Raw genomic sequence first — 57,671 nt, 5'->3', positions numbered from 1 at the left:
ATACTTCGAGACGAGTTGTAAAATAGACCGCCAGAAAGGGAGCGCTGATTGAGATAGCCATGCCTTGCAATAACATACAAACGAGAAACAGCCGGTATGTAGGGATACGAAATAGTGAATTAAACTGTTGAAGCTTCATGTGCGAAAGACATCCCCTTGGTTTTATCATTTTCAAAATATCTATACGATCTGGTTATCCTATAAGAATAACAGAGATCAAGTAATACGTATTGATATCTTATAGTCTAATAACAAACAAAAAGCCAGAGATCTGACCCGATCGGTCCAATCCCCGGCTTTCTTATATGAATAATCTATTATAAGTAAGATCCTATAAAACCTGCTTAGTGTGAAGCAGCGGTTTTCTTCCGTGACTGCATTCTCAGATACACCTGGGAGAAAATAATGGACGCCAGAGCAACTACGGTCATACCCCAGAAAATGTTGGTGTACGCCGAGGCTAAGGGCAATTGCTGCATGGCTGTCAGTGCCACGCCGGTTACCGCAACACTAAATGCACCGCTAAAGAACTGGCTGAGCTGGAACAGTCCCATGCCAGCACCCACCTGATCCATTGTCAGGTTGTCTGACAACTCATTGGATACACTCGTTGTCAGTGCAGAGAAGCCTACGCTAAGCAGAATGTATACGGCCATAATGGCATAGATGCTGTCGTCTGCAAAAAGAGCAAACAGTCCGGCAGCAGCGAGCAGCAACCATGGTGCGAACTTGAGCAGTTGTGTATTGCCGTGCCGGTCAATCATGCGGCCAATCCGATTGGACAACAGCATGGACACGATTGCACCCGGGAAGATGACAAGCCCGGACTGGGCCGGAGTCAGGCCATACAGATGTGCCAAAATTTGCGGCAGCAGGAACAGCGTAGAGAAGTTGTTAATGTACGATACAATCCCCAGGGAGCTGAGCATCATATATTTTTTGTTTTTGAACAGGGCCGGTTGCACAAAGGGATCAGCTGCACGGCTAATTCGTAACCAGAACAGAATCAGTGCAGCCGCACCAATAATGAGGGTTACCCACTCACGCGAAGTCAGGAATAGCAGGACGCCAGTTGTTCCGATCGCCAGTAACAGCGCGCCGAGCAAGTCGAATGAACCCTTTTGCGGCTTCTCACTTGGAAGCAGTTTGAAAAATACAGGGATCAGAAACAAGGTTAGTCCGGTAATGATAAACAGATCATGCCATCCGAGAAACTGTGTAATACTGCCGCCAATCACAGGTCCAAGTCCAAGACCCAGTGAGCTGGCAGACATGACAACAGCCATGGATTTCCCCCGGCGGTCACTTGGAATGTAACGAGTAATAAGAACGATAGCTAGCCCTGGTACAGAAGCTGCACCCGCAGCCTGAATCAGACGTGCAATGAGCAGAAGGATAAAATGGTTACTGAAGAAACCAAGAACGGATGCCGCACCAAGCAGTGTAAGACCGGTCGTAAACAGCGTGCGAATCGGAATAAAATCCGATAGACGTGAGAACGTGATCGAGGAAATAGCAAAAACGATGGAATAACCGGTGACAATCCAGGAAGAAGAGACAGATGAGAGCATAAATTCAGCTGCAATTTTGGGCAGGGCCAGATTGAACATCATCGTATTCATAACGACAAGCACAACCGTGAAGCCAAGCAGACTTACGATTAAACCTTCTTGTATTCCTGCTGTCCGTTCCCCAGATGATGCAGTTGCGGTGTTGTTCATAAAAACCTCCTAGATTGATGTGTATTTCGCAACATTTCAGAAACGGTGTGTAACATTTGCAAAATGTGGTATAGAGTGAATCCCATGCCTGTCAGCAGGGGATACATAAACGAAATAGGTTTGTAAGTTCGATTGGTATCGAACATTAGAAATATATCATGGAACTGTGCTAAAATACAATGGATAGTCTGAAAAAAAGGAGACTACAACGATGAAAATTTTGCACCATCCCCAAGTGGAGGATATTGAACTTTCTTCCGTGTTGTACGCTTTAAGTGATCCCATCCGTCTTGGGATCGTAACCGAAGCAGCCAGAAATGGTGAACAGCCATGCAGTCATTTTCGTGCACCTGTTGTGAAATCCACGATGTCACACCATATTCGGACCCTGCGGGAAGCCGGAGTCATTCGGGTGAGAGTGCAAGGTACACAGCATTTCCTGACGCTAAGATCCGAGGATCTGGAAGTGCGTTTTCCTGGTCTGTTGCAGCCTTTATTACAAGCGGCAGCTCAGTCTGAAATACATGAATCCTAAAAAATGTCCTTTCTTCAAATCGAAGAGGGGACATTTTTTATATGTGGCATGTTCCATACTGTTGCGACATTCTATGTCGTACCATGCCCTCTATAATAACGGTGAACACACAAACCATATCGAAAAGAGGTTCACATACGTTGGCAAAAACAAAAAGAGGACGCGTCCTGTGGAATCTACCATCCCGAGGAAGAGGAACATGCCCGGTATGCAGCAGCACCCGGATTAAATTGTTGTACGTGCAAACGAAAACAGATGGTACGAGTCTGAAAGTATGCAAGAAATGCTCCAAAGCCGTGCAGTCCAGAGTGGACAAGGTAACCGTATAACATAGCAGGCCTGTTCTTCGGAACGGGCCATCTCTTTTGGTATAATACAATTACGAAATACGGAATGAGCCAGGGGGCGGGGACATGAGCAATATGCATCGTATTCACTGGTTTGACGAGCAGATTCGGAGTGGAGGTTTTCCGAACAGCAGCTGGCTTGCACGTGAATTTGAAATATCCCGGCGCCAGGCCCAGCGTGATATTGAATATATGGCGATTTCTCTGCGCGCGCCCCTGGTGTATATCGCAAAATATCGGGGGTATTGTTACGAGGATCAGACCTACCGACTGCCCCATTTATATATGACGGAAGAAGAGCAGCGGGTGCTTAAGTATCTGGCACATCGTTATCGGCATTACAACTATGATCAGTCGGATGCGGTGAAGCGTGTGGCACATTTGCTGGAGCGTTTTACACTCGAGGAACAGCAGATGGAGAGCAGTCAGCTTCCTGTGTTTAAAGCAGATCCGCAGCAGCTTCAGTTCTTTGAGATTTTGTCCCATGCGATTGCTGAATCCCGACAAGTACATATCCATTACAGAGATCATGCCGGAGAACGGCAATTTACCTGGTGTCCATTGAAGATGCTGTCTCAGTTCAACGCCGATTATGTGGTTGGTTATGAAATGGACCCTTTACAGCAAGCGGCCATCCGGCTGGAGGGCATGATTCATGTGCAGATGACGAACGAGACGTTTCAGTGTCAGACAGACGGGTTGCTGGGTGTATGGGAAGAGGCGCTGCCTGTCCGTAAACCGTTTGTCGCTGAGATAAGGCTGAAAGAAGTGCAGCAAACAGAGCTGTGGCAAGGATATCGGATTCGAGAGAAGCAAGGTCAGGTTCATTGGATTGAATTTTATGATACGGATGCTTTCCTACAGCATTTGTTTATTAGTGAGTGGGAGGAATTGTTGTCTCCAACGTGGCTTAGACGAAAGCTGCAGCAAAGTGCTGAAAGCATAATCGATAGGCTCGCCGTACAGCACAAGGCAAATGTGAATTAGAGCAACCACGGAGAGGAGATTTTTTTTGACTGAAGTTGTGTTAGACAACCTGATGATGAAGCGGGAGTCCAAATCGTATGTGGATAGCCTACACGCTGTATTGACCCATGCGGGCCTGTTTCAGGGTTCCAAGTATGTGCTCGCTGGGTATACAGGTATGGCATTCAAACTTTCAGTGCATCGCAGACTACTGTCCATGTCGGTTACAGCCTATGGTCAATGGGGAGAATCTCATCGCCCTGGGATCGAGAACTTGGGGATATTCACGATCTGGGATGGGGGACGGACACGTCATCCCACATTTGGGTATTACCAGAGGGATGCGGTGAATTGGGTTAAACGTAGCCTGGATGCAGGCATCGGGGTAATCTACTGGCTTCCGGAATTTGGCGTTATTCATGGGTATGATGACTGTGATCGCATCTTTTATGTGCAAGATGGATGGAGCAAGGAACCACAGATTTTGTTATATGACAATTTTGGATTAAACTTCACCGGGTTCTGGTATTGTCAGGTCTTTGGTGACCAGGTACATATCCCTGAACAAGAGAAGCTATTGGAATCATTGAGATTAGCAATTGAGGATTGGGATATTCCTTATCGACTGCTGCCTGATCGAAATGTTGCTTCGGGTAGACTAGCATATGATATGTGGGTAGAGGCTCTTCGGGGTGGAGATTACGATGAATCGGGTGCTGCGTATATTTTGCAATCCTATTGCCAGTCCCGAACTGAAATTCAGATGTATTTGCAGGATGTGCGGGGGATATGGCCCGAACTGGACCAAGCCTGTGCATGTTATGAACAGCTTGGAGCTTTGATTCTCCAGATGAAGGGATGCATGATGCAGGAACATAACAGATGGATCATGCAGGCAGATGCCGCAGAGAAGCTGGCACGACTTTTAATGGAAGCGAAAGCATTGGAAGAGCAGGCTGTTGATTATTTTCGTATGATATCGCTAAAGTATCCTGACCGCAAACGTTCCACTGTGCCTCGTTGGGGAGCACATTCGGCAAGGTAGGAAGGGAGGAGTAGAGGATGGGGAGCAAAATACTGCCGGATTGGATTCATTTTACACGGAGCAGGAATTCTTCATGTGAGCACATATCATGGGAAGGAGCGGGCTCTTATATAGATGCGATGTACCGAATTCTGGTGCATAAACAGTGGACAAATTTACCGCGTCACATGATTGCGGGCATGACTGCAAATGTGTTTCGTCTGGTGGTAGATCGGCGTCTAACGACAGAATCGATCTCAGCGTACAACTGGATGGCCGAAAACTTTGTAGCTGCTGATTTCATTGGCGTCACGACCGGACAACACGGGGGATTTTCGTTCGAGCCGACCTTTCCGCTCTATCAGAAGCATGCCCTGCTGGATATCAAAGCTTCCATTGACCGGGGTGTGGGCACTATTCTGTGGCATGATCAGTTTGTTATTTGTGCTGGATATGATGATGGGGAGCAGGTGCTGTTCATTTGTGAGACTCAAGAAAATGAAGTCATTCGTCTGCCCTATGATTCTTTTGGTCGGAACAGTACGCCTTATTGGTATTATCAGATTCTTGAATCTCATACAACCGTAGACGTATGGGAAGTGTGCAAGGAATCATTAATTCAGGCTGTGTACAAATGGGAAACTCATGATTATATGCTGCCTCCTCAGGATTACGCCTGTGGACCTGCTGCATATGCAGCCATTGCTGATGCCCTGCAATCTGGTGTATATGAAACCAATCAAGCTGCCATGGTTTTACGCTATTATGCTGATTCAAGAAAGGATATGGCCTCCTATGTTGCAGAGCTTGGACATTTGTCTAATCAGATGAATCATGTTGTGCAGGCGTACGCGTTACTCGCAGACCTATATGCTCAGATGATGGAGAAGGTTGAGGATTCAACAGCTTGGGATACGAAGCAACCAGGGCATGTGCTAAGGGTAATCCATCTGATTGAGCAAGCAGGGGAAACGGAACAGCGCGCCATTGATGCCATTAAACTGGCCTTCCCAGAGACGATTGGTAACCGTTTTGAGGATATTGGATTAAGATGAATGGACATCGCATGGGTACAAAAAATACCGGATAAGGCTGATAAGCCTATCCGGTATTTTTCGTATTTTACACCATCTGAGTCCATAGCTCATCCTTATTTCAACCTGTACAAGAAAAAATAACCATAAATTTGATTTTGGGGTAATGTGCAGCTCCCTTTGTTCCGAATATTATAATAGATGGTCTTTTTTGGATGAAGGATATTGAAGGACAACAGGGGGCGGGAGTATGGTGCATAATCCGGAAACCATTCAGGAATGTATCGAAAAGGCACGACAGAGGCTCTACCAGATTGCAAACGCTCATAAAGAACTGTGGCATCCGGAGGTCATTCGTCAATCGATGGTTCTGGATGAACTCATTAATCAATATAACCATGCCATTCGCGGAAAGACATCCCGAAGTAAATAACGGCGCGTTATAAACCTCGGGATGAAATCATGCGAATGCATTCAGTTTTAGTATACGAACCCTATTCTTTTACAGCCCCAAGCACAATTCCTTTGACAAAGAATCGCTGCAAGAATGGATACACGAGCAGGATTGGCAATGCCCCAATAAAAATCTGGGCTGCGTTAACGGTACGCTGCGACATGTTCTGAAGCTGCGTCGCATCGACATTCATATTGGAGAAATCCTGCTGCACGATAATGGTCTGCATTAACGTAGCGAGCGGATATTTGGATGCGTCATTCATATAGATCAACCCGTCGAACCAGGAATTCCACTGCCCCACCATGGTGAACAGGGAGATCGTAGCAATGGCCGGCATGGACACAGGCAGATAGATGCGGAACAATGTGGTGATATGGTTGGCACCATCGATGAATGCCGCTTCTTCGAGCTCTTTCGGCACGTTACGGAAGAAGTTCATCATGAGAATCAGGTTCCAGACCGCCACAGCGCCCGGTAAAATCAGAGCCCACAGGGTGTTGATTAGTCCCAGCTTTTGAATCAGGATATAGGACGGGATCAGTCCGCCGCTGAACAGCATCGTGAAGATGAAAAACCACGCATACAGTGAACGTCCCTTGAAATTCAGACTTTCCTTGGATAAAGGATATGCCGTCAGGATGACCAGCACCATACTGAGTAGCGTACCAAACACGGTACGTTGAACTGAGATCCAGAGGGCGCTGAGAAAGTTACTGTTACCAAACGTTTTGGTATAGGCGTCGACTGTAAAATCAATCGGCCAGAGCGTTACCAGATTGGCGGAAGCTGCCGCTTTACCGCTGAAGGAAACCGCCAGAATGTGGACAAGCGGCAGCACACACAGCAGCGAGACGGCCGCGATGAAGAACAGGTTGAAGCCGTTAAATATACGGTATCCGGTCGTTTTGTGATACACCTTAATTCCTCCTTAGAAAATGCGGTAATTAGCGATTTTGTAAGCCATCCGGTAGGCCGTAATAACGAGGAACATGGCAACAAAGGATTTAAACAAACCAACCGCAGTCGCAAAGCTCATTTTGCCATTCAAAATACCCATCCGGTAAACAAACGTGTCAATAATATCGCCTTTATCATATACAAGTGGATTGTACAGGTTGAAGATCTGGTCAAATCCAGCATTAAGAATATTCCCCAGTGAAAGTGTTCCCACCACAATGATCATCGGCACGAGTGCAGGCAGCGTAATGTGCAGGGTCTGCTTAAGCCGTGTTGCCCCGTCAACTTCGGAAGCCTCATACAGAGCAGGGTTAATACCCGCGAGAGCTGCAAGAAAGACAATGGTACCAAATCCGAATTCCTTCCATACATCACTAATGACTACGGTTACACGGAACCAGTCGCCATCTCCCAGAAAGAAGATTGGTTCAATGCCTACAGCCGCCAGCACCTGGTTAATCAGTCCGCCTTCGGGGGAAAGCATGTCTAGCAGGATGCCGCCCAGTACAACCCAAGACAGGAAGTGGGGCAGGTATACCAGCGTCTGTGAGAACCGTTTGAACGTGGAATTACGTACTTCATTCAGCAAAATGGCAAACACAACCGGGGCCACGAGTCCGGCCACAATTTTCATGGCAGCAATCAGCACGGTGTTCCAGATGACCTGAACACTGTCCGGATATTCGAACATGAATCGGAAGTTATCCCATCCTACCCATTTGGAGCCAGTGAATCCCAGCCATGGTTTGAAATCCTGAAAAGCAATAATAATGCCGCCCATAGGCACATAGGCGAACAGCAATGTGAGCAGTACCGAAGGCAGCAGCATCAGATGCAGCGGCCAATTGCGTTTGAAATTCCAGCGGGTACGTTTGCGTGGATTGTGTGTTGCCTGCCGCACCGGCGTATTGGTCGTTAGTGGTTGTTCCATAGCCATCAGGTCCCTCCTTTATATCGTCCAGCCTCTGCATAATGAGGCCAGTCAGCCTCTGCAAATAGTGGAGCAACTGAATTATAGCAATGGAAACGGGCGGGCTATAGAACAACATTTCAAGGCGGATGTTGATTTATTAACTTGTTGAAAACGTATACCGAATAGTGACTCATTTGAAATTTCAGTATAGATATGTAAGGGGTTTCAATATAAAATAGGACTTCGATGTGTATCTTTACTTTAATCCGGGACAGGGTGAAGCAATGAAATTTACAGTATTCTCAAAAACAGTTATGCTGCTGGTCTGCTTGCTGGTACCCATCTTGCTGCTCTATACCTACGCGAATCAGGCGAACGTGGACATGATCGTTGAGGAGAAGCAGCAGTCCAGCTTAAACCAGTTCAACTATTTTAGCTCTCAGGTGGATAAAAATATTGAGCAGCTCTCGCTTTATGGGCTGACTTTGCTGCGTGATCCAAGCATTCTACACTATCGTTACATGACAGAATCGACCAGCCAATATGAGAAAAACAGCATCTATCTCGATATTCTCGACAAATTGTCACTATACCAGTCCACCAGCCGTTGGAAGAACGATATTACCATTGTGCTGCCTCAGGCAGAGTTGGTATTGTCCACCATGTCCAACCGGACGGTCTTCAATGAGAAGATGCTGAAGTTTCCACAGCCAGGCCGATGGCAGTTGAACGAAGGCAGCTTCACTTATTTCTTTACGGATAACTACGAGTGGAATGAAAAACCTGTGACCACGGATGTACGAACGGTGATGGAGATTGATTTTGACCCGATGAACATTGTTGCCATGCTGGATGATTTCAAGGAGGCCCAGGGAGGAGATCCCTTTCTTCTCGTCCCTGGCAACGAGCCTCTGTTAAATCGGAGTGCGGACCCCGAGCTCGTGGAAGCCGTGATGAGGGACATGCCATTAACCCAACTGGATAGTGAAGGCAACCATCAGCTGGAGGTGGGGGGCAAGCAGTACTTGGTCAGTTATGTGCTCTCCAAACAACTAAACGGAATCTATGTTAACCCGGTTGTGCTGGATGATTTGCTTACGCCGATGGACAAGAGCCGAAATATGTTTATAACCTCGATTTTGCTGCTGCTCGTGCTCAGTATTGGCGCTGCCCTGTTGTTATACCGAAAGGTACAGGTGCCGATACAACGTCTGATGAGAGGGCTTCAGCAGATTCGCAAAGGACAGCTATCCACACGAATTCCGGTCGATCACTCCCGTGATGAATTCGCGTATCTAACTCAGAGCTTCAATCACATGGCCGAGCAGATTCAGGAGCTGATCGAAAAAGTATACGAGGAACGCATTCGCTCGCGGGAAGCGACGTTGAAGCATCTGCAATCACAGATCAATCCTCATTTCCTGTACAATTGTCTGTTTTATATTAAAAATATGACACAGCTCGGGAACCGTGAAGCGGTTATTGCCATGTCGCTCAGCCTGGGAGATTATTATCGCTACATCACACGTGATGAGAACGATATGACGACCGTGGAAGAGGAAATTCGGCTGCTGGACAATTATTTGTCCATCCAACAGATGCGCACCAACCGTTTGTCGTATGAGATCGCCGTACCGCAAGAACTGATGCAGCAGCACATTCCAAGGCTGCTGATCCAGCCTATCGTGGAGAATGCAGTCGTTCATGGCATCGAACCGATGGAGGGCAGCGGTCACATTGTGGTTACAGGCATGGCAGTACAAGAACAAATCGATGGTAGGGAATACACTCGATACAGTCTGTTTGTCGATAACGACGGTGTTACTTTGACGGAGGAAGAGATTGCCGGTCTGGAGCGTGAAATCAATGAACCGATGGGTGAAGAAATTGGCACGGGTACCTGGAATGTACACCAACGGCTCGTTACGCGATATGGTCATTCTTCAGGGCTTCATTTTGGAGTGATCCCTTATGGGGGTCTCAGTGTGGAAATACGATGGTTTGAGGAGGAATACCCTAATGATGAATCTAATGGTCGTGGATGATGAACATTCAGCGGTGGAATCGATTGCAGCCTCCATACCTTGGAGGGAACATGGGATTGGACACGTATATAAGGCGTACTCGGTGAAAGAGGCATTGCAGCAAATGGCAGCACATCAGGTCCATATTATCATCACCGATATTCGTATGCCGGGCTTGTCCGGTCTGGATCTGGTGAGTCATATTCGGCAAAAGTGGGAACGGACCAAATGTATCATTTTATCCGGACATGCGTCCTTTGATTATGCGAAGCAGGCACTCCGTCATGGAACAGTGAGTTATCTGCTGAAGCCCGTGCGCGATGAGGAGCTGATCGAAGCCGTGCAGCAGGCCTCCGTCCAGATTCGGCTGGAGGGAGAGAAACAGTTGATGCACCAGCGCGCCATGTATTCGGTGAGGGAACATTTACCGGAGAAGCGGGCGGGATTAATGAAGGATGTGCTGCTTGGACATAAATTTGCAGAGAGCGAGCTTGTGGAAAAGCTGGAGCAATTGGAGATTGGATTCCGTCCCCAGGATAAAATGCAGCTGCTGCTCATCCGCTATGATGACCCACAGCCAACAAACAAGGCATTCCGTCTGATGAAATACGCCATCTCTAACGTCGTGGAAGAAATCTTTGGCAGCAGTTATCATCTCTGCCATACGGACGATGCGTATGATGATCTCGTTTTCATGGCAAGTGCAAAACAGGCACAGTCTGAACCAGAGCTGCTGATGGGACGGCTCGGAGAACGGCTGCTTCACAGTGTGAAGCAGTATTTAAACGCGACGATTTCACTGTCAGTCAGCCGGATAGGCCGTTTTCCGGATCAGGTTCCACAATTATATCATCAGGCTGTAAGTGCCTTGCGCAAGCAGGGGGAAGCGGGTAAAGGACTGCATCTCAATGCGGCTGCCGGCTCCCATGGAGCAACTTTGAAATCACTTGCAGCGCTCTATGAGCCACCCGGATTGACCGCACTGCTGGAAGCAGGACGGATGGAGGACGCGAGTCGCAAGATTGATGCGATTTTTGCCGAGTTATCGGATAGTGTGTTCCCGGAGCATGTCTATGTTGCTTTTCACTATCTTGCAGCCGCGTTCTCATACATGGCTCATCGGGAGGGCAGACAGTTGTCTGATGTCCTTGGTGAGCAGTATCAGCAATTGTTGAAGGATGGTTACGGTGTGTCACTTCGCAGTCTGGAAGCATGGACCCGGAGTGTGATGGAACAATGGGCTCTAAGCACAACCGATACGGGCCAGGAAAGTGGATCGAACATGATCAGACAGGTCCAACAATGGATCGACCATCATCTGGGTGAAGATCTTTCCTTGCAGGTTATTGCAGGTGAGGTACATCTGCACCCGGTATATTTGTCCAAAATGTATAAACAATCAACGGGTGAAGGCATCAGTGATTACATTATCCGTTCCCGGATGGAACGTGCTGTTCACTTGCTGAAGCACACAGCTATGAAGATTTATGAAGTCGGCCAGGAAGTGGGATATAACAATACCCCTTATTTCATTCAAGTCTTCCGCAAACATTATGGCCTGACCCCGCAGGATTTTCGGAACGGTTAACAAATCAATATGAACATTGAAATTGTGATATATTTTTGCTTCCCCGGCTGCACTATCCTTTTCATGTAAGGGTATTCAAAGTGATTGAGGAGGGGTTTCATGTATAGAAAAATGATGACTGCATTGCTTGCACTGACGATGGTTGCCGTAACGGCTTGCAGTTCGGGGGCAAAGGAAGAACCATCCAAGGAAGCGGCTGCGCCACTTGCACTGCAAGACGGTAAGTATGAACCTGCGGTTCAGATGAGCTACTTGCGAGCCTGGAATGATGATACAAAGTTTAAGAATGGAGAAACTGCACAGAACAACGTGCACACCAAATGGGCCAAAGAACGTTTGGGTATCGACCTGACCACGCCTTGGGCTGTGTCCGTGACCAATGATGCTTTTTACACGAAGCTTCGTCTCTCCCTGTCGGCTAACGAAGAGCTGCCGGATATCGTCTCCATCCGTGGGGACTACAATCTGGTGCGTGAGTTGATTGAGTCGGGTAAATTCTCCGATGCAGGTGAACTGTTCGACAAGTATGCATCCGACACATGGAAAGGGGCTGCTGAATCCGCACCGGAAGAGTGGTACCCGTACATGTATGAAGGTAAACGGTATGGTATTCCGATTTTCGATTATGCCTACAATGGCGACCCTGTTATGTTTATCCGTGAAGACTGGCTGAAGAAGCTGGGATTGAAAGAACCCAAAACAATTGATGAGCTCGTGACGGTGATGGATGCATTTACGAATCAGGACCCGGATGGTAACGGTAAAAAGGATACGTACGGTCTGACGGTCGGCATGAAAAATGCCCTCAATACCTGGATGACTGAATCCGGCTGGATCTTCGGCATGTATAACACGATGCCAGGACAGTGGAACCTGAATGCAGAAGGAACACTGGAATACGGCTCGGTTCAACCGGGTGTAAAAGAAGGACTTGCAACGATGAAAGACTGGTTGTCCAAAGGTTATCTGCCGAAGGAAGCCGGCGTATATGATGAGATTAAGGCGGCTGAATTGTTTACAGCAGGCAAAGCGGGAATCATTGTGGGACCACACTGGATGCCGAATTGGCCGATCGATGATGTGAAGAAAAATGTGGACGGCGCTACCTACAAAGCTATTGCCCTGCCAACCGGACCGACTGGCGAGAGCCATCACCACGGTTCAGGTGCCAGCAACGGGGTTGTGTTGATCAACAAGGATATGGCAAACCCAGAAATTTTCTTCACGTATCAAAATTATTTGTTCGATAACTTCGCTAATCCAGAAGTGGGTGGGGAGTTCGAACATGGCTTCGCCCAAGGATATGACTTTGATATCGTAGATGGTAAAGTGCTTGGTGAAGCTGAAGTGAAAGATGGGGTATCCCCCCTCAAATACACAATTACGTATGACGGTGCACGGATTCCGAACCTGATGATGGATACGTTGGCAGAACTGGCTACAGGCAAGGAGCCTGAAACACCTTTTGAGAAAAATACGAAAATTGCCAACAAACCTGAAGTGTTCGCTGCGGCTCAAGTCGTGGTCGCTCATAAGGATGATGCCATCAAGAACAAATTCACGGGTGCACCGACGGATACGATGAAGATGAAAAAAGATGCACTCGACAAGTTGGAGAAAGATACGTTCAGCAAAATCATTTATGGTCAGATTGGCATCGATGAATTCGACGCGTTCGTAACGAAGTGGAAATCCATGGGCGGCGATCAAATCACAACGGAAGTCAATGAATGGTTCAAAACAGTTAATTAATACCGTGAATGGTTTACGAGATGAATCATACTAAAGTAATAAAGAAGGAAGACGTATTTCGCAAAAACACCGGATTTGGGCGGGAAATCGCCTGAATCCGGTGTTTTTGTTTTGTGTGCAGGGATACATAGAAGTGTAAGGGAGAGTTTATCCATTCATTTCTCGACGTACAACCGTGCGTAAGACTTATTGTTTCACTGATACGTGAGAGAGTAAGATAATAGGTAATATACGAACATCAATACGTATTTTTAACATTTTAGCATAGATGGTTTGAGGAATGATCTGATAAATGGGAAGGCGGTCGAAGCATGAGTACATTCTATGATCAGGCAATGGAAGAAATGATTGCGGTCATTGAAGAATGGTTTAATGAACAGATGAAGCGGGATGACCTGGAAAAGGTTGTGGAGCGAACAACGCTGCAAATGGGGATCTTTAATGATATTTTGCTGGATTACAGACCTGGACGGACCACGGTAGACAGTGTGGATCTTGGATTGGATGAGGGATTGAAATCGAAGAATCCCGGTCCCTTTACGGAGGAACAGGTGCGGAATGAAATCCAGCCCAAACTTGTAGAAGTGATTCAAGAGAAATTGGACAAGCTGGTGGATACACCGTTGATCGACTATCGGTTTACCTTTCGCGGGAAATTTCCAACGACAGAAGGAAAGCTGCAAGTGACCATGCTCGAATATATCAACGAAGAGAAAAGGCAGCAGTTGCTTGAGCGCATTCATACATATGTAGACCAGAAGCTGCTGAAAGGTTCATATCCAACAAAGCCGTTGGAATCCTTTTTTTTGACGCGTCACCTGCTTGACCCGAAATTGTTCCCTGAACCGGACGTAGCGTGGACTATAGCGCAATATGATCGTATTCAGGAGTTAAATAAAGGGCGTCAGGAAGCCCTGGCGGAGCATCGTGGTGACATTATCCGTGCGATAACGTCTTGGGCGGAGAATCATTTTTTGCCACGCTACTTTGATGTACAGCCTTCTGCATACAGCGCCAATGTATATACACGTAAGCCAGGTGCTTCTTTGGAGGAGGACCAGCCACAGAGTGAGCATAGGCAGCAGGTGGCACAGCCTATTGATCTGCTGCTGTATGCAGCCGTGATGATTCTTCGTTATGAGCCTAGTTACAGTAAACCGAAAGGCCTTACTTTCTTGGAACTGGCCAAACAATTGGGTAGTAGCCGTGCGGTTCGTATGATGACGGAAGGTAGCGGAACCTATGTCGAGGAAGATATTCATGTGAAAAATGAGCAGGTGGAATGCACAGCCAACGATGTGTTCTCGATCATTACCGTCATTATTCGCAAGGAAGAAGCAGCTGCCTATGAACAGGCCATTGCTTTTATCACCCGTTTGCTGAAGCAGGGCTTCCCCAAAAGTTACAAGATCAAGCTCAAATCCAGCGTGAAGCAGTATCTGCCGATTAAAGGGCTTGCGAAGTCGGATACGCATCGATTTTTCGCAAACCTACTTGAGTACCCGGAGCTGCATCCGCTGCTGGAAGAATATGCACGTGAGGCTATCGCAGAGTTCGAATTTTATGCGGATACAGAGGGTGAAAAGAACTGTATGCCAGGCAGTTATGCAACCTTCGGACTTGGATTGGCAGATGAGCGGTATTTCCCGTTGGTTGAATATTATATGGGTGAAGTGGATGATGAGCACCAGTTGGTACAGGATAAATTCACCGTTGCCTTTGCTGAGACACAGGGTGTAACGGACGGTTCCATACCTGCATTAGTTGCCTGCCTGCGTCGTTCTACGGATTCCCTGAAGCTGAAGATCCAACCAGAGCTGGAGAATGAGGAGAAGCTTCAACTTCTGGTCCAATCGTTGCAAGGAATGGAAACCTATGAAGTGGAGCGTGCGCTGTATCCGATCTGGGGCAAGATGGAGAAACTTGCAACGCTGGCACGCAAGGCCGAGGGAAGACGGAAAGAATTACTGTTAGAGCTGTTAAAGGCCGCAGGGAAATAAGGATATGCCCGTTAGGGCTTTATAAAGGTTAATGTGATGTAAGAGGATACAAGTAAAGGTGGATGAGTATATGGGGCCATTGAATCGAGATGCATGGAAAGGGCTGTCTGCTCAGGAAAAAGAGGAACTGTTGCGAGGGATGGTCAGTCATTTTCCAACAGATATGAAGTATGAAGGTTTGGAGACATTTGAACGATTCGGTCAGCGAATCGAGACAGGTGTATTTTCGTATGATGAGCAGCGATTTGTGTTTGTGCCTGGCGATCGGGTGACACTCGGATGGGATCGCTGGCAGGATGGGATGAACGAAGAAACGTCAGCCGATTTATTAGAGACGGTCAGTGAGTATGGTGTGGAGGATGTGGATTCTTTTTTAAGCAGCCAGATGTCTCCGGTTAGAGACGTGCACATTGCTCCCATGTTGGTGGAGTGCAGCAGCCATTCCCTTGGTTGGATTGAAGTGACGGAAGCTGAAGCGATGGCGCAGGAAACTGCCTATTTTGCTGAAGATTTGGAGAAATTTAAGCTGTCCGATCTGAATCAGTATGAGCTTCATCAAGAGTTCCGTCTGGTTCGTCAAGGTGAGGCAGTACAGATATTTTGGTTCAATGAAGATTTGACGTTGGAGTATTTCATCGAGGAAGAAGCAAAAGTGGGTTTTAGTTTGCTTACTGAAGATGAGTGGGAGTATCTGTACGGAGGGGGCTGCCGCACGTTATTTCCATGGGGAGACAGCTTCGACTATACGATGAAATTGAAGCATTTTGGAAGCCTCGAAGAGGTGGAGGGAATTGTGGATGAATCGATAGAGCCGGACCCTTCCCTATTCGTCGAGAATGACCGTCCGTATGATTTGGAGCTGCCCAACTTTTTTGGTGTCCAGTTTGCTGGAGATCCCTATAATTATGAGCTTACGCTTGATGGATCTGGAAACCTGATGCCCAAAGGTGGCGACGGTGGCGCGATGATCTGTGGTGGCATGGGACCGTTGGTCGGCTTCCTACCGGCTGCGGCTGTATACTATCGTGATGGTAATGCAGGTGAGTTGGACTGGGAGGATATGATCGATTACATGAACTATCGGAGAGTGATTCGTTTAGCGGATTTATCGGTATGATCATATTGCAGAAAGAGGCAACAGCAATTTTAAACGAACCATCCTTGAGCAGCTGAGGATATTTATAGCCGTTAGTGGTATTAATACAAAACACACATCAGATCTGCTTTCATCGGAAGGGCAGAATGATGTGTGTTTTATATGTCGATTTATTTTATTTCACTTTTTGCACAGATACAGCCATTTGCTCCAGCTGTGTATGAGTCAATGCATTATTTGCCGAGCTAAGGGTCACATAGCGATCATCCAGTTTGAATGTCAGCATGTCGGTTTGATCCGGTGTGTACCATTTGGCGGTAACTCCGTTGGGCAATTTAACATTTTTGCCATCATAGCTGAAGGAGTAGTCTTTAGGCGACACCGTGACATTCATGTGATTGAAGACAAAGTTTACACCATCGCCACCAGCAGCCACACTTTTGAATGAATCTCCTGCAATCATGTGTTGTGGTGCGTAAGCAGTCTCGAATCCTTGAAATTTCGCAAAGGCTTTGCGGATGGCAGCTGACTGTTCTTGGGTATATTTCACATCAGCGAAGCCCGTAACGCCCTGATCATTACCTTGAACCTTTTGCACAGATACAGCTACTTGCTGCAACTGAGCCTGAGACAGCTTATGGTCAGGTGAGCTTATTGTGACATAACGATCATCCAGTTTGAATGTGAGCATACCCGTTTGATCCGGTGTGTACCACTTGGCTGTAACGCCATTGGACAGTTTTACATCTTTGCCATTGTAACCGTCCGAATAATCTCTTGGAGACACATCCACTTTCATATGATTGAAAGTAAAGCTTACTCCATCGCCGCCAGCGCCTACACTTTTGAACGTATCACCTGCAATCATCTGCTCAGGAGCGTATGCTGTCTCGAAGCCATCGAACTGTGCAAATGCCTTTTGAATGGCTTCTTTTTGCGCTGCGCTATAGGTTACATTGTTCAATGTGGAAGGATTGCTTGGAGCTTCTCCGATGATCACCTGTCCTTTTTTACCGTCATACGATACAGGTACATGCAGCGCATCAGCAATGGCACGTACAGGCAGATAAGTTGAATTGTTGTAAGTGATTGGAGCCAGTTTGTTGCCGTTGCCATCCGTTGGTGAGTACGCCGCACCGTCTACATTGAAGCTGATCCCATGGTTGAGGTATGCCGAGATTTTCTCCAGTTGAGTACCTGCGAATACGCCCGTTGCTCCTGTTAATGTCATGCCCAGTACCATCATCGTTGCTGCGGATTTCTTGAAGTTTTTCTTCATGTGTATAACTCTCCTTTAGTTTATATAAGTTGATTTGGGGGATTTACACCTTACCACTCCTAGTGCAGTACCAACTTCCGATCGCTCTTACCCCCAGATTTTCTTGAGTCCTTTTATAAGGGGAAAATCCGGGGATAAAGGCGAAGCCTATGCTTCCGAAGAAGCTTTCTTACAGAAAGCTTTTAGCTACGCTTCTTCAGATTGGTTCTGCCCTCTCCGTTATGGTGTAAAAGTCAGATTCAACTTATATATTGTGTTTTTTATAAATGGCTTGCTGTCCTTATGGCTTTATATTACCCGCTGAACATATCCAGAATAATTCTGAATTATCTCCAACTTGTAAACATGTGTAAGGATCTTGGCATTTGGAATTTGTTATTTACAGAGAGAGAATTAGAAGAGATTTCAGCTGACTTTGAGCAGGGATATACACAGGAAGGTAATTCTTTCAGCAGGAGAGGTCTTTATGAACAAATGCATGTGTGGGTGGTACGTGGACTATTAGCTATCATAAGAGAGAAAGGAATGGTTCGCCAAACCATCCCATATGTACAACGAAACCTTGAACTACTGGAAAAGTTCAGACATGTACTTTGCAGAGATTGAGGCTATTCAGTTCACTAAATAAAGGACGAAACCGCCTATGCCGAGAACGATGGCACCAACGTATACATAGGTAAGTTTGCTCAGATTTTGCCTGGTCCTGCGATCATACTCGGGGTTGCTGGTCTGATTCGCTTTCGAATTCCCGATCATCATTGTAGCAATTCCACCAAACAGGGCAATGCCAACAATTAAAATATAGGGCAGCAATGTCATGCGATGACCTCCTTCATTGAAATCAATCGTTCTGTTCATTGTACTTCAAGTTCACCTTGGATGTAAGCTTTTATTGATAAATAAAGGAAAATAAAGTTCTTCACTTACAGTATGTATGCAGTGCTAAATGGAGCAGATCACTATAATTTTAAAATTTTAAATTTGAGATAAACCTTGTTGTGGCGCGCATTTGCGGCTTTCCTAAGCGGAGGCTGCAATTTTTTTTGCCCAGAGAGGTGATCCAGATTGAAGAACCCTGCGTTACACCCTATGAAGACGACGACGAGGAAACAAAGGATAAACAAAACTAACCGAGGAGTGAACACGTAATGAAAATGAAAATGAAGAAATTTATCGCACCGATGCTGAGCTTGACGTTATTGATGCCAGGAATCGCCGGGGCTGCTGCAGCACCACAGACACCGATGACTACAATGAAAGCAAGTGTCAATACACCTGCTGCTGACCTGAGAGCGAACCTGGATCACCTGTTATCCGAACACTTTGCACTCGCAGTAACCGCAATGGCGAAGGCATATGACGGAGCAAAAGATGCAGACGCAGCTTACAAAGCACTCGACCAAAATGCATTGGATATGCAGCCGGCAATCGCTTCCCTTTACGGTGATGCAGGAGCCAAAGAATTCGAACGTATCTTCCGCGCTCATAACAAATATACAGATGATCTTGTGAAAGCAACTAAAATGGGCAACCAGGCTGGAATCAAACAGGCACAGGATAATATCAACGGTTTTGTAGAAGAATTCTCTACATTCCTCAGCACCGCAACGGAAGGCAAATTGCCAAAAGCAGCAGCCAAAAATGCGTTGAAAGTACATGAAGATCTCGTGCAAAAAGTATTTGATGAATATGTAGCAGGTCACTACACCGATGCATACAAAGCTTACCGTGAAGGTTTCAAAGAAATGTTCGATGTGAGTAAAGCACTTTCCACAGCAATCACAACACAAATGCCTGAGAAATTCGAGAACAGCAAAGCGGATACACCAGCAGTTGATCTGAGATCTGCACTGAACCACTTGGCTTCCGAGCACTTCGCACTGTCGGCTCTGCAAATGCAAGAGCAGTATGATGGCCGCACAGCAGCATCCAATGCACTGGTTACAGCTGAAGCTGGCAACACAGCGGATTTCAAGGCAGCGATTGCTTCCATTTACGGTAATGACGGTGCCAATGCGTTCGAGAAAATTTGGGTAACCAACCACGTGAATGCACAAAGCGACTATGTAACAGCTGTTAAAAACAATGATGCAACGGCTCGTGCAGCTGTCGAGAAACGTATTGATGGATTCACAACGGAGTTCGCGACATTCCTGGATTCCGCAACAGCGGGTAACCTGCCAAAAGCTGCAGGACAACAAGCATTGACTACACATGAGAAGCAAGTACAACAAGTATTGGATCAATACGCTGCGGCTAACTACGAAGGTTCGTACACAACCAACCGTGAAGGATTCAAAGTTATGTTTGGTGTAGGTCAAGCCCTGGGTAATGCAATTGTGACTCAATTCAATGATAAATTCCAAGAGCAACCTTCTACACCGACAATGCCCGAAACAAGTACAACAACTGTATGGATGCAGCTGAACAGCAAAATGCTGAAAATCAATGACAAAATAACCAACATGGACACCACGCCAATGCTTTGGAAAAACACCACCTACATTCCACTGCGCTTCTTGAGCGAAGGGATTGGTGCAACCGTGAAGTGGGATAAAAAAGCACAACAAGTAACGGTAATGGCTGGCAATGATACATTGAAGTTCTGGGTGAACAACAACGTTATGGAAGTGAACGGCATGAAAAAAATGTGGGCGCAACGGTCTTTGTTAACAAAGATGGACGTACGCAAGTGCCACTGCGTTTCATCGCTGAGCTTCTTGGCTGGGATGTAAAATGGACTCAAAAAGATGGCTCCATCACACTGATTAAATCCATGTAATCACTATCTATAAAAGAAGAACGAAAAGAGCTGCCCTATACGGCAGCTTTTTTCATTTTCATTTCAGTGCCTATACCTCACCTTACTTGGTGAACCTGCAATCCAATTTGCATCACATGGACATAAAAAGACCACATCAAAATATTCAAATATTTGGTATAATCAAGGGAGTCAGCAACCTCGCCGCAACGTATAATTGATTACGGTACGGTGGTGGACTGTACATAATCGGAATCACTAGCCCGTTGGAGTCATGTATGTTGTATTATTATTCGGTATGATCAAACAAGAAAAGGGGGTTCAAGCGGATGGACACAGCTTCAAAGCCTGAGCGACGGGCAAAACATATTGATACCCGTCTGTTTATTGCCTGGGCCGTATCAGTCATTGCGACTGGAGGCAGCCTTTATTTTAGTGAGATTAAGGGATACATCCCCTGTGATCTGTGCTGGTTCCAACGGATCTTCATGTATCCGTTAACGATTTTATTGGGCATTGCCTACTTCAAGGATGACGTGGGAATCACCAAGTATGTTCTTCCGCTTAGTTTCATTGGAGGCGGAATTTCGTTATACCATGTAACGATTCAGCGTATTTACTCGGCTACAGGCAGTTCAGTGGCATGCGGCCAAATTCCGTGTTATACCGATTATTTGAACTGGTTTGGTTTTATCACGATTCCGTTACTTGCACTGATCGCATTTATCATCATTATTGTTATGCTGTGGGGAATTGGCAAAACACCAAAATCTTCTTCATAAGAAAGGACAGATGATTGATGAGCGGACAAGTCCGTTGGTTCATGCCCTTCATCATTCTGATCCTCCTGACTGCGGGATGCTCCTATGAGGAGCAGTCCCAGTCTGGTGAGATGCCGGAGATGATCAAAGTACAGCTTGTGGTCCCTGACGATGCGCCTCTACATAAGCCCGTTACTTTGCAGGTGAAGCTCACTCAGGGTGATGTCCCGGTAAGCAATGCAGATCAAGTTCAATTCCAGATCTGGAATGAGCTTGAGGATGCCCCAGCAGTCTCGCCTGAACTAGGAATGATGACAGAGGATAAGCTGGAGGAACAAGGCGCCTTGAAGGCAAGCGAGGTTGAGGGTGGTCTGTATGAGGTGCAGTATACATTTGAGCAGGCAGGTACGTATGTGGTTCAGGTCCATGTGACACATGGGGCCATGCACAGTATGCCCAGAGCGAAGATCCAGGCGGAGTAAAGAGTAGACGGTCGGGGGATTGGTCCCGGACTGGAAATACGTATATAATCATTAAGATATGAAGAATGTTGTAGGAAAAGAGGTTGTTATGGCAACAATTCATGATGTTGCACTCAAAGCAGGCGTTTCCGTAACTACCGTCTCGCGTGTATTGAACAATCGGGGTTACATCAGTCAGAAGACCCGGGATAAAGTGTACCAGACCATGAACGAGCTGAACTATCGTCCTAATGAAATTGCCCGTTCTCTGCTGCGCAAGCAGTCCAACGTCATCGGCTTGATTATTCCTGATGTGTCACATCCGTTTTTTGGTGAACTGGCAAATTATATCGAGTATCATGCATACCGGAACGGGTTGAAAATGATGCTGTGCAACTCACACATGGACCCTTCCAAAGAGCGAGAGTATGTGGAAATGCTCAAGGGTAACCGGGTCGACGGAATTATTATGGGGAGTCATACACTGGAAGTGGATGAATATATGAATCTGCATTCTCCCATCGTTACATTGGACCGGCAGATTGGTGCCGATATCCCATTTATTTCATCCGATAATTATCAGGGCGGAGTTATGGCGGCCGAATTACTGCTCGCGAAGGGCAGACGGCACGTGGCGCATATCTGCGGCAATCTGGAACTGCAAATGCTGTCTAATCGCAGAACGACAGGCTTTACGGATACGTTGGAGGCACATGGAATCAAGCCGGTCATAATCCATGAAACCGATCTGAATGTGTTCAGTCAGCATCAGTACACCGAATTGGTCGGAAAACTGCTTACTCAGCATCCCGAAGTGGATGGACTGTTCGTAACCAGTGATTTGATGGCCATTCATGCCTTGAAACAGATCGTGCTTCATGGCCGCAAAGTGCCCGAGGATATTGCAATTGTCGGTTATGACGACATCCAGGCGGCGGGGTATGCGATGCCAGGCATTACAACCATAAGACAGCCAATGGAGGCCATGGCTGAGCTTGCCGTCGAATTGATCCGAAGCCAGATCGCTGAGGAGAAAATCGGGATGGAGCATATTTTACCAGTCACACTGGTGGAGAGAGAGACGACCTGAACAAGGTCGTTTTTTGCATGCTTCTATTCGTCTATACACTGTAATGATCATTGTGCTTCTTCCAAAATACGTAATATAAGACGGTATAGATAGGGGAAGAAAAACTAGTTTATTTTTTTATGTCAAACGATTGACATGTCAAACCTTTGACATTATAATCTGATTTGTAAGCGTTTCCTTTTATATTAATGAACGGGGGCCATGACAGATGAAAAGAGAGCAGAAATGGATGAAATTATCGGTATTATCTTTAATTATGGTTGTGATGTTATCCGCATGTGGCGGTGCGAAGACAGAAACAGGCTCGGGATCATCCTCATCGGACGGTGATGTCAAAATCACGCTTCTGAATTCCAAAGCGGAGATTAACAGTCAGCTGGAACAGGCAGCCAAGGATTTTCAGGCCGAGAATCCCGGTATTACGCTGGAGATTGTGCCTGTAGGCAACGGTCAATCCCCATTTGAGAAAGCTTCTGCGCTGTATGCGTCCGGTAACCCGACAACGATGATGATGCTGGATACAGGGGATGTTGAGAAATTCAAGGATCGCGTTCTGGACCTCACTTCAGAGAAGTGGATGAAGGATGCCGTCGAGAATAGCACATCGGCTACCACATTTGATGGCAAAAATTATGCATTTCCTTTCTCCATTGAGGGATACGGTTTCATCTACAATCAGCAGGTGCTGGATCAGGCTGTAGGTGGCACATTTGATCCTCAATCCGTACAGACTACTGCTCAGCTTGAAGAACTATTCCAGAAGATTGCAGCCACCGGAAAATCGCCTTTGATTGTCTCTCCGATGGATTGGTCGCTCGGCGCCCACTACCTTGGGCTTGCCTATGGTGGACAGTCTCCGGATCGTGCGAAGGTCGATCAATTTATTAGTGATCTCAAGGCAGGGAAGGTTGATTTGGCTTCCAACACCGTCTTCAATGGTCTGATGGATACGTTTGATCTGATGAAGACCTATAACATCGACAAAGCGTCCCCTTTGTCCGGGACGTATGAGCGTGGACCCGAAGTGCTGGGAAAAGGGGAGGTGGGCATCTGGTTCCAGGGGAACTGGGCTTGGCCGCAAATTCACAGCTTTGATACAGCGGATGGAAAATACGGCTTTCTGCCGGTTCCTGTGAGCGACAATCCGGACGATTTTGGCAACACCCAGATTTCCGCAGCCGTATCCAAACGTATTCTGATCGACAAGGAAAAGAGCACACCAGCGCAGCAGGAAGCTGCGAAGAAATTTCTGGACTGGATTGTCTATGAGGCCAAAGGGCAGGATTTCCTGGTGAATCAGGCGACCATCATTCCGGCATTCAGCAATATCACTCTTGAACCGGCTGATCCGCTTGGCAAGTCGATTGGGGATTACATTAAGGCAGGCAAAATCGAGGAATCGATGAGTACACTTCCAGCCGACCATTGGTCCAAACTGGGTGCTTCAATGCAGAAATATTTGGCTGATGTAATTGACCGCAAAGGACTTGCCAAGGAAATTCAAGACTATTGGACCAAGGTAAAATAAATCCAACGTCAAAATAAACCAGAGTAGCTCAGGGCACAGGCGAGGAACATTCCTTACCTGCTGCCCTCCGGGCTTCTAGTGTTGCATATAGACAATGGACGGTATGCCGGGGACAAGAGGGTGGGGCGATGAGGATTTTCGAACTGCCATTCCCGTCTCCGGCCAATCGGCAGTCAATACAGTTGGACAGAGTGGAGGATGACAATGCTGACCGAAAAAGGATTATGGACCCGTCTGCGTACCCGACTGATTTTTACCGGACCGACGCTGTTTGCGTTCGCTACCGTCATGATTATTCCGTTTTTATACGGCATCTATTTGACGTTTACGAACTGGGATGGCATTGCTGTGGAGCAAAGTCTTGTGGGTTGGGACAACTATATCGGCGTGTTCAAGGACACCGTGTTCTGGACATCATTCGGGATGACGCTGGAATACGTATTTATTACGGTAGTGCTAACCAATGCGGTTGCATTCCTGCTTGCCTACGCGGTAACACGGGGCATAAAGGCGCAGGGCTGGTTCCGAGCGGGTTTCTTTCTGCCTAATCTCGTCGGTGGAATTGTGCTCGGCTTTATATGGCAGTTTATTTTTAATCAGGTGCTAGTATTTGCCGGACAGAAAATGAACATCCCGTTGTTCGCAGCCTCCTGGCTGTCGGACCCCGACAAGGCCTTCTGGGCCCTGATCGTCGTTACCGTTTGGCAATATGCCGGGTATATGATGGTCATCTATATTGCAGGGCTGATGAATGTGCCCAAGGATGTGATGGAAGCGGCCAGTATTGACGGGGCAAGCAACCGCAAGATGCTCGCACGGATCGTATTGCCGCTGATGGTGCCTTCGTTTATCGTGTGCGTGTTCCTGTCACTCCAGCGGGGCTTTATGGTCTATGATCTCAACGTCTCCCTAACCAGCGGCGGACCGTTCAAAAGCACGGAAATGGTGTCCATGCATGTGTATGAACAGGCCTTTCTGGCTCGTGATTACGGGCTTGGCCAAGCAGAGGCGTTTGTCCTGTTTATCCTGGTTGCCACCATTACACTGCTCCAGGTGTATTTCAGCAAAAAACTGGAGGTGGAGGCATAATGGCTGGACAATCTCGTATTTTGGGCTGGGCTAAGCTGCTTTCATTAATGGTAGCGCTGGTGTTGTTCATTTTTCCGTTTCTGCTGCTAATCACGAATTCATTCAAGGCCAATCAAGCCATTACATCGGACCCACTGGGTCTTCCAGCGTCCTTTCAATGGGATAACTACGTTAGCGCCTTTGATAAAATGGGATATATGTCAGCATTCGGGAATTCGTTGCTGATTACAGTGGCAGGTGTACTGCTGATCGCCCTGCTCGCAGCGATGACGGCTCATTTTTTTGTACGGCATAACAGCAAGCTGAACCAATATCTTTTTTTCCTGATGGTAGCGGCCATGATTATTCCTTTTCAAGCCATTATGATTCCATTGGTGAAAATATACGGTTCACTCGGTCTGCTGGATAACAAATGGTCGCTCATATATATGTACATCGGCTTTGGCAGTCCACTCGCTGTTTTCATCTATCATGGCTTTATCAAGAGCATCCCGCTGGAGTTGGAAGAAGCAGCATTAATGGACGGCTGCGGCAGAGTGCAGACCTTCTTTCGCATCGTATTGCCGGTGCTGCTGCCCACAAGTGTTACGATTGCCGTGTTGAACGTCCTGTGGATCTGGAACGATTTCTTGCTTCCTTCTCTGGTACTGACTTCTTCCGAGCAGCGTACGCTCCCGTTATCCACCTTTTATTTCTATGGGACCTATACGGTCGATTACGGCCCATTGATGGCTGGTCTCGTGCTGACGCTGCTGCCTGTGCTGGTGGTGTATCTGTTCGCGCAAAAGTATATCATTCAGGGTGTGATGCAAGGGTCCATCAAATAATCGGCTTGAGGCAAATTGCGGTAGAGAGACAGGAGTGATAGACATATGAATCAGGAACTGGACGTAAAACAGGAAACAGAAACAGACTTCAAACACAAGTCAGATAACCGACTGCCGGATACACAGCATCAGACGCAGGAAAGCTATACACTTGACCGGGCTGATGTTTACATCAGTGAAAATCGGCAACAGGTGAATCCAACCTATCGCCTGGCGTATCATTTGATGCCTGAAGTAGGCTGGATGAACGATCCGAACGGTTTTGTATACTACAACGGAATGTACCACATGTTCTATCAGCATTATCCCTATGCCCCGGTATGGGGACCCATGCACTGGGGTCATGCCGTCAGTCATGATCTGATCACGTGGTCTCATCTTCCGGTCGCGCTCGCACCGGATCAGAGCTACGACAGCGGAGGATGTTTCTCTGGCAGCGCGATCGTTCAGGATGGCAAGCTGCTGCTCATGTACACGGGACATGTCGTGACGGGACCGGATAAGGATAACGATTACCGGCAGACGCAGAATATTGCTGTATCGGGCAATGGGGTGGATTTTGTCAAAAGTGGCCTGAACCCGGTTATCCGTCTGGATCAGATTCCGGAACACACGAGTCCGAAGGACTTCCGTGATCCCAAGGTGTTTGAACGCAATGGCGTCTACTATTGTGTATTGGGTTCCAATGATACGAAAGGTGGTGGCTTAATCCTTCTGTATCGTTCAACCAATCTGCTGCAGTGGAGCTATGTCAATGTACTCGCTCAAAGTGACGGCACACTCGGGGACAACTGGGAATGTCCGGATTTGTTTTCTCTCGGCGGCCGGGATATTCTGATCATGTCTCCGCAGCGAATGCCAGCCCAGATGGACAACTATCGCAATTTGCACTCCACCGTTTACATGATTGGCGCACTGGATGAATCGCGGGGCGTACTGGAATATGAGCAATATCATCCGCTGGATTACGGGTTTGATTTTTATGCGCCGCAGACAACGGATGATGAGCAAGGACGTCGCATCATGGTGGCATGGATGGAGACGTGGGAGATGGATATTCCAACTCAGAACGGTCACCAATGGGCAGGGGCGATGACGTTGCCTCGCCAGATCGTTCTAAAGGGGGAGCGATTGTTCTTCCTGCCAGTCCCGGAGCTGGAGCAATATCGTTCAAATGAGGTTGAACAACATGACATCCGCTTGGACGGCACACGGGACTTGGGGATGGAAGGAGATCGATACGAACTGTTTGCCGTCTTTGAAGCAGATCGGGCAGAGCAATTTGGATTGAATCTGCGTACCGGCGAGGGAGAGGAGACGGTCATTGCCTATGATGTGCAGCAGCGCAGACTCCGTCTTAATCGAGATCATGCAGGAGCCGGGCCCGGAGGTGAACGTGCTGCTGAAGTGCAGCTGCATGACGGTAGACTGGAGCTGCGAATTTTTGTGGACGTCTCGTCGGTTGAAGTATTTATTCAAGGTGGAGAGAAGGTTATGACAGCTCGTATTTATCCTGGGCCGGAATCCATCGGGATCACAGCGTTTTCCTCAGGAGAGTGTACCTTGACTGAAGTTCGCAAGTGGGATCTGAAGGTATAGCATTTTTCGACCTCTGTAGAGATGCTTGCTTAAATTGTGTTAAAAAGAACTGTTAACGTGGACGTATTCGATCCCAAACAGTTCTTTTTGATTTGAACGAAATTTGTTTGAGAAATTTGTTTGATTTATCGAAATTTAGATCAAAATATACCTTGACCTTGAAGTATACTTCAAGGTTTATCCTTGATGTATTACAACATGTTGGAGGTAAGAACGATGAGAATTTTGGAATGGATGTTGGTCATTGTTACGGTTGTTAGCGCAGTTGTCATATTATTGGCTCCCAAACGTCGGGCAGTGAAAGTGGGTACGTTGTCGGCACTGGTACTGATTGTCCTATTGCATGGGGTAATCAATCATTTTCGTGTGCAGCTGCTGCCCACCTATATCGTAGCTCTTTTTGTACTGATTGTATTGGCGATTCAACTGTGGAAGTCCGGACGCCGTATGCAAAACATACAAAAACCGAAACGTCGTTCGTGGTTCAAAACCATCTTGGCATCCATTCTGGTATTGGCTCTTAGTGCAGGTTCAATGGTGCTAACATCGATTTTCCCTGCATTCACGATGCCTGAACCGACAGGTTCATTCGCCATAGGCACCTATACGCAGCAGCTAACGGATGAATCCCGCGAAGAGACCAAGACGGCTGAAGCGGGTGATAAGCGAGAACTTATGATTAATGTCTGGTATCCTGTAGACCAGGAAACAGCCAAAGGATTACCGCTAGAGCATTATCCTGCCGAGTTGGGAGAGGCAATCAGTCTCGTATTTGGCATTCCACCGGTGGTGTTCAGTTATCTTGATACGATTCCCACGCATGTGGTCAAAGGCGCTGAGGTGTCTGCCGCACAGAGCAAGTATCCCGTATTGCTGTTTTCACCTGGAATACGCTCTGCACGCTTTCAAAGTATGACCGCGATTGAGGAACTGGTAAGCCACGGCTACATTGTTGTTGGGATCGACCATCCGTATACCTCAGCTCAAGTGACATTCCCGGATGGACATGTTGCTTCTTATGAGCCGGATCCTGAAGATCTAACGTCAGAGGAAGTGTATCAACATAATATAGAAGGTGTTGGCATTCGTGCAGCTGACGCAAGCTTTGTACTGGATACGCTCACCCAGTGGAATAAACATGATCCGAATCAACTGCTCGAAGGCAAGCTTGATCTGGATCATGTCGGTATCTTTGGTCACTCCTACGGTGGTGCGACAACAGCGGAAGCACTGGCGCAGGATAGCCGTTTCAAAGCAGGACTAAGTTTGGAAGGCGGATTCTGGGGGAGCGTATCCACGACAGCCTTGAAACAGCCGTTTATGTATATCATGTCAGGTGGAACAGCCAAAAGTTTTGACCCGAACGCCACTGCCAAGGATAAAGTGTTTTATCCCGAGTTTGAAACGGATTTGGATCGGGTGATGACAAGCAGTCTCAATGACACGTATTACTTGACCGTGGATCATTTCTTCCATCAGAGTTTCACGGATATTCCGTTAATTTCACCTAAACTGTTTGCCAAAGGCATAACACCAGAGCATAATGTGGACATTACAAGATCATATACATTGGCCTTCTTTGAACGTTACTTGAAGGGAGAAGAGCAGCAGCCTTTGCTGGAAGGGTCGTCAGACCGTTTTCCCGAGGCCACGTATGATACCAAGTATACCAAGCTGCGGAGCAATCAGGCGGAATAACGCGGAGATGGATGGAGGCGTAGCATGAAAACCATGACAAGAGGAGAGTTAGCCAAACGTACGGGTGTGAGCATGGCAACGCTGCGGTACTACGAGGACAGTGGAATTCTGCCTGCTCCCCGTCGTTCGTCCAATGGATATCGTGTGTATACCGAGGATTATCTGGTTAAGGTCAAATTCATTAAGGATGCTCAATCACTGGGTTATTCTTTAAAAGAAATACAGGATACGTTACAGCTGCTCAGTCAGGAAGACATGGAGAGTGAAGCACTTAAAACGCTTGTACGTGACCGAATTGAAGAGATTCAGTCGCATATCGATAACCTGCAGCAGATGCAGACGCTTCTTGCCGGGTTGCTCCTGACGCCAGAGCATGATATTCACAATTACATTGAATCTTTCCGAATCAACAAGGAAGATGGCAATTCATAAGGTAACCCTGTAACCAATAAACACCTTCGAAGATCCTCCCTGACGCGTTTGGCGTGAGAGATATCTTTGAAGGTGTCTTTTATGTTTCCGGCTCTTCATAACGATTCAAGCAATTCAAAACAGGCCTGCTTCGCGCAGGAAATGGTGCACAATTTCTGTCTGGTATTTGATCCGGTCTGATCGGTTCAGACTCCAGCAGGTCTCCACGGTAACCGAGCGGGCTTGAAGCAGGCGAGCTGCGGCTGTTCGTGCTGAACCGGGCAACTCATGTTGCTTCAGATTGAAGTGCCTGTCACGAATGGGAATCGACCGATTCATTCGCCCTATAATTCGTTTGCATACCGGAACAGCCTTGCTGCCCGGATTGGTAATCAGGGTTTGTCCTAGTACCCGTGAGCTGCGTTGGGATAATCCATTGGCTTCATGTAGGTCCAGCCACCAGGCAGGTCCATATTGACGGGCAAGCCGAAAGACAGCGGAAGCAAGCGGATGTTTGGCTTTGCCAGAAATATGCCGTGGGAAGGTGCGATTTAAATCAGGTTTTCCTCGGCTGTTGTTTCGATAAGCCTTTTGATTCACTCGTGGAATAATAATGAGGAGTCCACGAGCCACGTGTCGCCGCCCTGCCATGCAGTCATTAGCCAGCTTCTGCGCAGCGGCCATGCTCGCGGTTTCATTTCCGTGAATGCCCGATGTAATCATGATGACGGGTCCGGGCTTCGTGCCTCGAACGAGGTAATAGGGAGTGGCGTGTGCACTGGATGCAGCAAGTGTGTGTTTGGTAACAAGCATGACACTTCACCTCCGCTATTACAGTACGTCATGTCCTTCCCGCATGTAACGGCATTTGAACAGGCCCTCATCCAGTTCTGAATAAAATAGGCCAGTCAGTACACTCGATGAATAATATCCTCGAAATCCGGTTCTTTCATCTCGACATCCTCAATCTCGCCCCATTGTTCGAGCTGCTTCAGAATGTCCATCGTGCTCCACTCTTTTCGATTTACCTCCACAGTGACGATCTGGTTCTCTGCCCCTGTGATCTGAATGGCGGTTGATATAGCATCCGGGATATGATACGAACCGCGATACGTCACTCGAATAATCGTTGGCAGACCGATGGTGTCGCGCAGAGAGGGGATGGAGCCGTCATACGTAAGTTGACCGTGATTGATCACCATCACCCGACTGCATAGCTGCTCAATATCGTCCATGTCATGAGTGGTCAGCAGAATCGTTTTGCCAAACTCCTCATTTAATGTACGAAGGAATTGACGAATGTTCCGCTTCGCGTTCACATCCAGTCCAATCGTCGGCTCATCGAGAAAAAGCAGTTCCGGGTCATGCAGCATGGAAGCTGCCAGATCGGCACGCATTCGCTGTCCAAGCGAGAGCTTGCGGACAGGCGTAGCCCAGAACGATTCCAGATCCAGCAGCTCGGCGAACTGGGCTAATCGTTTCGTTTTGTCCTCGGCATGGACGCCGTACATTTCAGCCAGAATATCATACGAATCCTTCACGGGCAGATCCCACCAGAGCTGGCTGCGCTGTCCGAACACAACACCGAGGCGTCCAACCGTGCGGCGTCTTTCCTGGTGTGGATTCATACCACCGAGCAACACCTCACCCGAGGTCGGATGAAGGATACCCGTCAGCATTTTGATCGTGGTGGATTTGCCAGCCCCATTGGGGCCGATATATCCAACAAATTCTCCTTTGCCAATATCAAAGCTAATGTCTCGAACCGCTTCCTTGGACAGATACTCACGTGAAAACAAGGTGCGAAGCCCGGAGAACCGGCCCTCGCGTACCACAGGGGTTTTGAATTCCTTTTGCAGATGCCGCGCTGTAATCATAGTCATGTCGATATTTTCCTCCTTAGCTACCTGTACTTTGATATTTGGTTAACCCGAATTTCCAGAAACGCAGACTTGCGGCCAGACTCAGGATGGCTACAAGGATAATGACAACAAGAACCCACGCACCTAATTCGCCGCGAAGCAGATAGAGTGACGGGACATAGTTAACGAAACCCACCGGGATTACGGTCAGCAGAATGCCAGACATCCATTTGGGATATAGCGTCAGTGGATATTGGGCAGCCGTACGCGCCGCATCCTCAGTGATGGTCTGCAGTTCTTCAATGCGTGTGGTCCAGAATCCAAGCGTTGCCGTAGCAAGCCCAATCGAAAAAAGAATGATGGCTCCGGTCAAGATGACGAGCAGTGAGAAGGGGATGACAGTCCAGCTGATCTGTCCGCTATGCATCATGCCTGCCAGAGACCAACAGAGAATAAACCCGCCTTGCAACACTTCACCAGCCATGATGCGGAAGTTTTGTGGCAGTAAGGCCAGCAATACGGGCATCGGACGGGTTAACAGTTGATCGAGTTCGCCGCCGACCAGATACTTTTCCAGATGATGCACTTCGTTGCCAAACGTTCGATATAGTGTCTTGGATAGGGTCATGATCGCGAATAGGTAACCAATTTCATAAAGGGACCAGCCTTGAATGGCTCCGAATTTGTGCAGCACCAGAGCAACCATCAGAAACTCGGAGATTTGAATCAATGCGGCCAGAACGGAGGCCATGACAAAATTGAACTTGTATTGCATCCGACTGCGGATGCTTGTTCGAATGAGCATTTTATATAAAGTGAACCAGAAAATTGTTTTCATCCGCCCTGCACCTCCACTTTACGGCGCAGTACCTGGGTGATCGCCAGACAGACGAATGTCATGAGGACGCACCAAATCAAGGTTCCCCATAGTAAGGAGCCATTTTCATAACCCAGATAGATTCGGGTCGGGACATAGAGCAGGAAAGGATAGGGAGATAACCAGGCAATTCGTTCCAACCAGTCTGGCAGCCATTCCAGCGGAATGAAGAAACCAGCAAGCAGATTCATCATGGCGTGATTGCCCCAATGCAGCCAGGAGGACTCCGTCGTCCACATCGCGGTGGCGCCAATAATGTAATTCATGCAGATGGATAAATAGGATGCGCCGGCAAGACCAATTGCGGCAAATAGCAGGGTTGAAGCCTCTGAGGGCCATTGCAGAGAAAATACGATGGAGAAGAGCAGGTAAATCGGAATGCTTTTGTACACGAACTGGTAGGCAATCTGCCCCCATTCACGTGCCATCAGGTGGGTGAACAGATGAACCGGCCTCATGAGATCAAGCGCGATCTGCCCTGTCCTGACCGTGAGTGGAATACCAAGTCCATTGGTGAGAAAACCCGAGATCCAGAGAGAGGATTGCGTAAACGCAATGTAACTGACCATCCCCTGTGTCCCGTATTCTCCGAGAGAGTGGTCGGCCCCGATGCCAATCCAGAGACAGGCATACATGTAACCGAACATGGCGCTTGCCAGGTTATGTACCATGTGGGCCCCGCGGTATTGCAGGTTCCGGGAGTAGGCTTTGGAAGCCAGAGTGAAATAAAGCATGTGACACCTCCGATAAGTTGGTTGAACGGCGTTTCCGTTCACTTCAGTCAAGGCGAAAAAGAGAGAAGGACAACAGCATACCAATATATTCCTTCACAGGCAAGACATTTTTTTGGCATATACCGGAAGAAATGAGGCTGTTCAACAATGCGCCACAAGACAGCGGTTTGTCCGTTCCTTTATACTTGGGGAGCAATAACGCAAACGTTTACAATATGAACTATTCAAATTTTAAATAATCCGCCGGGCATGTGCCTGACGATTGAGGATACAGCTTCAACAATCCGGCAAGAGAGAAGGTTGGAATGAGTAAAATTGCATGGGTCACGGACAGTACGAGCACACTCGATCCGCTATTTGCTGAGCAGAATCATGTGTACATCGTACCTCTGCGCATCGTTTTTGGAGAGGAATGTTATCGGGAGACAGAAGACATCTCTTCGGAATTGTTCTATGAGAAACTCGAGGAGGCTTCACGCGCAAGCAGTTCACAGCCGCCGATTGGTGAATTTATTGAACTGTATGAGTCGTTGAAGGATCAGTACGATGAGATCATAACCATTCATTGCTCCACTGCGCTTAGCGGTACGCTGCACACATCGATGCAGGCTGCCGAGATCGCAGGTGTGACGGTTACCGCCATTGATTCCAGAGCAGGCGCGTATCCGCTGCGGGAGATGATTATGCAAGGATTGGAATGGCAGAAGCAAGGCCAGACAGCAGCCGAAATCAAACTTCACATCGAACAGATGATTGATAACATGTCCTTTTACCTTATTCCAGCCAGTCTTCAGCATCTACACCGCAGTGGGCGTGTGTCGGGGACCCAGCTTATTCTTAGCCAATTGTTAAAAATTCATCTGCTGCTTCGATTTGAAGAGGGCAAAGTGGTTGTGAATGAGAAAATTCGTACGTTCAAACGGGCCAAACAGCGCATGCTGGATGTGCTCAAGCTGGACATGGGGAAAGTGAAGCATGTATGCATCATGCATGCCAACAATCAGGAAGAAGCCGTTACAATCAAACAGCAGATTGCAGATTTGCTTCCCCGCCTGAAGACGGAAATTATGCCTTTTATCCCGGTGGTAGGCATTCATGCAGGTGCGGGAACGATTGGACTATGCTGGATACGAAGCGAGACGGTATAAGGTTGTACATGAGACCTGGCAGGAGGTTCACTTTGATACATGAAGTGGCGATCCTGCCGGGTTTTTCGTATTTTATTGCCAATTGATACAAACTGTGAGGTAATAAAGGAAAACGATCAAGTTGGAGGGAATATCGTGTCAGGTTATCGCTTGCTGCTTGTTGAAGATGATCGCTCAATTAGTGAAATGGTCGGTCCTTATTTGGAAAAAGAGGGCTATGACGTCTCGTATGCATATGACGGATTGGATGCGGAACGTCAATTCAGCCAATCACCGTCAGGCTATGACTTGGTCATTCTCGATCTGATGCTGCCGCACAAAAATGGGATGGAAGTGCTCCAGACCATCCGTGCCACCAGTCTGGTGCCTGTGCTCATCCTGTCTGCAAAGGACGGAGAGGTGGACAAAGCCCTCGGCCTGGGATTCGGCGCTGATGATTACTTGAGCAAACCATTCTCGTTGATCGAGCTGACCGCTCGGATCAAAGCGGCTATTCGTCGTGCCAACTATACCGCACAGCCTGCAGCTGTGGTCGCTCCTAAGGCACAGCGCATTCACATTGGCGGACTTGTGGTTGATATGGATACGTATGAGGTGGAGCGTGATGGCATATCTGTAAAGCTTACTTCCAAGGAATTTGGCATTCTCAAAATGTTTGTCACCCACCCTGGCAAAGTATTTACCAAGGCTCAAATCTACGCTTCGGTCTGGAACGATCATTATTATGGCGACGAAAATATCATTAATGTTCATATGCGCCGTCTGCGCGAGAAGCTGGAAGTTGACCCCTCCAACCCCCGGTATATCAAAACATTGTGGGGGATCGGTTATAAGCTGGAGGTGGACCCGGCATGACGTTGATCTTGGCTTTTTCTACCGGGATTTTGGCTCTTGTCGTCATTCTGTTGAGCGTAAGGCTGCATAAACGCAGTACCCATCTAACTTACATACATGAGAAATTGACCTCTATTATAGAAAAAGGTACATTTGAGCGTCTGCTTGTCTTTAACAGTGATCCCCAAATCAGCCAGCTCCTTAAGGACATGAATCAGTTACTGGATCATGCACATCGGGCTAAGGCGGGTTATGCCAATCAGGAGAAGGAGATGCGCAACATGCTCTCCAATATCTCACATGATCTGAAGACGCCGCTTACGGTTGTGCTTGGTTATAGTGAAACGCTGCTGCACAGCACTTCCCTAACCGATCAGGAACGCGTGATCATGACCGGAAAAATCCAGGATAAGGCGCAGGAAGTGCTGCGTCTGATTCATTCCTTTTTTGATCTGGCGATGCTGGAGTCGGGGGATAACGAGCTTGCACTGACCAGGGTCAATGTAAGCGAATTGTGTCGCTTGAAGATGCTCTCTTTTTATGACATGTTAACGAATCTGGGTCTGCAAGTGGAGCTGTCCATTCCGGAAAGCGATGTCTTCGTGAAAGGCAATGAGGAAGCACTGGACCGTGTGCTGGATAATCTGATCACCAATGCCATGAAATATGGAGCAGATGGCAAGGTGCTTGGCCTTTCACTGGAGTATTCAATAGGGGAACAGGTAACACTTAGCATCTGGGATCGGGGTAAGGGCATTCCTGAACAAGAGCACAGTCGTGTATTTGAACGCATGTATACGCTGGAGGATTCACGTAATCGTCTCTATCAGGGCAGTGGTCTGGGGCTGACCATTACGAAGCGACTGGTGGAGCGGATGGGCGGAAGTATTGAGCTCCATAGCGTACCTTTTGTAAGAACAGTATTTTTGGTTTCATTAAAACCTTGTTAGGTGCAATTTATAGCTTTCACGATAAGCTTAAGGTTTTTGTAAGATTTGATTAATAAAAAAGAAGACTTTTCTCTTTACAATACAGATATAAGAACCCGTCAGGGACGAACGTAAAGGAGAATATGAACATGACCTATATTGCGCGGACCCTAGGTGTGACCAAGACGTATGCAGGGGCAGAGGTTGTATCAAACGTCAATATGAGTATCAAGCAAGGGGAGATCTACGGGTTTCTTGGTCCGAATGGAGCGGGGAAAACGACGATGATGAAGATGCTGACCAACCTGGTGAAGCCAACTGTAGGCGAGATTGAATTATTCGGAGAAAAGCTCACCCCTACCTCTTATGAATTGCTGAAACGAATGGGCAGCATCATTGAATATCCTTTTTTCTACGATAATCTGTCGGCCAAGGAAAATCTGGATCTCCATTGTGAATACATGGGGTTTCATAACAAAAAGGTCATTAACGACATGATGGAAAGTGTAGGTCTCAAGGACACAGGCAAGAAGCCAGTTCGTGACTTTTCTCTGGGGATGAAGCAAAGACTGGGCATCGCTCGTGCGCTGATCACAACACCGGAACTGCTCATTCTGGATGAACCAATCAATGGTCTCGATCCCTTAGGCATCAAGGAGATGCGCGATTTGTTCAAACGTCTCAGCTCCCAGTATCGCATTACCTTGCTAATCTCCAGCCATATCCTTGGGGAAATTGAACAGGTTGCGGACACCGTTGGGGTCATTCGGAATGGGCGTCTGGTTGAAGAAGTATCCATGGACAGCATTCGTGGGAGCCACAGCGAGTACATTGAGCTGCAAACGTTGGACCCGCGTAAAGCGACCTATGTGATGGAACATCAGCTAGGGTTGAAAAATTATAAAATGATCGATGACCATACCGTACGTATCTATGATCCGGGCATTGCTCCATCGGAATTGACAGGCAAGCTGATCGGGCATGGCGTTGAGATTGAATCCATTTTCAAACGGGCACATTCATTGGAAGAACACTTCATGAACTTAATGAAAGGGGATGGGGACGTTGCTTAAACTGATCCAGCTGGAACTGCGCAAACATCGCTTTGCCCGAAATTTCAGAACGGCAGGTATCGGTAATCTCGTTCTTATCCTGTTTCTTATCATGATTGGATTCACCGATCAGGGGGCAGAAGATTATGCCTTTGTGAATTACCACGTCTCTTTCATGTTAATAGATACGTTTGCCAGAGCTGTTTTTATCATCTTTGGCGGTGCGCTGATAGCGAAACTGATTATTAGTGAGTATCGAAATAAAACGATGAACGTTATGTTTACCTACCCGATTAAGCGCCAGAAAATCATTGCTGCCAAGCTGATTATTATCTTTGTTTTTACCTTTGTGATGATTTTGTTTACGGATCTGCTGATGGGAGCATTGTTAGTTATCACAAACCATTTCTACTCCTTCATTCCCGATACGTTGACGATGAGTGATGCACGGGTACTGCTGCTGAAGTACACCATTAGTTCCTTGTCCGCTGCGGCCATGGCTCTGATCCCTCTATTCTTCGGAATGCGTAAACATTCGGTCACGACCACACTGGTATCATCCATTCTGCTTGTACTTGTAGTGTGTTCAGGATTCAACGGGCCTACGTTCTCCATCAATACGGTTATCGTGATTCCATTAACACTGGGGGCGATCGGACTGTGGATTGCTTCGCTGTCCATGATTCGTCTGGAGACAAAAGATGTGAACTGATTCCTTTGGAAACCATACTCCGTATGGCCTCACATGGCATTGACATCTGCTCGTACAAGGGATAGGATAATGTCAACTGAAGGACGAAGGAGAATGCAACTACCATGACGATTCCAAAAACATTAACAATCGCTGGTTCGGATACGAGCGGCGGTGCTGGGATTCAAGCAGATTTGAAAACTTTTCAGGAGCTTGGTGTGTATGGCATGACTGTGCTGACTACTGTTGTGGCTATGGAGCCTGATACATGGGATCACCAGGTCTTTCCTGTGGAATTAAATGTAGTCGAGGCTCAACTGCGCACCGTTCTGGATGGCATCGGTTTTGATGCAATGAAGACGGGGATGCTGGGTTCTGTAGACATCATTGAATTGGTTGCGAAGCACATCCGCCGGAGCGGACTACCACAGATCGTTATCGATCCTGTAATGGTCTGCAAAGGTACGGACGAAGTGTTGCAACCAGAAAATACGGAAGCAATGATCGAATTCCTGTTGCCGGGTGCTGATCTGGTTACCCCGAACCTGTTTGAAGCTTCGCAGCTCGCGAAAAGTGGACTGATCCGCTCCAAGGAGCAGATGGAAGCTGCAGCAGCTGTCATTCACGATCATGGGGCGAAACATGTCCTGATCAAGGACAGAGGCGTGATTAACCCGGGCAAAGCGATGGATCTTCTCTATGACGGAACGAACTACGAATGGTTTGAAGCCGATGTTGTTGGCTCCGGATATACACATGGTGCAGGCTGCACCACATCTGCGGCGATTACCGCAGGTTTGGCGCGCGGTCTTACCGTGAAAGAGGCTGTTCGTGAAGGTAAAGCCTTCGTGACCAAAGCGATTGCTGGCGGATTCCCGCTGAACCGCTTTGTTGGCCCAACGTTGCATGTAGCACACCGACTGGAGAATCAACGCTAAGCGGTGCGCACATGTAGTGTGTAATTGCGGAGAAAAAGCATGGTTCAGCCGGAAGTAGCTGTCAATGAGCAGAGGATTGCTCGTTGGCGGCTTCTTTTTTGTGCGAAAACGTATGTGATTTAGTAACTTTTGGTATATATTAATCGTATATAAGATGGAGTTCATTCCAGAACATGGCTGGACACACGGACGACACACGGAATCGTTATGTTAACAACAGAATGCTAAAAGGAGAGTCGGTCATGGTCAGAACAGTGCTTCTGGTGGAAGACGAAAGCCGCATTCGTGAGATTGTGGCCGATTATTTCATAAAAGAACAATGGAACGTTATTGAAGCAGAACATGGGGTGGAGGCGCTGGAATTGCTGGCACTGCATGAAGTGGATCTGGTCATTCTGGATGTGCTGATGCCAGAAATGGATGGATGGACCCTCTGTGGGCATATTCGTTCCCAGTCGACCGTACCTATTATAATGCTGACTGCCCGATCGGAAGATGATGACAAGATTCATGGCTTCCAGCTCGGCGTGGATGATTATGTAACGAAGCCATTCAGTCCTCGTGTGCTGGTGGCACGTGCAGAGACATTAATGAAGCGGGTAGAGGGTGCGGTGAGCAAGGAGCAGACCGTGATTCAGTTTGGAGGCGCAACACTCGATCCCTGGGCGCGGCGGCTTGAGAAAGATGGAGTCGAAGTGGAGCTTGCTCCCAAAGAATATGACCTGCTGCTGTATCTAACTCGCAATCAGGGAATTGTGCTGTCCCGCGATGCCATTCTTAACCGGGTATGGGGATACGACTTTGAGGGCGACTCGCGTGTGGTGGATACCCATATCAAAAAGCTCCGCAGCAAGCTTGGAGATGAAGCCAAGTGTATCCGAACCGTGATCGGGACCGGTTATCGATTCGAGGCCGAGGCATGAGACGTAACGGTGTAACAATGAAACTGTTTCTGGTCATGGCCGGATTCCTGCTTCTTCTATATGGAACAACCGTGATTGCCCAACTGGTCTGGTTCCCGGACTTTTATCAGCATCAGAAGATCAGCAGCATTAAGAAAAAATTGACGAAATTCGAACAACAATATTCCGCTGGTCATTGGAACGATGTGCAGCTGGCAAAGGAAACAGGAAAGTTCATGCGGCAGAATCAGTCGCATCTGGTCATCCTGACGAATACAGGCAAGCTGGTTAATGACCCATTCCACATCGTGCTTCTGCAAGAGGATGGCAAGCAGGTAAATATATCGCTGTCGTTGTTTATCAACAGTGAGAACGCAGGCTGGCTTGCTTCACATTTGAAATATGGTCAGCAATTAACCGTTACAGGCTCGGCAAGTGGCATGAATGATCCTATGGTTTATCCGCTGAAGATAAAGGATCAGAGCTCCGTGGTCAGCGGAACGGAAGATTTTCAGGAGTTAACGGAGCCGGTAGAAGAATGGTCAGGTACATTGAAGGAAGTTGTTCTTCCTAACCTGGGAACATGGAGCCAGAGACAGGGTCTGCTCGTACAGGCGCTGGATAGCCGTTTCCCATTATCTACGGAAGACCAGATCAGTCTTGCCAACGGAAAAATGATTAATGAGGAATGGACCGATAGCTGGAGTGGTGTACGGAATGTGCTTACCATTGCTCCGGTGCACAGCTCCGGGCCCCAGCAGCAGCTCATTTTTTCTCTGACGTCCCTGCAGGAGATGAGGGAGGCGAGTGAAGCTACACAACTATTTTATGCGTATTTTGGTATTGCTGCATTTGTGCTGATTGTGTTCCTTTCCCTGCTTCTGTCCCGAATCGTCACCAAGCCATTGCTTGCCCTGAACCATGTTGCCAAAAAGATGTCCACCCTTGATTTCACAGTGAAATCGCCCATCCGCCGCAATGACGAGATTGGCAGTCTGTCCAATAGTCTCAACGCGCTGTCAACGACACTGGGTCAGACTTTGGAAGAGCTAAGGCAGGCAAACAGTCAGATGCGCACCGATATGGAGATGAAGCAGCGGATTGAACAGCGTCAACGGGAGTTTTTTGCCGATGCATCTCATGAGCTCAAAACGCCTATCAGCATCATCAAAGGGTACTCCGAAGGGTTGAAAGATGGGGTCAGTGAGAGCAAACGTGAGCGCTACATCGAGATCATTGCCGATGAAGCAGTCAAAATGGAAACGATGGTCGAAGAGATGCTGGATCTGGTTCGGCTGGAATCCCAAGCGATTAAGCTGAACACCGATGCGGTAGCTCTTGGAGATATGATAGAAGATATTGCTGGACGTCTGGGACCACAACTGAAGGACAAGGAACTGGAGGTTGTACTGGTCTCCACCACAGAGCAGACCGTTGAGGGAGACCGGAGCAAGTTGGAGCAGGTCTTCTATAATATGATGATGAATGCTATACGTCATGCCGTTCCTAAGACCGATATTATGATTGAGATCAGCAGGCCGGAAGGGCAGGTTCGAATCTCCATCGAGAATCAGGGTGAGCAGATTTCGGAAGCGGAGCGGCAGTACATCTGGGAAAGATTCTACCGCGTGGAACGCTCGCGTAATCGCAAAATGGGGGGGACCGGGCTTGGCCTGGCCATCGCGAAGCAGATTCTCGATTTGCATGGATGCAGTTATGGCGTGGAAAACACGCCGGACGGAGTCCGTTTTTATATTATTTTTCCTAATGCTTAGTACGAAGGGGAGTCAAGTCTATGAAATCTTTACCGTCCATTCTAACGTTGGGCAACTTAACTTCAGGCATGCTAGCTGTCATTATGGCTATTCATGGTGAGTTTGCGCTGGCCGTGACGATGATCTGGGTAGCCATGTTCTTTGATCTGTTTGACGGGTTTGCAGCCCGCAAGCTGCATTGTGAGGGTGAATTCGGGAAAGCGCTGGATTCATTGGCGGATGTTGTTTCGTTCGGGACCGCACCCGTGTTGATCCTATATTTGAACTCCATGAATGAGGTAAGTGCACTGGGTATGGCGCTGACAGCATTATTCCCGGTTTGTGGTGCATTGCGTCTTGCCCGTTACAATTGCCAGAAGACAGCAAGCCATGGTTTTGTGGGTATGCCGATTACGTTTGCAGGCGGTCTTATGTCCTTTTTCGCGCTCTGGAGTCCTTATTTTACTCATGGTGTAGCCTATCTTGTCATTATCGTATTATCCGGTCTAATGGTTAGCCAAATCCGATTCCCGTCTCTAAAACAAGTGCTAGCCCCCCATGAGAAGGATATTGTGGAACCGAAATAAGGAGCGAGTCAGTATGGAATTTGCAAGAGAATTTATTGGTCAATATGGTTATTTCGCAATTTACGGACTGCTGGCTCTTGGCGTGATTGGCATGCCTATTCCGGATGAGGTGATGATGACCTTTGTCGGTTATCTCGCCTCCATCTCGGTGCTGAATTATTCGGTGTCCATCGTTGTCAGTTTTGGTGGAGCGTTTACTGGAGGTCTTCTGAGTTACACCATTGGCAAGAAGGCCGGTCGGCCACTGGTTGAGAAGTATGGTAAATGGGTCGGGGTTAACGCCAAACGGCTGGGCAGGGTGGAGTCCTGGTTTTTGAAATACGGATACTGGTCCATTATACTGGGCTACTTCATTCCAGGCATTCGTCATCTGATGTGCTGCTTCTCCGGAATCAGCCGCATGGCCATAGGACGATACGTGCTTGTCTCCAGCATTGGGGCGTTTATATGGTGTGTCGTCTTTATATCGATCGGCTTTTATGTAGGTGTGTTAACTTAAAATGGGACAGCCTGTTACGAACAGGCGAGGATAAAGACCTCTTGTGCATGCAGTGGTCTTTTTTGTTTGTGCTGGACTTTGAAGAACATATTCACTTTAACGGACATTAACCAACAACCAACCAATCAGAAAGAGCTTTTAGAAGAGCTGCGACGAATTCAATCTAGGAGAGCCAGCTATAGCGCTCTTTTCAATGAACTATAGACTATAACCAACCTGAACGAATTTTAACGAACTGGAATGTGCTTATTATTGAGTTATTGGCGATGTTAAAATTCTAACGAATCACATCATTCTTATTTCACGAAAAGTTGGATGTATAGTCGTAAATGAATCGATTTCCCAGAAATAACGTGAATTGAATTCGTTAGATAACGGGCGAGACGAATTTCGGTGAAATAGAGTGTCCTAGGTTCGTAACGCATATGTTCGATATCTTTGCTTGCCATTTGCGACATATAGTACCTGATGATCGACCAACCTGTGTAGAATTCTTCGAGCATGTTGTTCTGTGATCCGCAGATGGGTTGCTAGTTCCGATGGGGTAAAGGGACGCATGATGCGTCTGGCATAACGAATACACTCTGCTTCGAGCCAATTGAAAGATGACGGTGTATCTGTGGCAACGAATTTCCCCATGAAAGAAAGCACAAGTTGTTGGCAACGTTTAGGTTCCTCCTTTATGGAAAGATAAGCTATCGGCAAAAATGTCCAATCATCAAGTGTCAGCAAACAATGCCGCCAGCATAGATCTTTAAAGCGACGTACATCGAGATCTCGGGCGTGCGGCCCATATCCTTGTATTTCGATTCCTCCCTTAACGCCGTTACCTGGCAAATAAGCCAGATCAAGATACCGATAGCCGTTATGAAAATCCCGAACCTCCCATTCTGGTTGCAAATGGTTGAAGTTCTTTACAACCGGGAACCAAACCGAACGTAGAAATTCCATAGTACCATGTTCGAGTCCATTTTCTATTCTTGAACGCACTCTAAGGTTAGTTTCCTTCTCCAGAAGTGAGTGTATCCATTCCTCATATGCCTGTTCAAATCCAATGCTCATTGTAATCATTTCCTCCTTATGCATATCAAATGAATATTATAAAAAACTAAAAGCCGCTCTGAACATTTCCGACCTTCTTGAATCGAAGGTGGAAAATGTGTCAAAGCGGCGTGTGCTTCACGACCTAAATTTATTTTCTAAGGACAAGTATAACGTTAAAGACTGAATAATTTCAATACTTTAAAAATCGACTTATTGATACCCCTCTTGATGGTTCAGTTCTGATTATCCAGGTATATCTCCAACAGAACAATATGGGGTACTGTGAACTACGTCGTACTGCATCTGTACATACATCTGCATTAATAACCTGTACCCGTATCCCGATCATTCTTACTAGTTAATGACATTACCCATTCAGATGGGATTCCTCAATCCCTTTTTCAACACGAGTTTCCCCTTTTTTGCGTGCAAAGGTGATTTTGAGTAAAGGTGGCGTAACCAGGGTTGTAACGATAACCATAATGACCACACTGGTGAAATACTCAGGGTCGAGTAATCCGGAAGCAAGTCCGGTGGATGCGATAATAAGAGCAACTTCCCCTCGGGAAATCATGCCTGCACCGATGGCGAGGGAGGATGAGCGATCAAATCCGGTCAGACGCGCACCTGCTCCTCCGCCCAGCAGCTTGGTTACAATGGCAATCAGACTGATAACGATAATGAACCAGATTTGTGAACCCACGCCGTCAAAAGTCACGTTCAAACCGATGCTTACAAAGAATACTGGAACAAAAATCCCGTACGCGATCGGTTCAAGTTTCGTTTCGACCTCATGTTTGAAGTTCGTTTGAGAGATGGCGATACCTGCCGCAAAAGCCCCGATAATGCCTGCAACACCCATCCATTCCGCAAAGTACGAAAAGCCGAAACAGATGATTAATCCGGCTGTAATAACGGTTTCTGTGACCTTCAGCGGTGCCATCCACTTCATGATGCGTGGAACGAGGAACCAACTGGCAGCGATAATAACAACAAAGAATAACAGCTTCTTGCCAATGAGCAGAGGGATTGAAGTATCGGTTGCCCCTGTTCCGAGCAAACTCATCATGACAGCGAGGATGACAACAACTAGCACATCATCGACGACGGCTGCTCCAAGAATCGTTGTACCCTCACGAGAGCTGAGCTGATTCATGTCTTTGAGCGTTTGAACCGAAATGCTGACCGAAGTGGCACAGAACAGAAGTCCAAAGAACAAAGCGTGTGTCTGCGACATGCCGAACGCAGCGGCAGCTCCATAACCTCCGATGAATGGTAAAATGATACCACCCACGGCAACCGCAAAGGCTGCCTTCCAATTTTTCTTCAATTGCTCGAGATCCGTCTCAAGTCCAGCAATGAACATGAGCAGTAATACCCCAATTTCGGACATATAGTGGATGAAATCATCCGGTTGAACCCAGCCGAGCAGGGCAGGTCCAAGAATAACACCGACGATCAATTTGCCCAATACCGATGGTTGACCGAGTCTTACCGACAAATCTCCAGCCAACTTGGTGAAAATAAGAATGAGTGCAAGTACCAAAACAAATTCCATAGTTGTTCTCCCTTCCAGTAATAGCGTTTATAGGGTAACCAGCCCAAGGGAAGATCATTCCAGCCTTAAAACAGAAAAAGGCATAAAACGGCGTATGTTAGTGTGCCGCTTTATGCCTTAAAAAAAAGACAAGGAGGGCCCTTGGTGACAGGCTCCTCCAGTTCAACGCGTATGTGATTAATTGCATTAATTATACCACAAATGCAGGATAGGGTAAACCAGTGAAGGTGTGCTTTTAATGAAAATGGCCTTAAGTGGGCATTTTAAGAGTACCTGACGAGGCTTTTTGTTCAGAGTGTTGTCACTTAACAGTCGAGAAATGGCAAGATATAATGAGATAGAACATAGAAGTTAGGATATGAGGAGGATTTTTCATTGGGCAAACAGGACAAAGGGGACCCGAACATTCAATCCAATCAGATTGCCCCGACCAGTAATAAAAATTTTGCAGGTCTTATTATTACCATTTCCATTATCGCCAATGTCATTATTTTATTGTTGTTCTTTGCACCGTCGATCGGATACAAAGGCGATGTAGCCTTTGACATTACAGTGCTGCCGCGGTTTAACGCCGTGTTCAACAGCTTCACCTTTATCTTCCTGCTTGCGGCTCTGATTGCCATTATCAAGCGGAATGTGAAATTGCACAAACGTTTCATTCTTGCTGCATTTTCAACGACACTTTTATTTCTCGTTACGTATCTGTCGTTCCACTATTTGTCTCCGGAAACGTCCAAATACGGCGGGGAAGGCATCATTCGTTCCATCTATTTCTTCATTCTGATCACACACAGCATTCTGGCAGCCATTATTGTGCCGCTGGCTCTGTTCACTCTGGTATGGGGTTGGACAAATCAGTTGAAGAAACACCGTAAAATTGCTCGCTGGACGATGCCAATCTGGCTCTACGTGAGTTCAACGGGTGTAGTTGTATATCTGATGATGGCACCTTACTATTAATAATTTCACATATCATGGGCATATCCGGCTCGCCTTGCGGGTAATGGTTTCATGGAAGGAGGATTCACGCTTATGTACAGAGTCGTATTAATTCGCCATGGACAGAGTATGTGGAACGTGGAGAACCGTTTTACCGGTTGGACGGATGTGGATCTGACGACCGATGGATACGGAGAAGCGCGTAAAGCGGGCAAAATTCTGAAGGAACAGGGTTTTGATTTTGACTACGCTTATGCTTCAGTACTTAAACGCTCCATTCGAACACTGGATATTGCACTTGATGAGATGGACCGGATGTGGATTCCGATCACGAAGACGTGGAAACTGAACGAACGTCACTATGGTGCACTGCAAGGACTGAATAAACAGCAGACTGCGCTGAAGTACGGTGAGAATCAGGTGAAGGAGTGGAGACGCTCCGTTAGCGTATCTCCCCCAGCATTGGACGAAACTGATGATCGGTATGTTCAGGACCAGGACAAGTATCAACGGTTGGGCTGCACCATCCCTCGTACCGAGAATTTGATGGATACATCAAAGCGGGTGCTGGAGTATTGGAATGCAGAGATCAAACCGGTTGTGTCCGCGGGCAAAAGGGTACTTATCTCCGCGCACGGCAATACGCTTCGTTCACTCGTCATGCATCTGGACCAAATGTCCGAAGCAGACGTAATGGCACTTAATATCCCGACAGGCATTCCGCTGGTCTATGAACTGGATGAAGATCTGCATCCGATCGGGCATTTCTACCTGACTGCGGATGGCTCCACCTACAAACATGAGGAAATGACGCATGTTGCACCGCCGTCCGATTGATCGGAAGCGATAATAATCATTGGATGATATTATGACCACGCAACGGTCTACAGTAGTAACGATGATTTAGACTTATACAGCACGTTAGAAGAAGGCTCCTGAATTTTCAGGGGCCATCTTTTTTACGCTGTAATAGGCCATTCTCTAATTTTAGCGATCACATCTGACGTTTCGTTTTTCTCCCACAGGGTAATCTCAAGCAAGAGACGATGTACATTAATCCTAAAAGAGGAACAACATATGTCTAAAAAAAGTGGAATTATTGTAACAGCCATCGGAGCAGGCGTGACTTATTTGATGAGGAATAAAGAAGCAAGGGATAAGCTGTTCAGTACGGTATCAGGTCTGATGAAAAACTCTTCTTCAATACCGTCTTATGGAAGCAAAAAAGGTTCACGTGTGATTTAAAATAGATTTTGTTATAGGAGTCAATAAGCATGAGAAGCCCGGAGCTGGTATGGTCCCGGGTTTTTGTGTACGCTCATATGTCATATGCGATTTTTGCCAGCAAGAATGATACAATGGAAACTTGCAGAACGTATGGAAGGGGATGCACAACATATGAAGAAAAATCGTCTGGGTTCATCCGAACTCATGGTTGGTGAAATTGGGTTAGGCTGTATGTCGCTTGGAACCGAAGTGAGACCTGCCATAGCCCTGATTCATGAAGCATTGGATCGTGGCGTTAATCTTCTGGATACCGCTGACCTGTATGATGCAGGATTAAACGAAGAAATCGTGGGCCAGGCCATCCAGGGACGCCGGGATCAGGTCATTGTGGCAACCAAGGTTGGTAATCGTCGCATAGCGGGAAAAGAAGGCTGGACATGGGACCCGTCCAAAGCCTATATCAAACAGGCTGTACGAGACAGCCTGAAACGGCTGCAGACGGATTATATTGATCTGTATCAGCTGCATGGCGGAACAATGGATGATCCAATCGAAGAGACGATCGAAGCCTTTGAGGAACTGAAGCAGGAAGGTCTTATCCGGTATTACGGCATATCCTCCATCCGGCCTAACGTGATTCGTGAATATGTGCAGAGAGCTTCCATTGTTAGCGTAATGAATCAATACAGCGTTGCGGATCGCCGGGCCGAAGAGGAAGTATTACCTTTGTTGGAACAAAAGGGCATTAGTGTTATTGCTCGTGGACCTGTGGCAAGTGGGGTGCTCGCCGATTCTGGTGCTGCCAAGGCAGATAAGGGTTATTTGGATTATACTCCTGAGGAGCTGCACATCATACGAGAAGGCCTGGGCCATTTGGTTACAGACAATCGCAGCATGGCTCAAACGGCCATTCGTTATGCTTTGGCGCATCCGGCTGTTGCCGCTGTCGTGCCAGGTGCCAGTTCGAGAGAGCAGTTGTTGCATAATATCGCTGCTTCAGAATCTGCACCCCTTACGGTTGCGGAGATTAACGAAATACGGGAGCTGAGTCCCGCCAATCTCTACAAGCAGCACCGTTAAACGTTGGCAGCCTATTTTCAATTGTAACTATACGAGGTACAATGAAGGTCAACCATAAAGAATCAAATAAGGGAGAGAAGACATATGGAAAGAATTCAAAGTGAACAACAATATCGCGATATAATTAATTCTGACGGAATGACCGTCATTAAATTTGATACAACCTGGTGTCCGGATTGCAAAAACCTGGATCGCTTTATCGGGGACGTTATCGACCAGCATGCGGATAAAACTTTCTATGCCCTGGATGCAGAAGAGTTCCTGCCGTTTGCTGAAGAGAACGGTGTACGCGGCATTCCAAGCCTGCTCGTATTCCAGAACGGCAAGAAAATTGCACATCTGCACAGCAAATGGGCAAAAACACCTGCTCAAATCTCGGAGTACCTGCAGACTTTGGAGTCCAAGGTATAAACGATATCAGTTTGTTTAGATCGATCGCATTAGTTATACGAAACGCACGCCTCCTATCCCTGATAGGTGGCGTTTTTGCTATTGGGGCAAAGAGAATGCGCTGTTCACCAAATGAAATCGAATTGTTGAGAGTTTGTTAAGTACGCCCTCGTATAATGTTCAGGATAAACTAAATATGGGGTGGCAGAGACGGATATGAGCAATTCGATTCTGAAAGAAATGCACCAATTGAGCCATGAGGATGACCTAAGATACCTTTTATTAATGAGAGGCGTGAAACAATTGTTGGAGGAAAGAAAGCGTAATAGGAAGCATATTATCAAAAAAATTAGGCATTCAAAGAAATTAAAAAAAATTCAGGCAAGAAAGTGGTCCTGATTTAGTCTCGTACATAAAAATGGCGACCCGTTTCCGAAAGGAACAGGTCGCCATTGGTTTTTTGGTTACATGACTTGAAGATAGGGTTACATCATTAAAATGATAAAGAATACGGCTGCCAGCACGAAGCGATACACTGCAAAGACGGTCAGACTCAGTTTTTTCAAAATGGACAAGAACGTCTTAATCGCGAGCATGGCTACGATAAATGCGGCAATGAATCCAATCGCGAAAATGGGGAAATCGCTGGTATTCAGATGATCGATACTTTTGTATAGATCATATCCTGTGGCTCCAATCATGATCGGCACAGATACCAGGAATGTAAATTCTGCTGCGGCAACTCGGCTTACCCCTGCGAACAGTCCACCGGAGATCGTCGAACCGGAACGGGAGAAGCCTGGCCATAATGCGAGAATCTGAAAAAGACCCACCACAAATGCCTGTTTATACGTAATATCGTCTACATCATGGGTTGTAATGCGCTCGCTGCGGTGGCTCCAACGTTCAGCGATAATCATCAGGATACCACCAATAACAAGACTGTACAGCACCGTTTGTGCTCCAAACAGATGCGCCTTGATCCAGTCCCGGAATACAAGTCCAATGACCACGGCAGGAACCATCGCCAAAAAGATATGTATGAGGTTCAGACGGGAGGTGTAGCTCCTTTTGCCTCCGGTGAAGCGGAACATATCAATGAATTTGTTCCAGTACAGCACAACGACAGCTAGTACAGCTCCGAGCTGCACAACCACCTCAAACGTTTTGACTGACTCGTTGTCCTCCGATAATCCCAGCAAGTGGGCAGTCAGAATCATGTGTCCGGTCGAGGACACGGGCAAAAACTCAGTCAAACCTTCGATGATGCCCATAATAATTGATGATATAAAGTCCAATTCTCTTCCTCCTTGAAATGCAGATGCCAGCTTATAGGCTGTCCTGCGTGACAATGCCCGCTCATTAGAACAAGGCTATCATCTATTATGATCACAAATGCGCCCAACTTCAACTTATGCTCGTAATGAATTGTTTAAAACCATATTGACAAAAACCTAGTTATCCAATAGGATATACTTTAACTGACTGACTGATCAATCGGGAGGATAATTAAATGTCTAAAACCAATCATTTGGAACCCGGAGAAGAACGCCGGGACCAGATTATACGCATAGCGATGGAGCGTTTTGCGACCCAGGGCTACCATCAGACGAAAATTTCCGATATCGTCCGGGAAGCTGGTGTCGCGCAAGGCACTTTTTACTGGCATTTCAAAAGTAAGGAAGCCATTGCCTCGGAGATTGTGATAACCGGCAGGGAGAAGCTGCTTGAAGCCATCGGACAAGGCTACCGCAAGGATGCCGGATCGGTTGAGGATATGGTGAGAGCTTCGGAACGGCTGTTTACCGACTTATTCTCCTTTGCAGCGGACAATCGTTATTTTATGGAATTGTTGCTCAAAGGCATTGTTTCGGAGGATTCGGTACGCCGTCTGGTCGAAGAGACACGGGGTGCAGTTGAGCAGGCGTTTCGCCACAACATGCAGCGGGCTATTGAGCTGGGAATGCTGCCTAATTCCATGAATGTACCGCTGCGTGCTGCGCTGTTGGTTAGCATGATTGAAGGCATGATTACGCGCTGGCTGTTTGGCTCGGAGGAGCTGCACAGCGAGTTCTCGTCGATGACAGCAACAACGCTGGCTGCGGAGGCGGCAAGCTTTGAGTTTTACGGACTGCTCGGCACATAAAGATGTGCTGGCCCATAAGCTCTACTTTTCAACAACTGGATTAAATATTCACATGATTAAGCCTGCAGCAGGGAATAATGGGTACAACTGCGGTAGAGGAAGAAAGGAATCAGAAGTTTCAACAAGACATGACTACGTGGATGAGAGGAAGTTAATGACATGAATAAAACATATGGAATGAAATCTCGTAAAGGCTGGACTTTAACGGCTCTGCTGCTAATGACCGTGCTGGTACTCAGCGCTTGTGGCAGTAAAGCTACGGACAATGGAAGCAGCAATGGAGCACAGGCGAACAATGAACTGGATCAGATCAAGTCTGCTGGCGTCATCAAAGTGGGCATGATGGGCACATACGCACCATATAACTTCCTGAACGATAAGAAAGAAATGGACGGCTACGATGCAGATATCGCACGTGAGGTTGCGAAGCGTCTTGGGGTTAAGGTTGAATTTGTATCCCAGGAGTTCTCCGGCCTGACACCAAGTCTGCAAGCGAAAAAGCTGGATGCCATCATCAGCCAAATGACGATTACCGATGATCGGAAGAAAGTACTGGATTTCAGTGATCCGTATATTACGAACCAGGTCAAAATCATTGTGAAAAGTGATAACAACGATATTACCAAGTTGGAAGATTTCAAAGGAAAAACGATTGGCGTAGGTCTGGGTACGAATGATGAAACGTATCTGCGTAATGAAGTGCTGCCGAAAGTGGGCGACTTCACGATTAAAACCTATGACGATGTTATCTCTTCACTCAAAGATCTGAATGCTGGACGGATTGATGCCACAATCAACAACATGTATGCGCTGAAACCCATTGTGGATGCCAACGGATTAAAAATCAAAGCCGTAGGTGAACCGATTAAGAGTGACCAGGCAGGTATTGCTGTGCGCAAAGACAACCCAGAACTCGTAGCAGCATTGAATGATGCATTGAAAGGCATGAAGGATGACGGTACGTACAATACCATCTTCAAAAAATGGTTCGGTGAAGAGCCTGCGCAATAATGAACCGGCAAGGCGAAGGGAAGTTTGATCCATGGAATTGGTATTTGAGAATATCCCCTTCTTTCTGAAGGGAGCGTATTACACGCTGTATGTAACTGTAATATCAATGTTTTTTGCCTTTATCATCGGAGTGCTCGTCGCGATCGCGCGTCTGAAAGGACCGATGTGGCTTAGAATGATCGCCCGTTTCTATGTATCCATCATGCGGGGAACCCCGCTGCTGGTGCAATTATTCGTTATTTATTACGGCTTGGTTGATTATGGAGTGACCTTGGGATCGCTCACCGCAGCATGTCTGGGGCTGAGTCTGAATGCAGGTGCGTTTCTGTCGGAGACGTTCCGCGGAGCCATTCAGGCGGTACCGAAAGGGCAGACGGAAGCTGCATACGCAACGGGAATGACGCCGACTCAAGCGATGAGACGGATTATCTTCCCGCAGGCTGTACGCATTGCCATCCCGCCGATGGGTAACACCTTTATTGGTATGCTGAAGGAAACATCACTTGTGGCGGCGATCGGTGTTACCGAGTTGTTGCGGTCAGCACAATTGCTTGTATCACAATATGCGGTGAATATGCCGTTTTATCTGGCGATTGGCGTGATCTACTGGATTATGAGTATCGGCTTCTCGGCCATTCTGGAACAAGTGGAGCGCCGGCTGGCCCGGGCTTACTGATAGGAGGGGAGAACCGGTGATTACAACAACAGGATTGACCAAACGTTTTGGGAAAAATGAAGTTCTCACAAATATAGATTTGCATGTCGATGCGAAAGATATTGTTGTTCTGCTGGGACCCAGTGGATCAGGTAAAAGTACATTGTTGCGCTGTCTGAACGGTCTGGAAGAGCTCTCTGGTGGCAAGATTGAAGTGAATGGTGTTGTGGTAGACAGTGCCGACTCGCAGCGAATCCAGCGGGCTCGTGTACTGGAAATCCGTCGGCAGACCGGCATGGTATTCCAGCAGTTCAATCTGTATCCGCACAAGACGGTGCTTGGCAATGTGATGGAAGGACTCGTGACTGTGAAAAAAATCAAGCGGGACGAAGCGGCCGAACGCGGCCGGATTCTGCTGGATCGAGTCGGCCTGTCGGACAAGCAGGATGCATATCCATCCCGTTTGTCCGGTGGACAGCAGCAGCGCGTAGCAATTGCCCGCGCACTGGCCATGGAGCCTGAAGTGATGCTGTTTGACGAGCCTACCTCAGCCCTTGATCCCGAATTGGTGGGAGAAGTGCTCTCCGTTATGAAGGAGTTGGCACAGGAAGGCATGACGATGCTGGTCGTTACGCATGAGTTGAAGTTCGCCCGGAATGTGGCTAACAAAATCGTCTTTATGGCGGATGGATCGATTGTGGAAGAAGCAAGTCCACAGGCCTTTTTTGAACACCCGACTCAGGAGCGGACACGCAGATTTTTGCAGCAAATTACTGAATTCTAAGAATTCTCAGAGATAAGCAGACGGAGTGAAGGGGACGGAATCGATTCTGAAGAAGCGTAGCGTTCGCCTTTGTCTCCGAATGTTATCCTTTATGAGTATAATCAAAAACATTTGGAGACAACAGCGATCGGAAGAACGATCCGGACCTGGAACGGATATCTGCAGAGCGTAAACTATTCTAAGAAAGAAGGATAAACATCATGAATGTAACAACGGTATGGAAAGGCAAACGCGCGTTTACTTCCGAAGGACCTTCTGGCTATGCGGTTGGCATGGATGCCACAGCAGCCTATGGTGGTGACAGCAAGGGTGCTACGCCCATGGAATTGTTACTGGCGGGTCTCGGGGGTTGTATGGGGATCGATATCACGATGATTCTGGACGCTTTCCTGGACAAAATTACTGGCATTGAGATTGAAGCACAGGGTACACGTAGTGAAGGTATGCCGAAAGGATTTACTTCCATTGACCTGATCTTCAAGGTGGACGGCGATATCCCGGATTATCGGATCTGGAAAGCCATCCAAATGGCTGAAGAGAAGTATTGTGCAGTTTCCGCTTCGCTTAGCGCAGATATTCATCCCAAACTGATTCTGAACGGGGTAGACACACCACGTCCTTAAGGAGTTGGAATATCCTTCTCCGGTTCAAGTCTTAGTGCGGCACCAAACCATTGGGATGCGATGGTAAAACAGATCCAGGCACACAACTCACTGAGCTGTGCGTCAGAAAAATGCTCCCGGAGAACAGGGAAGACGGCAGAGTCCACATTGCCGCCCGTCTGTAAAAATAATTCAGCAAGCCCGGTCGCCATACTAATGGCGGCCTCTTCCGGTTTTGGGTCAGGCTGTCCCTTGGCCCGGCAATACATGCATCCGTTACGCTGAGCAAGCGTACGTCTGACTTCTTCTTTCAGCCGAGCTGATAACAGGCTGTCACCAGCAAGTACATCGCCTAGAGAATTCCAATGCTGCATCACGGAAGGCTGATGGCCGAGCAGACGTTGGAATGGGGTTTCCCCATGAGTTGAAAATGAAATGATTGGCATCGTGGTTTACTCCTTCTGAAAGATATGCAATCTGATACAATCAATTTTATCTAATTCTTTCAGTGCATCTCCACTGCAAATGAATTGAATTGTATGCTAATCTAAAACATATGTGCCGAAAAAAGGAGTCTGGGATGACAAATGAATCTGGATCGAACGGATTATCATATTTTGGGGCTGTTACACGACGATGCTCGTCTGTCCATGCGTGAAGTGGCCCGTCAGATAAACCTGTCACCGTCATCGGTGAGCGAAAGAGTACGCAAGCTGGAAGATACGGGGATAATACGCGGATACAGAGCAGACATAGATCGCTCCAAGCTGGGCTGCGGGGTTCGATGTATGATTGAGGTGACTTTGCGAAATGGAGAGCATGAACGTTTTGCTGATTATATTCGTCGATTGCCTTGGGCGGAATTTGCTTATCGTGTAGCAGGCAAGGCCTGTTTTATGGTGATGTTGTCTGCACCGGGAATGTCTGAAATCGAAGCCTGTATTACCGAGCTGACCCCGTATGCGATGACAGTAACTCACGTTGTTTTTTCACAGGTGGAGCTGCCGATGCTCATTTTAGATCCAAAAGATCAGCCAGATGGATAGAGTATTTCAGACCCGTGTCCACTATTTATATCAGATCTCTTTTCTAAGCCCTCTTGCAGGGCTTTTGCTGTTATGTGGTATGATGAATTGGAAGGGCAGACGTAATATGTACTGACCTTTATATGTAAGCGCTTATACGCGGGCGGAAGGTGCAGATATGTTTAAAAGGCTCATACGAACATCCAACAATCTTAAATTAAAGCATAAATTGCTCATATCCTATGTACTTGTCGTCATGATTCCGGTACTGATTATTGGCCTGGCTGTAACCGGATACTTTCGGAAGCAGGCGCTGGATAATGCCATTGGACAGACGATTAACAACGTGGACAAAGTCAAAAGTCAGACGACCACACTGCTGCGTGTGCCTACGGATATTTCCAACATTCTGATGTTCAACAATGATTTGAAAGAAATTGTGAACAAACAATACCAAAGTGTTGTGGAGCTGACCTCGGCTTACCTCGCATACAAAGATTTTCAGGAATACAAGCGTCTGTACCGCGAGGTTGCGGGCATCCGGTTTTACTCCACCAATCCGACGCTAATCAACAATCTGGAGTTTATTCCGGTGGATAAGCAGACCGAGGATAGTTACTGGTACCAAAAGGCGCTGAAAACGACGAGCATCGGCTGGTTCTACATTCCTGACAAGGGAGATAATCCGGTGCACAAGCTTAGTCTGGTGCGCAAAGTACCTTTTCCCGAATATCGGACCGAGGGTGTGCTGATGATTGTAATTAATCAGGACGAGCTAAATGGATTGTTACGTCAGGAGCCGTTTGAGACGTTGATTACGGACGAGCAGGGTTATGTGGTTGCGGCCAAAAATACCGAACTGGTGGGTAGGACGCTGGACGAGCTTGATTTTGGCGTAGATCTGCAAAACCAGGCCAAAGGCACAATTGAAGCAGACTTTCAGGGGGAGCCATCCAACATTGTCATTGATGAGCTGCACCCTGGATCGAGCATGAACAGCCTGAAAATCATTTCGGTTTTTGCCACCAAAAATATCGTCAAAGACGCCAACACCATTAGCATGATCGGTATGCTCTTTATTACGCTTGTGCTGGTCATTGCATTGTTGCTTGTATATATCATTTCATTTCTCACGTCGAACCGATTGTTACGCCTCAGCAAACATCTGAATAAGCTCGCACTGGGTGATCTGAATGTCACCTCCCGCATTGACGGGAATGATGAGATTGGGCAACTGTCTAGGCAGTTCAATTACATGGTGAAGAGCATTAATGAACTGATGACTCAGGTGGTGGAGGCAACGGAACAGAACAATCAATTGGAAATCGCGCAGAAAGAGATTAAACTGAAAATGATGGCCAGCCAGATCAATCCTCATTTTTTGTTTAATGCACTGGAGTCGATCCGCATGAAAGCCCATATCAAAGGCGAGGCTGAGATTGCCAATATCGTCAGGCTCCTGGGCAAACTGATGCGCAAGAGCCTTGAGATTGGCAGCGGCAAAACGACGTTCAGAGCCGAACTGGAGATGGTACGTTCTTATCTGGAAATTCAGAAATTCCGATACGGCGACCGACTTGCTTTCCAGATCCATATTGATCCGGAGGTGGAGAAGATGTACATCCCTCCTTTGATCATTCAGCCTCTGGTTGAGAATGCGATTGTGCATGGTTTGGAAAATAAAGAGGGCACCGTCCGTGTGAATATAGATATTCGTTTGGTGGAGGATGTTGTCCAGGTGAGAGTCGATGACGATGGGGCAGGCATTACGCCGGAGCGTCTGGCTGAAGTGATGCAATTCATCTGTGGACCGGAAGAACAGGAGAAGAGCCGGATTGGCATGCGCAACGTACATCAACGTTTAACGTTGACTTACGGCGAGCCATACGGATTACAGATTAAGAGTGTGTACGGGGAAGGAACAGAGGTTTCTTTCACCTTGCCAGCAGGAGGAGACCAGCATGTATAAAGTGTTATTGGTAGATGATGAACCGAGCATACGTGAAGGACTGACAACGATCATTGATTGGGAAAAATACGGCTTTCAGGTGATTGGTACAGCTGCGAGCGGGCGTGAGGCCATCACCCACTTCGAAGAACTGGAACCAGACCTGACGATCATTGATATTCGTATGCCCGGCATGACCGGACTGGATGTCATTGAAGAAGTGCGGCAGCACCATCCGGGTTCGCACTTTCTGATCCTGAGCGGGTACGCCGATTTTGATTATGCCAAGAAAGCCATCAGTTTTGGCGTGGATGGGTATCTGCTCAAGCCGGTGGATGAAGAGGAGATTATCAGTGAGCTGGAGCGAATCTCTGCAATGCTGACACGGGAGCGGATGACATTAGCCCGCCATGCTGGTGAGGATACAGCCTACCGGGAGCATCAAATTGAAGCATTGCTTTTTGATAGCCTGGAAGGTATGGAAACGATGGAAGCAAATGCTCTAGGATTGAATTGGTCGCAGTATCAGGTTGTGCT

59 protein-coding genes (2 of these 59 running past the window's edge) are annotated in these 57,671 nt (G+C 47.3%); 45 read left to right on the top strand and 14 right to left on the bottom strand.

The features are described 5' to 3' along the window. Together BMW94_RS18775 and BMW94_RS18770 are read right to left on the bottom strand one after the other, a co-directional pair. Positions 1 to 139: the start of a sugar efflux transporter gene (locus BMW94_RS18775; RefSeq protein WP_091000496.1), read on the bottom strand. It extends 1,076 nt beyond the left edge of the window; 139 of the gene's 1,215 nt are visible here — the first part of the coding sequence; the start codon lies at positions 137 to 139; its stop codon lies off the left edge, out of view. Between the two features lie 205 nt (positions 140 to 344). Further along, positions 345 to 1,721, bottom strand: coding sequence for an MFS transporter (locus BMW94_RS18770; RefSeq protein WP_091000495.1), 1,377 nt, complete (start codon positions 1,719 to 1,721; stop codon positions 345 to 347). A gap of 211 nt (positions 1,722 to 1,932) precedes the next feature. Between BMW94_RS18770 and BMW94_RS18765 the strand changes: the two genes are divergently transcribed. The 6 genes from BMW94_RS18765 to BMW94_RS18740 all read left to right on the top strand — a co-directional run bounded on the left by BMW94_RS18765 (position 1,933) and on the right by BMW94_RS18740 (position 6,060). Next, a complete protein-coding gene (locus BMW94_RS18765; protein WP_079350162.1) occupies positions 1,933 to 2,256 on the top strand; it encodes an ArsR/SmtB family transcription factor in 324 nt (107 codons plus the stop codon). Between the two features lie 140 nt (positions 2,257 to 2,396). Continuing rightward, complete coding sequence (locus tag BMW94_RS18760) at positions 2,397 to 2,585, top strand: hypothetical protein (RefSeq protein ID WP_091000494.1); 189 nt, start codon at positions 2,397 to 2,399, stop codon at positions 2,583 to 2,585. An 84-nt stretch (positions 2,586 to 2,669) separates the two neighbouring features. Then, entirely contained in the window at positions 2,670 to 3,590 is a 921-nt protein-coding gene (locus BMW94_RS18755; protein WP_091000493.1) for a helix-turn-helix transcriptional regulator, read from the top strand. 25 nt (positions 3,591 to 3,615) lie between these two features. Further along, entirely contained in the window at positions 3,616 to 4,614 is a 999-nt protein-coding gene (locus BMW94_RS18750; protein ID WP_254790288.1) for a BtrH N-terminal domain-containing protein, read from the top strand. A gap of 17 nt (positions 4,615 to 4,631) precedes the next feature. After that, on the top strand, positions 4,632 to 5,648 hold the full coding sequence (locus BMW94_RS18745) for a hypothetical protein (protein WP_091000492.1): 1,017 nt from the start codon (positions 4,632 to 4,634) through the stop codon (positions 5,646 to 5,648). A 229-nt stretch (positions 5,649 to 5,877) separates the two neighbouring features. After that, positions 5,878 to 6,060, top strand: a complete 183-nt coding sequence (locus tag BMW94_RS18740; protein ID WP_091000491.1) for an aspartyl-phosphate phosphatase Spo0E family protein — start codon at positions 5,878 to 5,880, stop codon at positions 6,058 to 6,060. 61 nt (positions 6,061 to 6,121) lie between these two features. Here the strand turns inward: BMW94_RS18740 and BMW94_RS18735 are convergent, their stop codons facing one another. After that, positions 6,122 to 7,000, bottom strand: coding sequence for a carbohydrate ABC transporter permease (locus BMW94_RS18735; protein WP_091000490.1), 879 nt, complete (start codon positions 6,998 to 7,000; stop codon positions 6,122 to 6,124). 12 nt (positions 7,001 to 7,012) lie between these two features. Next, positions 7,013 to 7,870, bottom strand: a complete 858-nt coding sequence (locus tag BMW94_RS18730) for an ABC transporter permease (RefSeq protein WP_052016673.1) — start codon at positions 7,868 to 7,870, stop codon at positions 7,013 to 7,015. Positions 7,871 to 8,238: 368 nt separating this feature from the next. On the opposite strand from BMW94_RS18730, the gene BMW94_RS18725 reads away from it, so the two are divergent. The 5 genes from BMW94_RS18725 to BMW94_RS18705 all read left to right on the top strand — a co-directional run bounded on the left by BMW94_RS18725 (position 8,239) and on the right by BMW94_RS18705 (position 16,435). Next, a complete protein-coding gene (locus tag BMW94_RS18725; RefSeq protein ID WP_091000489.1) occupies positions 8,239 to 9,999 on the top strand; it encodes a sensor histidine kinase in 1,761 nt (586 codons plus the stop codon). Beyond that, complete coding sequence (locus BMW94_RS18720; RefSeq protein ID WP_175480759.1) at positions 9,974 to 11,566, top strand: response regulator transcription factor; 1,593 nt, start codon at positions 9,974 to 9,976, stop codon at positions 11,564 to 11,566. Before BMW94_RS18725 ends, BMW94_RS18720 begins: the two co-directional genes overlap by 26 nt. Positions 11,567 to 11,665: 99 nt before the next feature. Then, positions 11,666 to 13,318, top strand: a complete 1,653-nt coding sequence (locus tag BMW94_RS18715) for an extracellular solute-binding protein (protein ID WP_091000487.1) — start codon at positions 11,666 to 11,668, stop codon at positions 13,316 to 13,318. Between the two features lie 311 nt (positions 13,319 to 13,629). Continuing rightward, a complete protein-coding gene (locus BMW94_RS18710) occupies positions 13,630 to 15,318 on the top strand; it encodes a DUF6138 family protein (RefSeq protein ID WP_091000486.1) in 1,689 nt (562 codons plus the stop codon). Positions 15,319 to 15,388: 70 nt separating this feature from the next. Further along, positions 15,389 to 16,435: a hypothetical protein gene (locus tag BMW94_RS18705; protein WP_091000485.1), complete on the top strand. Its 1,047-nt coding sequence runs from the start codon at positions 15,389 to 15,391 to the stop codon at positions 16,433 to 16,435. A gap of 154 nt (positions 16,436 to 16,589) precedes the next feature. Here the strand turns inward: BMW94_RS18705 and BMW94_RS18700 are convergent, their stop codons facing one another. Both BMW94_RS18700 and BMW94_RS18690 read right to left on the bottom strand, forming a co-directional pair. Further along, positions 16,590 to 17,693, bottom strand: coding sequence for a stalk domain-containing protein (locus tag BMW94_RS18700; protein WP_091000484.1), 1,104 nt, complete (start codon positions 17,691 to 17,693; stop codon positions 16,590 to 16,592). 612 nt (positions 17,694 to 18,305) lie between these two features. Next, entirely contained in the window at positions 18,306 to 18,512 is a 207-nt protein-coding gene (locus BMW94_RS18690) for a hypothetical protein (protein WP_091000482.1), read from the bottom strand. Between the two features lie 329 nt (positions 18,513 to 18,841). Between BMW94_RS18690 and BMW94_RS18685 the strand changes: the two genes are divergently transcribed. The 11 genes from BMW94_RS18685 to BMW94_RS18640 all read left to right on the top strand — a co-directional run bounded on the left by BMW94_RS18685 (position 18,842) and on the right by BMW94_RS18640 (position 29,939). After that, positions 18,842 to 20,428, top strand: a complete 1,587-nt coding sequence (locus BMW94_RS18685; RefSeq protein WP_254790287.1) for a copper amine oxidase N-terminal domain-containing protein — start codon at positions 18,842 to 18,844, stop codon at positions 20,426 to 20,428. Next, the gene (locus BMW94_RS31335; RefSeq protein ID WP_368086923.1) at positions 20,392 to 20,475 is read left to right on the top strand and encodes a hypothetical protein; all 84 of its coding nucleotides are present in this window, start codon (positions 20,392 to 20,394) and stop codon (positions 20,473 to 20,475) included. Before BMW94_RS18685 ends, BMW94_RS31335 begins: the two co-directional genes overlap by 37 nt. Before the next feature lie 308 nt (positions 20,476 to 20,783). Then, on the top strand, positions 20,784 to 21,236 hold the full coding sequence (locus BMW94_RS18680) for a disulfide oxidoreductase (RefSeq protein WP_076291195.1): 453 nt from the start codon (positions 20,784 to 20,786) through the stop codon (positions 21,234 to 21,236). A 17-nt stretch (positions 21,237 to 21,253) separates the two neighbouring features. Beyond that, complete coding sequence (locus BMW94_RS18675) at positions 21,254 to 21,697, top strand: FixH family protein (protein ID WP_091000481.1); 444 nt, start codon at positions 21,254 to 21,256, stop codon at positions 21,695 to 21,697. Positions 21,698 to 21,785: 88 nt separating this feature from the next. Next, entirely contained in the window at positions 21,786 to 22,766 is a 981-nt protein-coding gene (locus BMW94_RS18670) for a LacI family DNA-binding transcriptional regulator (protein WP_091000480.1), read from the top strand. A gap of 208 nt (positions 22,767 to 22,974) precedes the next feature. Then, positions 22,975 to 24,294: an ABC transporter substrate-binding protein gene (locus BMW94_RS18665; RefSeq protein WP_217648190.1), complete on the top strand. Its 1,320-nt coding sequence runs from the start codon at positions 22,975 to 22,977 to the stop codon at positions 24,292 to 24,294. A gap of 204 nt (positions 24,295 to 24,498) precedes the next feature. Then, on the top strand, positions 24,499 to 25,383 hold the full coding sequence (locus BMW94_RS18660; protein WP_079697128.1) for a carbohydrate ABC transporter permease: 885 nt from the start codon (positions 24,499 to 24,501) through the stop codon (positions 25,381 to 25,383). Then, positions 25,383 to 26,210 (top strand): carbohydrate ABC transporter permease, encoded by an 828-nt coding sequence (locus tag BMW94_RS18655; protein WP_091000479.1) that lies wholly within the window; start codon positions 25,383 to 25,385, stop codon positions 26,208 to 26,210. Before BMW94_RS18660 ends, BMW94_RS18655 begins: the two co-directional genes overlap by 1 nt. Before the next feature lie 45 nt (positions 26,211 to 26,255). After that, on the top strand, positions 26,256 to 27,809 hold the full coding sequence (locus BMW94_RS18650) for a glycoside hydrolase family 32 protein (RefSeq protein ID WP_091000478.1): 1,554 nt from the start codon (positions 26,256 to 26,258) through the stop codon (positions 27,807 to 27,809). Between the two features lie 216 nt (positions 27,810 to 28,025). After that, positions 28,026 to 29,507: an alpha/beta hydrolase family protein gene (locus tag BMW94_RS18645; protein WP_091000477.1), complete on the top strand. Its 1,482-nt coding sequence runs from the start codon at positions 28,026 to 28,028 to the stop codon at positions 29,505 to 29,507. A 24-nt stretch (positions 29,508 to 29,531) separates the two neighbouring features. Next, positions 29,532 to 29,939, top strand: coding sequence for a MerR family transcriptional regulator (locus BMW94_RS18640; protein WP_063567097.1), 408 nt, complete (start codon positions 29,532 to 29,534; stop codon positions 29,937 to 29,939). A gap of 114 nt (positions 29,940 to 30,053) precedes the next feature. On the opposite strand, the gene BMW94_RS18635 is transcribed toward BMW94_RS18640, so the two are convergent. The 4 genes from BMW94_RS18635 to BMW94_RS18620 all read right to left on the bottom strand — a co-directional run bounded on the left by BMW94_RS18635 (position 30,054) and on the right by BMW94_RS18620 (position 33,391). Next, on the bottom strand, positions 30,054 to 30,731 hold the full coding sequence (locus BMW94_RS18635; RefSeq protein WP_091000476.1) for a M14 family metallopeptidase: 678 nt from the start codon (positions 30,729 to 30,731) through the stop codon (positions 30,054 to 30,056). 95 nt (positions 30,732 to 30,826) lie between these two features. Next, complete coding sequence (locus tag BMW94_RS18630) at positions 30,827 to 31,795, bottom strand: ABC transporter ATP-binding protein (RefSeq protein WP_091000535.1); 969 nt, start codon at positions 31,793 to 31,795, stop codon at positions 30,827 to 30,829. Positions 31,796 to 31,817: 22 nt separating this feature from the next. Further along, positions 31,818 to 32,618: an ABC transporter permease gene (locus BMW94_RS18625; protein WP_091000475.1), complete on the bottom strand. Its 801-nt coding sequence runs from the start codon at positions 32,616 to 32,618 to the stop codon at positions 31,818 to 31,820. After that, entirely contained in the window at positions 32,615 to 33,391 is a 777-nt protein-coding gene (locus tag BMW94_RS18620) for an ABC transporter permease (RefSeq protein WP_063567100.1), read from the bottom strand. Before BMW94_RS18620 ends, BMW94_RS18625 begins: the two co-directional genes overlap by 4 nt. A gap of 305 nt (positions 33,392 to 33,696) precedes the next feature. Here BMW94_RS18620 and BMW94_RS18615 point away from each other — a divergent pair, with 305 nt between their 5' ends. From BMW94_RS18615 to BMW94_RS18570, 10 genes are all read left to right on the top strand, one after another. Next, entirely contained in the window at positions 33,697 to 34,539 is an 843-nt protein-coding gene (locus tag BMW94_RS18615) for a DegV family protein (protein ID WP_091000474.1), read from the top strand. A 135-nt stretch (positions 34,540 to 34,674) separates the two neighbouring features. Further along, positions 34,675 to 35,394: a response regulator transcription factor gene (locus BMW94_RS18610; RefSeq protein ID WP_302848008.1), complete on the top strand. Its 720-nt coding sequence runs from the start codon at positions 34,675 to 34,677 to the stop codon at positions 35,392 to 35,394. Then, positions 35,391 to 36,323 carry a sensor histidine kinase gene (locus BMW94_RS18605; RefSeq protein WP_091000472.1) on the top strand — a complete coding sequence of 311 codons (933 nt, stop codon included), beginning with the start codon at positions 35,391 to 35,393 and terminating at the stop codon, positions 36,321 to 36,323. The genes BMW94_RS18610 and BMW94_RS18605 overlap by 4 nt, the downstream gene beginning before the upstream one ends. A 128-nt stretch (positions 36,324 to 36,451) precedes the next feature. Next, on the top strand, positions 36,452 to 37,375 hold the full coding sequence (locus tag BMW94_RS18600) for an ABC transporter ATP-binding protein (RefSeq protein WP_091000471.1): 924 nt from the start codon (positions 36,452 to 36,454) through the stop codon (positions 37,373 to 37,375). After that, a complete protein-coding gene (locus BMW94_RS18595) occupies positions 37,368 to 38,066 on the top strand; it encodes an ABC transporter permease (protein WP_175480758.1) in 699 nt (232 codons plus the stop codon). Before BMW94_RS18600 ends, BMW94_RS18595 begins: the two co-directional genes overlap by 8 nt. Before the next feature lie 104 nt (positions 38,067 to 38,170). Continuing rightward, positions 38,171 to 38,983 (top strand): bifunctional hydroxymethylpyrimidine kinase/phosphomethylpyrimidine kinase, encoded by an 813-nt coding sequence (gene thiD, locus BMW94_RS18590; RefSeq protein ID WP_063567104.1) that lies wholly within the window; start codon positions 38,171 to 38,173, stop codon positions 38,981 to 38,983. A gap of 242 nt (positions 38,984 to 39,225) precedes the next feature. Next, the gene (locus tag BMW94_RS18585) at positions 39,226 to 39,906 is read left to right on the top strand and encodes a response regulator transcription factor (protein ID WP_091000469.1); all 681 of its coding nucleotides are present in this window, start codon (positions 39,226 to 39,228) and stop codon (positions 39,904 to 39,906) included. Then, positions 39,855 to 41,660 carry a sensor histidine kinase gene (locus BMW94_RS18580; RefSeq protein WP_175480757.1) on the top strand — a complete coding sequence of 602 codons (1,806 nt, stop codon included), beginning with the start codon at positions 39,855 to 39,857 and terminating at the stop codon, positions 41,658 to 41,660. Before BMW94_RS18585 ends, BMW94_RS18580 begins: the two co-directional genes overlap by 52 nt. 20 nt (positions 41,661 to 41,680) lie before the next feature. Beyond that, positions 41,681 to 42,226, top strand: a complete 546-nt coding sequence (gene pssA, locus BMW94_RS18575) for a CDP-diacylglycerol--serine O-phosphatidyltransferase (protein WP_063566539.1) — start codon at positions 41,681 to 41,683, stop codon at positions 42,224 to 42,226. A gap of 13 nt (positions 42,227 to 42,239) precedes the next feature. Further along, positions 42,240 to 42,725: a DedA family protein gene (locus BMW94_RS18570; RefSeq protein ID WP_053780148.1), complete on the top strand. Its 486-nt coding sequence runs from the start codon at positions 42,240 to 42,242 to the stop codon at positions 42,723 to 42,725. A gap of 408 nt (positions 42,726 to 43,133) precedes the next feature. Here BMW94_RS18570 and BMW94_RS18565 read toward each other — a convergent pair whose 3' ends face one another. Both BMW94_RS18565 and BMW94_RS18560 read right to left on the bottom strand, forming a co-directional pair. Beyond that, complete coding sequence (locus BMW94_RS18565; RefSeq protein WP_091000467.1) at positions 43,134 to 43,787, bottom strand: transcriptional regulator; 654 nt, start codon at positions 43,785 to 43,787, stop codon at positions 43,134 to 43,136. Between the two features lie 349 nt (positions 43,788 to 44,136). Further along, a complete protein-coding gene (locus tag BMW94_RS18560) occupies positions 44,137 to 45,327 on the bottom strand; it encodes a cation:proton antiporter (RefSeq protein ID WP_091000466.1) in 1,191 nt (396 codons plus the stop codon). Between the two features lie 375 nt (positions 45,328 to 45,702). Between BMW94_RS18560 and BMW94_RS18555 the strand changes: the two genes are divergently transcribed. The 5 genes from BMW94_RS18555 to BMW94_RS18540 all read left to right on the top strand — a co-directional run bounded on the left by BMW94_RS18555 (position 45,703) and on the right by BMW94_RS18540 (position 48,984). Continuing rightward, on the top strand, positions 45,703 to 46,287 hold the full coding sequence (locus BMW94_RS18555; RefSeq protein WP_170867957.1) for a DUF420 domain-containing protein: 585 nt from the start codon (positions 45,703 to 45,705) through the stop codon (positions 46,285 to 46,287). Between the two features lie 72 nt (positions 46,288 to 46,359). Further along, on the top strand, positions 46,360 to 47,103 hold the full coding sequence (gene gpmA, locus BMW94_RS18550; protein WP_091000465.1) for a 2,3-diphosphoglycerate-dependent phosphoglycerate mutase: 744 nt from the start codon (positions 46,360 to 46,362) through the stop codon (positions 47,101 to 47,103). Between the two features lie 240 nt (positions 47,104 to 47,343). After that, complete coding sequence (locus BMW94_RS30585) at positions 47,344 to 47,511, top strand: hypothetical protein (protein ID WP_175480756.1); 168 nt, start codon at positions 47,344 to 47,346, stop codon at positions 47,509 to 47,511. Positions 47,512 to 47,664: 153 nt separating this feature from the next. Further along, the gene (locus BMW94_RS18545; RefSeq protein WP_091000464.1) at positions 47,665 to 48,573 is read left to right on the top strand and encodes an aldo/keto reductase; all 909 of its coding nucleotides are present in this window, start codon (positions 47,665 to 47,667) and stop codon (positions 48,571 to 48,573) included. An 84-nt stretch (positions 48,574 to 48,657) separates the two neighbouring features. Further along, complete coding sequence (locus BMW94_RS18540) at positions 48,658 to 48,984, top strand: thioredoxin family protein (RefSeq protein ID WP_091000463.1); 327 nt, start codon at positions 48,658 to 48,660, stop codon at positions 48,982 to 48,984. A 464-nt stretch (positions 48,985 to 49,448) separates the two neighbouring features. Here the strand turns inward: BMW94_RS18540 and BMW94_RS18530 are convergent, their stop codons facing one another. After that, positions 49,449 to 50,237 (bottom strand): undecaprenyl-diphosphate phosphatase, encoded by a 789-nt coding sequence (locus tag BMW94_RS18530; RefSeq protein WP_063566628.1) that lies wholly within the window; start codon positions 50,235 to 50,237, stop codon positions 49,449 to 49,451. Positions 50,238 to 50,476: 239 nt separating this feature from the next. Between BMW94_RS18530 and BMW94_RS18525 the strand changes: the two genes are divergently transcribed. The 5 genes from BMW94_RS18525 (at position 50,477) to BMW94_RS18505 (ending at position 54,182) form a co-directional block, all read left to right on the top strand. Continuing rightward, positions 50,477 to 51,109: a TetR/AcrR family transcriptional regulator gene (locus BMW94_RS18525; RefSeq protein WP_091000461.1), complete on the top strand. Its 633-nt coding sequence runs from the start codon at positions 50,477 to 50,479 to the stop codon at positions 51,107 to 51,109. Between the two features lie 177 nt (positions 51,110 to 51,286). Continuing rightward, positions 51,287 to 52,120 (top strand): substrate-binding periplasmic protein, encoded by an 834-nt coding sequence (locus BMW94_RS18520; protein ID WP_091000534.1) that lies wholly within the window; start codon positions 51,287 to 51,289, stop codon positions 52,118 to 52,120. Between the two features lie 31 nt (positions 52,121 to 52,151). Next, positions 52,152 to 52,796 carry an amino acid ABC transporter permease gene (locus BMW94_RS18515; protein WP_091000460.1) on the top strand — a complete coding sequence of 215 codons (645 nt, stop codon included), beginning with the start codon at positions 52,152 to 52,154 and terminating at the stop codon, positions 52,794 to 52,796. Positions 52,797 to 52,812: 16 nt separating this feature from the next. Beyond that, positions 52,813 to 53,559 (top strand): amino acid ABC transporter ATP-binding protein, encoded by a 747-nt coding sequence (locus BMW94_RS18510; protein ID WP_024631427.1) that lies wholly within the window; start codon positions 52,813 to 52,815, stop codon positions 53,557 to 53,559. Between the two features lie 200 nt (positions 53,560 to 53,759). After that, positions 53,760 to 54,182, top strand: a complete 423-nt coding sequence (locus BMW94_RS18505) for an OsmC family protein (protein WP_024631426.1) — start codon at positions 53,760 to 53,762, stop codon at positions 54,180 to 54,182. Here the strand turns inward: BMW94_RS18505 and BMW94_RS18500 are convergent. Further along, positions 54,179 to 54,607 (bottom strand): carboxymuconolactone decarboxylase family protein, encoded by a 429-nt coding sequence (locus BMW94_RS18500; protein ID WP_091000459.1) that lies wholly within the window; start codon positions 54,605 to 54,607, stop codon positions 54,179 to 54,181. The genes BMW94_RS18505 and BMW94_RS18500 overlap by 4 nt on opposite strands. 141 nt (positions 54,608 to 54,748) lie before the next feature. On the opposite strand from BMW94_RS18500, the gene BMW94_RS18495 reads away from it, so the two are divergent. From BMW94_RS18495 to BMW94_RS18485, 3 genes are all read left to right on the top strand, one after another. Beyond that, positions 54,749 to 55,207 (top strand): Lrp/AsnC family transcriptional regulator, encoded by a 459-nt coding sequence (locus BMW94_RS18495; protein ID WP_091000458.1) that lies wholly within the window; start codon positions 54,749 to 54,751, stop codon positions 55,205 to 55,207. A 157-nt stretch (positions 55,208 to 55,364) separates the two neighbouring features. Then, on the top strand, positions 55,365 to 57,155 hold the full coding sequence (locus BMW94_RS18490; RefSeq protein WP_091000457.1) for a sensor histidine kinase: 1,791 nt from the start codon (positions 55,365 to 55,367) through the stop codon (positions 57,153 to 57,155). Beyond that, positions 57,148 to 57,671 carry the 5' portion of a response regulator transcription factor gene (locus BMW94_RS18485; protein WP_091000456.1) on the top strand. 1,081 nt of this gene lie beyond the right edge of the window, so the window shows 524 of its 1,605 coding nt (coding positions 1-524); it begins with the start codon at positions 57,148 to 57,150; its stop codon lies off the right edge, out of view. The genes BMW94_RS18490 and BMW94_RS18485 overlap by 8 nt, the downstream gene beginning before the upstream one ends.

The sequence above is a fragment of the Paenibacillus sp. OK003 genome (assembly GCF_900109515.1).
Taxonomy (GTDB): Bacteria; Bacillota; Bacilli; order Paenibacillales; family Paenibacillaceae; genus Paenibacillus; species Paenibacillus marchantiae.
This window is presented reverse-complemented; position numbering and strand designations above follow the sequence as displayed.

Bases quoted from the DNA above. Each gene is read 5' to 3' on its own strand.
- pssA (WP_063566539.1), top strand. From the start codon at position 41,681: ATGAAATCTTTACCGTCCATTCTAACGTTGGGCAACTTAACTTCAGGC.
- BMW94_RS18545 (WP_091000464.1), top strand. From the start codon at position 47,665: ATGAAGAAAAATCGTCTGGGTTCATCCGAACTCATGGTTGGTGAAATT.
- BMW94_RS18755 (WP_091000493.1), top strand. From the start codon at position 2,670: ATGAGCAATATGCATCGTATTCACTGGTTTGACGAGCAGATTCGGAGT.
- BMW94_RS18500 (WP_091000459.1), bottom strand. From the start codon at position 54,607: ATGCCAATCATTTCATTTTCAACTCATGGGGAAACCCCATTCCAACGT.
- BMW94_RS18565 (WP_091000467.1), bottom strand. From the start codon at position 43,787: ATGAGCATTGGATTTGAACAGGCATATGAGGAATGGATACACTCACTT.
- BMW94_RS18490 (WP_091000457.1), top strand. From the start codon at position 55,365: ATGTTTAAAAGGCTCATACGAACATCCAACAATCTTAAATTAAAGCAT.
- BMW94_RS18650 (WP_091000478.1), top strand. From the start codon at position 26,256: ATGAATCAGGAACTGGACGTAAAACAGGAAACAGAAACAGACTTCAAA.
- BMW94_RS18585 (WP_091000469.1), top strand. From the start codon at position 39,226: ATGGTCAGAACAGTGCTTCTGGTGGAAGACGAAAGCCGCATTCGTGAG.
- BMW94_RS18635 (WP_091000476.1), bottom strand. From the start codon at position 30,731: ATGCTTGTTACCAAACACACACTTGCTGCATCCAGTGCACACGCCACT.
- BMW94_RS18540 (WP_091000463.1), top strand. From the start codon at position 48,658: ATGGAAAGAATTCAAAGTGAACAACAATATCGCGATATAATTAATTCT.
- BMW94_RS18630 (WP_091000535.1), bottom strand. From the start codon at position 31,795: ATGATTACAGCGCGGCATCTGCAAAAGGAATTCAAAACCCCTGTGGTA.
- BMW94_RS18600 (WP_091000471.1), top strand. From the start codon at position 36,452: ATGACCTATATTGCGCGGACCCTAGGTGTGACCAAGACGTATGCAGGG.
- BMW94_RS30585 (WP_175480756.1), top strand. From the start codon at position 47,344: ATGTCTAAAAAAAGTGGAATTATTGTAACAGCCATCGGAGCAGGCGTG.
- BMW94_RS18685 (WP_254790287.1), top strand. From the start codon at position 18,842: ATGAAAATGAAAATGAAGAAATTTATCGCACCGATGCTGAGCTTGACG.
- BMW94_RS18740 (WP_091000491.1), top strand. From the start codon at position 5,878: ATGGTGCATAATCCGGAAACCATTCAGGAATGTATCGAAAAGGCACGA.
- BMW94_RS18690 (WP_091000482.1), bottom strand. From the start codon at position 18,512: ATGACATTGCTGCCCTATATTTTAATTGTTGGCATTGCCCTGTTTGGT.
- BMW94_RS18605 (WP_091000472.1), top strand. From the start codon at position 35,391: ATGACGTTGATCTTGGCTTTTTCTACCGGGATTTTGGCTCTTGTCGTC.
- BMW94_RS18615 (WP_091000474.1), top strand. From the start codon at position 33,697: ATGAGTAAAATTGCATGGGTCACGGACAGTACGAGCACACTCGATCCG.
- BMW94_RS18710 (WP_091000486.1), top strand. From the start codon at position 13,630: ATGAGTACATTCTATGATCAGGCAATGGAAGAAATGATTGCGGTCATT.
- BMW94_RS18655 (WP_091000479.1), top strand. From the start codon at position 25,383: ATGGCTGGACAATCTCGTATTTTGGGCTGGGCTAAGCTGCTTTCATTA.
- BMW94_RS18680 (WP_076291195.1), top strand. From the start codon at position 20,784: ATGGACACAGCTTCAAAGCCTGAGCGACGGGCAAAACATATTGATACC.
- BMW94_RS18645 (WP_091000477.1), top strand. From the start codon at position 28,026: ATGAGAATTTTGGAATGGATGTTGGTCATTGTTACGGTTGTTAGCGCA.
- thiD (WP_063567104.1), top strand. From the start codon at position 38,171: ATGACGATTCCAAAAACATTAACAATCGCTGGTTCGGATACGAGCGGC.
- BMW94_RS18515 (WP_091000460.1), top strand. From the start codon at position 52,152: ATGGAATTGGTATTTGAGAATATCCCCTTCTTTCTGAAGGGAGCGTAT.
- BMW94_RS18715 (WP_091000487.1), top strand. From the start codon at position 11,666: ATGTATAGAAAAATGATGACTGCATTGCTTGCACTGACGATGGTTGCC.
- BMW94_RS18530 (WP_063566628.1), bottom strand. From the start codon at position 50,237: ATGGGCATCATCGAAGGTTTGACTGAGTTTTTGCCCGTGTCCTCGACC.
- BMW94_RS18770 (WP_091000495.1), bottom strand. From the start codon at position 1,721: ATGAACAACACCGCAACTGCATCATCTGGGGAACGGACAGCAGGAATA.
- BMW94_RS18625 (WP_091000475.1), bottom strand. From the start codon at position 32,618: ATGAAAACAATTTTCTGGTTCACTTTATATAAAATGCTCATTCGAACA.
- BMW94_RS18675 (WP_091000481.1), top strand. From the start codon at position 21,254: ATGAGCGGACAAGTCCGTTGGTTCATGCCCTTCATCATTCTGATCCTC.
- BMW94_RS18725 (WP_091000489.1), top strand. From the start codon at position 8,239: ATGAAATTTACAGTATTCTCAAAAACAGTTATGCTGCTGGTCTGCTTG.
- BMW94_RS18720 (WP_175480759.1), top strand. From the start codon at position 9,974: ATGATGAATCTAATGGTCGTGGATGATGAACATTCAGCGGTGGAATCG.
- BMW94_RS18665 (WP_217648190.1), top strand. From the start codon at position 22,975: ATGAAAAGAGAGCAGAAATGGATGAAATTATCGGTATTATCTTTAATT.
- BMW94_RS18520 (WP_091000534.1), top strand. From the start codon at position 51,287: ATGAAATCTCGTAAAGGCTGGACTTTAACGGCTCTGCTGCTAATGACC.
- BMW94_RS18705 (WP_091000485.1), top strand. From the start codon at position 15,389: ATGGGGCCATTGAATCGAGATGCATGGAAAGGGCTGTCTGCTCAGGAA.
- BMW94_RS18525 (WP_091000461.1), top strand. From the start codon at position 50,477: ATGTCTAAAACCAATCATTTGGAACCCGGAGAAGAACGCCGGGACCAG.
- BMW94_RS18620 (WP_063567100.1), bottom strand. From the start codon at position 33,391: ATGCTTTATTTCACTCTGGCTTCCAAAGCCTACTCCCGGAACCTGCAA.
- BMW94_RS18570 (WP_053780148.1), top strand. From the start codon at position 42,240: ATGGAATTTGCAAGAGAATTTATTGGTCAATATGGTTATTTCGCAATT.
- BMW94_RS18640 (WP_063567097.1), top strand. From the start codon at position 29,532: ATGAAAACCATGACAAGAGGAGAGTTAGCCAAACGTACGGGTGTGAGC.
- BMW94_RS18505 (WP_024631426.1), top strand. From the start codon at position 53,760: ATGAATGTAACAACGGTATGGAAAGGCAAACGCGCGTTTACTTCCGAA.
- BMW94_RS18765 (WP_079350162.1), top strand. From the start codon at position 1,933: ATGAAAATTTTGCACCATCCCCAAGTGGAGGATATTGAACTTTCTTCC.
- gpmA (WP_091000465.1), top strand. From the start codon at position 46,360: ATGTACAGAGTCGTATTAATTCGCCATGGACAGAGTATGTGGAACGTG.
- BMW94_RS18730 (WP_052016673.1), bottom strand. From the start codon at position 7,870: ATGCTGCTGCCTTCGGTACTGCTCACATTGCTGTTCGCCTATGTGCCT.
- BMW94_RS18660 (WP_079697128.1), top strand. From the start codon at position 24,499: ATGCTGACCGAAAAAGGATTATGGACCCGTCTGCGTACCCGACTGATT.
- BMW94_RS18560 (WP_091000466.1), bottom strand. From the start codon at position 45,327: ATGGAATTTGTTTTGGTACTTGCACTCATTCTTATTTTCACCAAGTTG.
- BMW94_RS18670 (WP_091000480.1), top strand. From the start codon at position 21,786: ATGGCAACAATTCATGATGTTGCACTCAAAGCAGGCGTTTCCGTAACT.
- BMW94_RS18700 (WP_091000484.1), bottom strand. From the start codon at position 17,693: ATGAAGAAAAACTTCAAGAAATCCGCAGCAACGATGATGGTACTGGGC.
- BMW94_RS18495 (WP_091000458.1), top strand. From the start codon at position 54,749: ATGAATCTGGATCGAACGGATTATCATATTTTGGGGCTGTTACACGAC.
- BMW94_RS18745 (WP_091000492.1), top strand. From the start codon at position 4,632: ATGGGGAGCAAAATACTGCCGGATTGGATTCATTTTACACGGAGCAGG.